Origin of the sequence: Meiothermus ruber DSM 1279, assembly GCF_000024425.1 — a bacterium.
Taxonomy (GTDB): Bacteria; Deinococcota; Deinococci; order Deinococcales; family Thermaceae; genus Meiothermus; species Meiothermus ruber.
Map to the genome: position 1 here is coordinate 1,553,026 of NC_013946.1, position 55,390 is coordinate 1,608,415.

At 61.9% G+C, this 55,390-nt stretch carries 55 protein-coding genes and 4 tRNA genes (2 of these 59 running past the window's edge); 37 read left to right on the forward strand and 22 right to left on the reverse strand.

Annotation, left to right across the window (positions count from 1 at the left end; genetic code table 11):
• On the reverse strand, positions 1-333 hold the 5' end (the start) of the coding sequence (tpiA, locus tag MRUB_RS07710; protein WP_013013784.1) for a triose-phosphate isomerase. The gene continues 414 nt to the left of window position 1, outside the view; only the first 333 of its 747 coding nucleotides appear in the window; its start codon is at positions 331-333; its stop codon lies beyond the left edge, outside the window.
• Positions 334-454: 121 nt separating this feature from the next.
• Between tpiA and MRUB_RS07715 the strand changes: the two genes are divergently transcribed.
• Together MRUB_RS07715 and MRUB_RS07720 are read left to right on the forward strand one after the other, a co-directional pair.
• Positions 455-2,116, forward strand: coding sequence for an acyl-CoA carboxylase subunit beta (locus MRUB_RS07715; protein WP_013013785.1), 1,662 nt, complete (start codon positions 455-457; stop codon positions 2,114-2,116).
• A gap of 150 nt (positions 2,117-2,266) precedes the next feature.
• Positions 2,267-3,475 (forward strand): S8 family peptidase, encoded by a 1,209-nt coding sequence (locus MRUB_RS07720; protein WP_013013786.1) that lies wholly within the window; start codon positions 2,267-2,269, stop codon positions 3,473-3,475.
• Positions 3,476-3,524: 49 nt separating this feature from the next.
• On the opposite strand, the gene MRUB_RS07725 is transcribed toward MRUB_RS07720, so the two are convergent.
• From MRUB_RS07725 to MRUB_RS07745, 5 genes are all read right to left on the reverse strand, one after another.
• Entirely contained in the window at positions 3,525-4,694 is a 1,170-nt protein-coding gene (locus MRUB_RS07725) for a vWA domain-containing protein (protein ID WP_013013787.1), read from the reverse strand.
• Positions 4,691-5,590: an AAA family ATPase gene (locus MRUB_RS07730; protein WP_013013788.1), complete on the reverse strand. Its 900-nt coding sequence runs from the start codon at positions 5,588-5,590 to the stop codon at positions 4,691-4,693. Before MRUB_RS07730 ends, MRUB_RS07725 begins: the two co-directional genes overlap by 4 nt.
• Before the next feature lie 66 nt (positions 5,591-5,656).
• Complete coding sequence (locus tag MRUB_RS07735; RefSeq protein WP_013013789.1) at positions 5,657-6,493, reverse strand: FAD binding domain-containing protein; 837 nt, start codon at positions 6,491-6,493, stop codon at positions 5,657-5,659.
• A 22-nt stretch (positions 6,494-6,515) separates the two neighbouring features.
• A complete protein-coding gene (locus tag MRUB_RS07740; protein WP_244403967.1) occupies positions 6,516-8,855 on the reverse strand; it encodes a xanthine dehydrogenase family protein molybdopterin-binding subunit in 2,340 nt (779 codons plus the stop codon).
• Positions 8,856-8,960: 105 nt separating this feature from the next.
• On the reverse strand, positions 8,961-9,461 hold the full coding sequence (locus MRUB_RS07745; RefSeq protein ID WP_013013791.1) for a (2Fe-2S)-binding protein: 501 nt from the start codon (positions 9,459-9,461) through the stop codon (positions 8,961-8,963).
• Between the two features lie 415 nt (positions 9,462-9,876).
• Here MRUB_RS07745 and MRUB_RS07750 point away from each other — a divergent pair, with 415 nt between their 5' ends.
• From MRUB_RS07750 to MRUB_RS07775, 6 genes are all read left to right on the forward strand, one after another.
• Positions 9,877-10,974 carry an XdhC family protein gene (locus MRUB_RS07750; RefSeq protein ID WP_013013792.1) on the forward strand — a complete coding sequence of 366 codons (1,098 nt, stop codon included), beginning with the start codon at positions 9,877-9,879 and terminating at the stop codon, positions 10,972-10,974.
• A 63-nt stretch (positions 10,975-11,037) separates the two neighbouring features.
• A tRNA-Met gene (locus MRUB_RS07755) sits at positions 11,038-11,114 on the forward strand.
• Between the two features lies 1 nt (position 11,115).
• Positions 11,116-11,192 (forward strand) — tRNA-Met (locus MRUB_RS07760).
• A 155-nt stretch (positions 11,193-11,347) separates the two neighbouring features.
• Positions 11,348-11,962: a class II aldolase/adducin family protein gene (locus tag MRUB_RS07765; RefSeq protein WP_013013793.1), complete on the forward strand. Its 615-nt coding sequence runs from the start codon at positions 11,348-11,350 to the stop codon at positions 11,960-11,962.
• A gap of 11 nt (positions 11,963-11,973) precedes the next feature.
• Complete coding sequence (locus MRUB_RS07770; RefSeq protein WP_013013794.1) at positions 11,974-12,192, forward strand: hypothetical protein; 219 nt, start codon at positions 11,974-11,976, stop codon at positions 12,190-12,192.
• Between the two features lie 8 nt (positions 12,193-12,200).
• Complete coding sequence (locus tag MRUB_RS07775) at positions 12,201-13,058, forward strand: alpha/beta fold hydrolase (RefSeq protein ID WP_013013795.1); 858 nt, start codon at positions 12,201-12,203, stop codon at positions 13,056-13,058.
• Positions 13,059-13,261: 203 nt separating this feature from the next.
• Here MRUB_RS07775 and lpdA read toward each other — a convergent pair whose 3' ends face one another.
• From lpdA to MRUB_RS07795, 4 genes are all read right to left on the reverse strand, one after another.
• A complete protein-coding gene (gene lpdA / locus MRUB_RS07780) occupies positions 13,262-14,644 on the reverse strand; it encodes a dihydrolipoyl dehydrogenase (RefSeq protein ID WP_013013796.1) in 1,383 nt (460 codons plus the stop codon).
• A 16-nt stretch (positions 14,645-14,660) separates the two neighbouring features.
• Entirely contained in the window at positions 14,661-15,848 is a 1,188-nt protein-coding gene (odhB, locus tag MRUB_RS07785) for a 2-oxoglutarate dehydrogenase complex dihydrolipoyllysine-residue succinyltransferase (protein WP_013013797.1), read from the reverse strand.
• A gap of 44 nt (positions 15,849-15,892) precedes the next feature.
• Complete coding sequence (locus MRUB_RS07790) at positions 15,893-18,598, reverse strand: 2-oxoglutarate dehydrogenase E1 component (RefSeq protein ID WP_013013798.1); 2,706 nt, start codon at positions 18,596-18,598, stop codon at positions 15,893-15,895.
• Between the two features lie 73 nt (positions 18,599-18,671).
• Positions 18,672-18,956 carry a 4a-hydroxytetrahydrobiopterin dehydratase gene (locus MRUB_RS07795; RefSeq protein WP_013013799.1) on the reverse strand — a complete coding sequence of 95 codons (285 nt, stop codon included), beginning with the start codon at positions 18,954-18,956 and terminating at the stop codon, positions 18,672-18,674.
• Between the two features lie 209 nt (positions 18,957-19,165).
• Here MRUB_RS07795 and rplM point away from each other — a divergent pair, with 209 nt between their 5' ends.
• From rplM to MRUB_RS07875, 16 genes are all read left to right on the forward strand, one after another.
• Complete coding sequence (rplM, locus tag MRUB_RS07800; RefSeq protein WP_013013800.1) at positions 19,166-19,606, forward strand: 50S ribosomal protein L13; 441 nt, start codon at positions 19,166-19,168, stop codon at positions 19,604-19,606.
• Complete coding sequence (gene rpsI, locus MRUB_RS07805) at positions 19,606-19,992, forward strand: 30S ribosomal protein S9 (protein ID WP_013013801.1); 387 nt, start codon at positions 19,606-19,608, stop codon at positions 19,990-19,992. Before rplM ends, rpsI begins: the two co-directional genes overlap by 1 nt.
• A 56-nt stretch (positions 19,993-20,048) precedes the next feature.
• A complete protein-coding gene (locus MRUB_RS07810) occupies positions 20,049-20,519 on the forward strand; it encodes a DinB family protein (protein ID WP_013013802.1) in 471 nt (156 codons plus the stop codon).
• Positions 20,520-20,567: 48 nt separating this feature from the next.
• On the forward strand, positions 20,568-21,236 hold the full coding sequence (locus MRUB_RS07815; RefSeq protein WP_013013803.1) for a winged helix-turn-helix domain-containing protein: 669 nt from the start codon (positions 20,568-20,570) through the stop codon (positions 21,234-21,236).
• A gap of 7 nt (positions 21,237-21,243) precedes the next feature.
• The gene (locus MRUB_RS07820; RefSeq protein WP_013013804.1) at positions 21,244-22,203 is read left to right on the forward strand and encodes a sensor histidine kinase; all 960 of its coding nucleotides are present in this window, start codon (positions 21,244-21,246) and stop codon (positions 22,201-22,203) included.
• A 22-nt stretch (positions 22,204-22,225) separates the two neighbouring features.
• On the forward strand, positions 22,226-22,888 hold the full coding sequence (gene phoU / locus MRUB_RS07825; RefSeq protein ID WP_013013805.1) for a phosphate signaling complex protein PhoU: 663 nt from the start codon (positions 22,226-22,228) through the stop codon (positions 22,886-22,888).
• A gap of 100 nt (positions 22,889-22,988) precedes the next feature.
• Positions 22,989-23,543 carry an elongation factor P gene (efp, locus tag MRUB_RS07830; protein WP_013013806.1) on the forward strand — a complete coding sequence of 185 codons (555 nt, stop codon included), beginning with the start codon at positions 22,989-22,991 and terminating at the stop codon, positions 23,541-23,543.
• A 173-nt stretch (positions 23,544-23,716) separates the two neighbouring features.
• Positions 23,717-24,214: an acetyl-CoA carboxylase biotin carboxyl carrier protein gene (gene accB / locus MRUB_RS07835; RefSeq protein ID WP_013013807.1), complete on the forward strand. Its 498-nt coding sequence runs from the start codon at positions 23,717-23,719 to the stop codon at positions 24,212-24,214.
• A 22-nt stretch (positions 24,215-24,236) separates the two neighbouring features.
• Complete coding sequence (accC, locus tag MRUB_RS07840; protein ID WP_013013808.1) at positions 24,237-25,580, forward strand: acetyl-CoA carboxylase biotin carboxylase subunit; 1,344 nt, start codon at positions 24,237-24,239, stop codon at positions 25,578-25,580.
• 71 nt (positions 25,581-25,651) lie between these two features.
• Positions 25,652-26,533, forward strand: coding sequence for a pyridoxal 5'-phosphate synthase lyase subunit PdxS (gene pdxS / locus MRUB_RS07845; RefSeq protein ID WP_013013809.1), 882 nt, complete (start codon positions 25,652-25,654; stop codon positions 26,531-26,533).
• A gap of 220 nt (positions 26,534-26,753) precedes the next feature.
• Complete coding sequence (locus MRUB_RS07850; protein ID WP_013013810.1) at positions 26,754-27,110, forward strand: hypothetical protein; 357 nt, start codon at positions 26,754-26,756, stop codon at positions 27,108-27,110.
• A 113-nt stretch (positions 27,111-27,223) separates the two neighbouring features.
• A complete protein-coding gene (pdxT, locus tag MRUB_RS07855; protein ID WP_013013811.1) occupies positions 27,224-27,811 on the forward strand; it encodes a pyridoxal 5'-phosphate synthase glutaminase subunit PdxT in 588 nt (195 codons plus the stop codon).
• A gap of 84 nt (positions 27,812-27,895) precedes the next feature.
• Positions 27,896-28,327 (forward strand): SsrA-binding protein SmpB, encoded by a 432-nt coding sequence (gene smpB / locus MRUB_RS07860; RefSeq protein ID WP_013013812.1) that lies wholly within the window; start codon positions 27,896-27,898, stop codon positions 28,325-28,327.
• Between the two features lie 73 nt (positions 28,328-28,400).
• Positions 28,401-29,636, forward strand: a complete 1,236-nt coding sequence (locus MRUB_RS07865; protein ID WP_241476986.1) for an N-acetylmuramoyl-L-alanine amidase — start codon at positions 28,401-28,403, stop codon at positions 29,634-29,636.
• Positions 29,633-30,166: a GerMN domain-containing protein gene (locus MRUB_RS07870; protein WP_013013814.1), complete on the forward strand. Its 534-nt coding sequence runs from the start codon at positions 29,633-29,635 to the stop codon at positions 30,164-30,166. Before MRUB_RS07865 ends, MRUB_RS07870 begins: the two co-directional genes overlap by 4 nt.
• Positions 30,167-30,200: 34 nt before the next feature.
• The gene (locus tag MRUB_RS07875) at positions 30,201-33,425 is read left to right on the forward strand and encodes an AAA family ATPase (RefSeq protein ID WP_013013815.1); all 3,225 of its coding nucleotides are present in this window, start codon (positions 30,201-30,203) and stop codon (positions 33,423-33,425) included.
• Here MRUB_RS07875 and MRUB_RS07880 read toward each other — a convergent pair.
• The 3 genes from MRUB_RS07880 to MRUB_RS07890 all read right to left on the reverse strand — a co-directional run bounded on the left by MRUB_RS07880 (position 33,422) and on the right by MRUB_RS07890 (position 35,829).
• Complete coding sequence (locus tag MRUB_RS07880) at positions 33,422-34,261, reverse strand: SDH family Clp fold serine proteinase (RefSeq protein ID WP_013013816.1); 840 nt, start codon at positions 34,259-34,261, stop codon at positions 33,422-33,424. The genes MRUB_RS07875 and MRUB_RS07880 overlap by 4 nt on opposite strands.
• Before the next feature lie 47 nt (positions 34,262-34,308).
• Positions 34,309-34,746 carry a phosphate-starvation-inducible PsiE family protein gene (locus MRUB_RS07885; protein WP_013013817.1) on the reverse strand — a complete coding sequence of 146 codons (438 nt, stop codon included), beginning with the start codon at positions 34,744-34,746 and terminating at the stop codon, positions 34,309-34,311.
• A gap of 63 nt (positions 34,747-34,809) precedes the next feature.
• Complete coding sequence (locus MRUB_RS07890; RefSeq protein ID WP_013013818.1) at positions 34,810-35,829, reverse strand: tyrosine-type recombinase/integrase; 1,020 nt, start codon at positions 35,827-35,829, stop codon at positions 34,810-34,812.
• A gap of 119 nt (positions 35,830-35,948) precedes the next feature.
• Between MRUB_RS07890 and MRUB_RS07895 the strand changes: the two genes are divergently transcribed.
• The gene (locus tag MRUB_RS07895) at positions 35,949-36,296 is read left to right on the forward strand and encodes a hypothetical protein (protein ID WP_013013819.1); all 348 of its coding nucleotides are present in this window, start codon (positions 35,949-35,951) and stop codon (positions 36,294-36,296) included.
• A 7-nt stretch (positions 36,297-36,303) separates the two neighbouring features.
• Here MRUB_RS07895 and MRUB_RS07900 read toward each other — a convergent pair whose 3' ends face one another.
• Positions 36,304-37,905, reverse strand: coding sequence for an S-layer homology domain-containing protein (locus MRUB_RS07900; protein ID WP_160143426.1), 1,602 nt, complete (start codon positions 37,903-37,905; stop codon positions 36,304-36,306).
• 169 nt (positions 37,906-38,074) lie between these two features.
• Between MRUB_RS07900 and MRUB_RS07905 the strand changes: the two genes are divergently transcribed.
• The 10 genes from MRUB_RS07905 (at position 38,075) to MRUB_RS07950 (ending at position 48,894) form a co-directional block, all read left to right on the forward strand.
• A complete protein-coding gene (locus tag MRUB_RS07905; RefSeq protein ID WP_244403969.1) occupies positions 38,075-40,273 on the forward strand; it encodes a sensor domain-containing diguanylate cyclase in 2,199 nt (732 codons plus the stop codon).
• 42 nt (positions 40,274-40,315) lie between these two features.
• On the forward strand, positions 40,316-41,602 hold the full coding sequence (gene hisS / locus MRUB_RS07910; protein WP_013013822.1) for a histidine--tRNA ligase: 1,287 nt from the start codon (positions 40,316-40,318) through the stop codon (positions 41,600-41,602).
• Between the two features lie 116 nt (positions 41,603-41,718).
• Positions 41,719-43,461: an aspartate--tRNA ligase gene (aspS, locus tag MRUB_RS07915; RefSeq protein ID WP_013013823.1), complete on the forward strand. Its 1,743-nt coding sequence runs from the start codon at positions 41,719-41,721 to the stop codon at positions 43,459-43,461.
• A 42-nt stretch (positions 43,462-43,503) separates the two neighbouring features.
• Positions 43,504-44,412 carry a PhzF family phenazine biosynthesis protein gene (locus MRUB_RS07920; protein WP_013013824.1) on the forward strand — a complete coding sequence of 303 codons (909 nt, stop codon included), beginning with the start codon at positions 43,504-43,506 and terminating at the stop codon, positions 44,410-44,412.
• Between the two features lie 49 nt (positions 44,413-44,461).
• Positions 44,462-45,298 carry an HAD family hydrolase gene (locus MRUB_RS07925; protein ID WP_013013825.1) on the forward strand — a complete coding sequence of 279 codons (837 nt, stop codon included), beginning with the start codon at positions 44,462-44,464 and terminating at the stop codon, positions 45,296-45,298.
• Positions 45,299-45,357: 59 nt separating this feature from the next.
• On the forward strand, positions 45,358-46,176 hold the full coding sequence (locus MRUB_RS07930; RefSeq protein WP_013013826.1) for an HAD family hydrolase: 819 nt from the start codon (positions 45,358-45,360) through the stop codon (positions 46,174-46,176).
• A 54-nt stretch (positions 46,177-46,230) separates the two neighbouring features.
• On the forward strand, positions 46,231-46,719 hold the full coding sequence (locus MRUB_RS07935; protein ID WP_013013827.1) for a hypothetical protein: 489 nt from the start codon (positions 46,231-46,233) through the stop codon (positions 46,717-46,719).
• 53 nt (positions 46,720-46,772) lie between these two features.
• On the forward strand, positions 46,773-47,180 hold the full coding sequence (locus MRUB_RS07940) for an S-adenosylmethionine decarboxylase family protein (protein ID WP_015586912.1): 408 nt from the start codon (positions 46,773-46,775) through the stop codon (positions 47,178-47,180).
• A gap of 47 nt (positions 47,181-47,227) precedes the next feature.
• On the forward strand, positions 47,228-48,166 hold the full coding sequence (gene speE / locus MRUB_RS07945) for a polyamine aminopropyltransferase (RefSeq protein ID WP_013013829.1): 939 nt from the start codon (positions 47,228-47,230) through the stop codon (positions 48,164-48,166).
• A 44-nt stretch (positions 48,167-48,210) separates the two neighbouring features.
• On the forward strand, positions 48,211-48,894 hold the full coding sequence (locus tag MRUB_RS07950) for a DsbA family protein (protein ID WP_013013830.1): 684 nt from the start codon (positions 48,211-48,213) through the stop codon (positions 48,892-48,894).
• Between the two features lie 67 nt (positions 48,895-48,961).
• Here the strand turns inward: MRUB_RS07950 and clpX are convergent, their stop codons facing one another.
• From clpX to tig, 3 genes are all read right to left on the reverse strand, one after another.
• The gene (gene clpX / locus MRUB_RS07955) at positions 48,962-50,158 is read right to left on the reverse strand and encodes an ATP-dependent Clp protease ATP-binding subunit ClpX (protein WP_013013831.1); all 1,197 of its coding nucleotides are present in this window, start codon (positions 50,156-50,158) and stop codon (positions 48,962-48,964) included.
• Entirely contained in the window at positions 50,145-50,732 is a 588-nt protein-coding gene (locus MRUB_RS07960) for an ATP-dependent Clp protease proteolytic subunit (protein WP_013013832.1), read from the reverse strand. Before MRUB_RS07960 ends, clpX begins: the two co-directional genes overlap by 14 nt.
• Positions 50,733-50,886: 154 nt before the next feature.
• Positions 50,887-52,110 carry a trigger factor gene (tig, locus tag MRUB_RS07965; protein ID WP_013013833.1) on the reverse strand — a complete coding sequence of 408 codons (1,224 nt, stop codon included), beginning with the start codon at positions 52,108-52,110 and terminating at the stop codon, positions 50,887-50,889.
• Positions 52,111-52,252: 142 nt separating this feature from the next.
• Between tig and MRUB_RS07970 the strand changes: the two genes are divergently transcribed.
• Positions 52,253-53,461 (forward strand): NAD(P)/FAD-dependent oxidoreductase, encoded by a 1,209-nt coding sequence (locus MRUB_RS07970; RefSeq protein ID WP_013013834.1) that lies wholly within the window; start codon positions 52,253-52,255, stop codon positions 53,459-53,461.
• 42 nt (positions 53,462-53,503) lie between these two features.
• Here MRUB_RS07970 and MRUB_RS07975 read toward each other — a convergent pair.
• Together MRUB_RS07975 and MRUB_RS07980 are read right to left on the reverse strand one after the other, a co-directional pair.
• Positions 53,504-53,588: transfer RNA gene (locus MRUB_RS07975), tRNA-Leu, on the reverse strand.
• Positions 53,589-53,620: 32 nt separating this feature from the next.
• Positions 53,621-53,697: transfer RNA gene (locus MRUB_RS07980), tRNA-His, on the reverse strand.
• Between the two features lie 143 nt (positions 53,698-53,840).
• Here MRUB_RS07980 and MRUB_RS07985 point away from each other — a divergent pair.
• Complete coding sequence (locus MRUB_RS07985; protein WP_013013835.1) at positions 53,841-54,446, forward strand: TetR/AcrR family transcriptional regulator; 606 nt, start codon at positions 53,841-53,843, stop codon at positions 54,444-54,446.
• Between the two features lie 20 nt (positions 54,447-54,466).
• Here MRUB_RS07985 and MRUB_RS15930 read toward each other — a convergent pair whose 3' ends face one another.
• The 3 genes in view from MRUB_RS15930 to MRUB_RS07995 are tightly spaced (at most 19 nt apart) and all read right to left on the reverse strand, a layout consistent with a single transcriptional unit that may run on beyond the window.
• Entirely contained in the window at positions 54,467-54,643 is a 177-nt protein-coding gene (locus MRUB_RS15930) for a hypothetical protein (protein ID WP_013013836.1), read from the reverse strand.
• A 9-nt stretch (positions 54,644-54,652) separates the two neighbouring features.
• Positions 54,653-55,297, reverse strand: coding sequence for a peroxidase-related enzyme (locus MRUB_RS07990; protein ID WP_013013837.1), 645 nt, complete (start codon positions 55,295-55,297; stop codon positions 54,653-54,655).
• A gap of 19 nt (positions 55,298-55,316) precedes the next feature.
• Positions 55,317-55,390, reverse strand: the 3' portion of a protein-coding gene (locus tag MRUB_RS07995; protein ID WP_013013838.1) for a cobalamin B12-binding domain-containing protein. The gene runs 340 nt beyond the window's last position; the window shows 74 of its 414 coding nt (coding positions 341-414); the start codon falls outside the window, past its right edge — the gene reads right to left on this strand; it ends in the stop codon at positions 55,317-55,319.

Here is a 55,390-nt window from a genome sequence, read left to right on the forward strand (position 1 = left end):
TTTTTCCGCTACCAGCGCATCCGACTCGGCGTGGTAGCTGCGCCGCTCGGAGTGGCCCACGATGGTGTATTGGCAAGCCAGATCGGCCAGCATTTTTGCTGAAACCTCGCCGGTGTAGGCCCCTTCGGTATGGGCCGAGACATCCTGCGCGCCCCAGTGCACCCCATGGCCCTCGAGGACTTCCGCAGCATAGGGCAGATGGGTAAAAGGTACCAGCAGGGCCGGTTCGGCCTGGGTCTGGGGTAGGTGGGCGGTCAGGTCGCGAAACCACATCCGGGCTTCGGAGGGGGTTTTGTGCATTTTCCAGTTACCGGCTACGAGTCGCTTGCGCATACGTGTCCCAATCATACGGTACGCAAGGCTAAATTTTGTTCTCGACCCCCGGCCCATGGGCTTTACCCCTCAAACCTGACGGAATTACAACCTACCGACAAAAAAACGGTAGACTTTGACTATGATTCAAAGCCACATCAGCCCCAATGAGCGCGAATCGAGTGCTTTCAAGCAAAACAAAGATGCCTGGGTGCGGCTAATTGCCGATTTTCGCACCTCGCTGGAACAGGTGCGGCAGGGTGGGGGCCCCAAGGCGGTGGAGCGCCAGCACGCCAAGGGGCGCCTGACCGCCCGTGAGCGCATCGCACGCCTGATTGACCCGGGAAGCGAGCTCGAGGAAATCCTGGGCTATGCGGGCTGGCAGATGTACGCCGACTGGGGAGGGGCGCCGGGCGGCGGGGTGGTAACCGCCATCGGCAAAATTGCCGGTCGGGACTGGATGATCATCGCCAACGACGCCACCGTAAAGGCCGGGGCCTTTTTCCCCATCACTGCCAAAAAGGTGATAAGGGCCCAGACCATCGCCCTCGAGAACCGCCTGCCCACGGTCTATCTGGTGGACTCGGCGGGGGTTTTCCTGCCCTTGCAGGACGAAGTATTCCCCGACCAGGATGACTTTGGCCGCATTTTTTACCTCAACGCCCGCATGAGCGGGTTGGGTATCCCGCAAATTTCGGCCATTATGGGCAACTGCGTGGCCGGGGGGGCCTACCTGCCGCTCATGACCGACGTGCTGATCATGACCGAGGGCTCGGGGCTATACCTGGCCGGGCCGGCCCTGGTCAAGGCAGCCATCGGGCAGGAGGTGGACTCGGAGGCGCTGGGCGGTGCGCGTATGCACGCCGAGGTCTCCGGCACGGTGGACTTCTACGAACCCGACGACGAAGCAGCCATTGCCCGCATACGTGCCCTGGCCGCGCTGTACGCCCAGCCGACCCTGGCCCCCTGGGCCGCAGAGCGCAAAAGCGAGGTGGAGCCCTTTCACCCGCCCGAGGATCTGTACGGCCTGGTATCACCCGACGGCAGCAAGCCCTACGACGTGAACGAGGTGATCGCCCGGCTGGTGGACGGCTCGGAGTTCCACGAGTACAAGGCCGGTTACGGCCAGACCCTGGTGTGCGGGTATGCCCGGCTGGGCGGCTTCCCGGTGGGGATCGTGGCCAACCAGCGGCTGGTGATCAAAAAGCCCGGCAAGATCGAGGTGGGGGGGGTGATCTACGCCGAAGCCGCCGACAAGGCCGCCCGGTTTATCCTCGAGGTCAACCAGCGCTTCATTCCCCTGTTGTTTTTGATGGATGTGAGCGGCTTTATGGTGGGCAAGGAGTCGGAGCAGCAGGGCATCATCCGGCGCGGGGCCAAGCTGGTGAATGCGGTCTCCAACTCGGTGGTGCCCAAGATTACCCTGATTACCGGGGGTTCCTTTGGCGCGGGCAACTATGCCATGGCCGGCAAGGCCTATGCCCCCCGTTTTATCTACGCCTGGCCCTCGGCCAAGTACGCGGTGATGAGCGGCAACGCCGCGGCCAAAACCCTGATGGAAATCGAGCTTGCCAAGCTCGAGCGCGAAGGGCGCAAACCCAGCGAGGAAGACCTGGTCGAACTCTACGAGCGCATCAAGGCCCGCTACGAGGAGACCCTCGACCCCCGCTACGCCGCGGCCCGGCTCTGGGTGGACGAGGTGATCTTCCCCCACGAGACCCGCCAGCGCCTGATCCGGAGCCTCGAGGTCTGCGCCCTCAACCCGGTGCGTGAGGCCATGCAGATCGGGGTGTTTCAGGTTTAGCGGCCCCAGCTTGTGGCTAGCCGTGGTTGGTTGTTTTTTGCCTGAAAGGCTTAATCTGATCTTAATAAAACGCTGAACGTACGATGACAAATATATACTAGCCGCGGGTTCAGACCCAAAAGCAACCTACATCCCTGGAGGTTCGTAGAGATGAATCGTCTAGCTTGGATCGTGCTGTTGGTGTTGCTGGCGGCCTGCGGAAACCGTGCGACCCCCGATAACCTGGCCCCGGTGCTGGGGCTGGATAACCCCAACGTTATCCAGGGGCAGTACATAGTGGTCTATAAAGACGATGCCAACGTACTGCCCACCTTGCAAAGCCTGAAAGCCGCTCTGGAAGGGGGTGTAACCCTCCAGCGGGAGCTGGAAAGCTTGGGGCTGGCGCCCGACGCCAGGGTTGAGCAGGTTTACACCGCTGCTTTGCAGGGGCTTGCGGCCAGGCTGTCCCCTGAGAATTTGGCCGCACTGCGCCAAGACCCCAGGGTGGCCTACATCGAGGCCGACCAGGTCATGAGCATCAGCGCCACCCAGACCGGTGCGACCTGGGGCCTGGATCGCATAGACCAGCGCACCCTACCCCTCAGCGGTACCTTCACCTACAGCAACACGGGCAGCGGCGTGAACGCCTACATCATCGATACCGGTATCCGGGTGAGCCACAGCGAGTTTGGCGGTCGGGCCACGGCGGTTTTCGACGCTATTGGAGACGGCCAGAATGGCAACGACTGCAACGGCCATGGCACCCATGTGGCTGGAACGGTAGGCGGCACGGTCTACGGCGTAGCCAAAAGCGTGCGGTTGTACGCGGTGCGGGTGCTTAATTGCAGCGGCTCGGGCAGCAACTCGGGCGTAATTGCCGGGGTGGACTGGGTGCGGCAGAATGCCCGGAGGCCAGCGGTAGCCAACATGAGCCTGGGTGGGGGGGTCTCGAGCGCCCTCGATACCGCGGTTAGCAACGCCATCAATGCCGGGATTACCTTTGTGCTGGCGGCTGGGAACAGCAACCGCGATGCCTGCCAGTTCTCACCTGCGCGGGTAGCGGCGGGTATTACCGTGGGGGCCACCACCTCTAGCGACACCAGGGCCTCGTACTCCAACTACGGGAGCTGCCTGGATCTCTTTGCGCCTGGCTCCTCCATTACCTCGGCCTGGATTAGCAGCAACACCTCGATCAATACCATCAGCGGAACCTCGATGGCCGCGCCCCATGTGGCTGGGGTGGCAGCCCTTTACCTGCAAAGCAACCCCACGGCCAGCCCGGCCACCGTGCGCAACGCCATTGTGAGCAACGCGACGGTGGGCGTGGTGAGGAGCGCCGGGTCGCGTTCGCCCAACCTGCTGCTCTACAGCAACTACTGATCCCCCTGCAACCGCCCGTCCTTGCAAGGACGGGCGGTTTTTTGTGTTCTTAGTGGGGCTCGAGCTCTTCCAAGGCTTTTACGAGCTGCTCGAGGCTGCTAAGGTTGTGGATGGGTAAAAAGTCGTCTATGAAGGGCATGGCCGCCACCAGGCCGCGGGTCAGGGGCTGGTAGCCGGGGGTGCCCAGGAGCGGGTTGAGCCAGATCAGGCGGTGGCAGGACTTTTGCAGGCGCTCCATCTCGAAGGCCAGCAGTTCGGGTTCGCCCTGATCCCAGCCGTCGGAGATGACCAGCACCAGTGCGCCGCGCCCCAGCACCCGCTTGGCCCAGTTCTGGTTGAAGCTGTGCAAGCAGGCTCCAATGCGGGTGCCGCCCGACCAGTCCTTAACCTGCCGCCCTACCTCGCTTAAAGCAGCATCCACACTGCTTTTTTTGAGGGTACGGGTGATGCGGGTCAGGCGGGTGCCAAAGGTGAAGCACTCCACCTGGCGCACCCCCTGGCGGGTTTGCACCAGCGAAAAGGCGTGCAAAAAGTGCAGCAGCATCCGGGCATAGCGCTCCATAGAGCCCGAGACATCGGCCAGAGCCACGATAGGACGGGGTTTGCGCTTGCGGCTGCGCCGCTCGAGCTCAACCAGCTCGCCCTGGTGCTTTAGGGAGCGCCGGAAGCTTTTGCGCAGGTCGAGTTGCTCCTTACCGCCGGCCTTTAGGCGGCGGGTGCGCCTTTTGGGAGGGTTCCAGGCCAGGCCGTACAGCAGCCTGCGGGCGGCCTCGAGCTCGGCCTCGCTCATCTGGTCGAAGCGTTTTTGCTTGAGCACCTCGGTCTCGGAGAAGGTCAGGGCCCGATCCACCACGGGCTGGGGTTGCTTGCTGCTTTGCTCGGAGGAACGCGGTTCGCGCCCTACCTCGCCGGGCCGGGCCTTGGGGTCTTTTTTGGGCGGGAGGGGGGTCTGGTGGAGCAGCTCTGTCGGGAAGCGCTCCAGGCCCAGGTATTGCCAGAATTGGCGAAAGGCTTCGGCAAACTTAGCCCGGTCTTCCTGCCGGGTTAGCAGGGTGCTCTGGGCTGCGTAGAAAAAAGCCTCCGGGTCGAAGATGGAAATCTCCCCCAGGGCCCTGGCAAAAGTGGCGGTCTGCCCCGGTGTAACCACGATGCCCGCATGCCGCAGGCTCCGGGCAAAGGCCACCACGTGGCTGAGTAGCTGGCTGGTGGATACCGTCATAGCACGCTGGACATCTGGGCCCGGGCCAGCAGGTCGTGGGCCTGCTGTTTAGCCTTGACCACATCGTCCTGGTACTTGAGCAGCACCCCCAGGGTCTCCTCGATCACCTCGAGGGAAAGCTCGGTCTGGCCCAAAGCCAAGAGCGAGGAGGCCCAGTCCAGGGTCTCGGCCACGCCGGGGGCTTTGTAGAGATCTTGCTGGCGCAAGGCCTGAACGAAAGCCACCGCCTGCTGGGCCAGCTTTTCCGGTACGCCGGGTACTTTTTCCTGCACGATGCGGTATTCTTTCTCGAAGCTTGGGTAGTCAATCCAGTAGTACATGCAACGGCGCTTCAGGGCATCGTGAATCTCGCGGGTGCGGTTGGAGGTAATCACCACCACCGGCGGCTGTTGGGCTTTGAGGGTGCCCACCTCGGGCACGGTAATCTGCCAGTCCGAGAGGAACTCGAGCAAAAAGGCCTCAAACTCCTCGTCGGCCCGATCCAGCTCGTCAATTAGCAGCACCGGGGCTTTGCCGTTGGTGCTTTCCAGGGCCTGGAGCAAAGGCCGTTTGAGCAGGAACTCCTGGCTGAACACCTCGTGGCGCACCTTCTCCTGGTCGCGCTCGCCGCTGGCCTCCAGGAGCCGGATCTGCATCATCTGGCGGGCGTAGTCCCACTCGTACACCGCGCTGCTGATGTCCAGTCCTTCGTAGCACTGCAAACGAATTAGACGGGTGGAGAGCACCTCGGCCAGCACCTTGACGATCTCGGTTTTACCGACCCCCGGCTCGCCTTCCAAGAGCAGGGGGCGGCCCAGCTTGAGGGCCAGAAACACCGCCACCGAAAGCCCCTTATCGGCGATGTAGCGGTGGGCCTCGAGGGCCTTCTGGGTCTCCTGCACAGAATTGGGAAACATGCTTTTATCTTCACATAAAGGAGAGGGGCCGAATTACCTCAGCCCCTCACAATTGGTCGCGAGCCGCTACAGCCCGGCGGCCTGCATCAGGGCCCGCTTAGCCATCACATCCACCAGGTGCGCGCGGTACTCCTTCGATGCAACCAGGTCGTGGTTGAGGTGGTCGGCGGGTAGCAAGCCCTGGCAGGCGGCGGCGATGTTCTCGGCGGTTAGCGGCTTGCCGGCAAGGGCCTGCTCGAGCTTGGTGAGCCGCATGGCGTGCTCGCCTGCCCCGGTGACCGCCGCCCGCAGGCTGTTTCCGTCCAGTACCACGGCCACCCCCACCACCGCGTAGCGGCTGGCCGGGTGGGGGAACTTGGCGTAGGCCATGCGGGCCCCCGGCCGGATGGGAATGTGCACCTCGGTGAGAATCTCACCCTCCTGCAGCGCGGTGCTGAACATGCCGGTGAAGAACTGCTCAGCCTCCACCACCCGGCTGCCGGAGGGCCCCTGGATTTTGATCTGGGCGCCCAGCGCCAGCATGGAGGCCGGCAGGTCGGCGGCGGGATCGGCATGGGCCAGCGAGCCGCCGATGGTGCCTTTGGTGCGCACCATAGGGTCGCCGATCAAGCTCACCGCCTGGGGAATAATCGGGCAGAGTTCCTTGAGCAGCTCGGAGGTTTCCAGCTCGCGGTAGGTGGTCATGGTCCCGATCACCAGGGTGTCACCGTCGCGGCGGATGCCCCGCAGCTCGGCCACTTTAGAGATATCAATCAGCATGGGCGGCGCAGCCAGGCGCAGCTTCATAGCCGGGATCAGGCTGTGGCCCCCGGCCAGCAGCTTGGCCTCGGGGTTTTGTTGGAGCAGCGATAGCGCCTCGGAGAGGTTGTTGGCTTTTTTATAGCTGAAGGGTGCTGTGTACATCTCGTCCTCCGCGGGGTTGCGGCTAATCGGCAGCCTGGGCCAGGCGGCTGTGCTGGATGGCCCGCCAGACCTTTTCTGGGGTGTAGGGCATATCGAGGTGCACGATACCGAAGGGCCGCAGGGCGTCCATTACGGCGTTGGCGATGGCTGCGGTAGAGGCGATGGTGCCGGCCTCGCCGATGCCCTTGACGCCCAGGGGGTTATGCGGGCAGGGGGTCACGGTGTGGTCGTGCTCGATCTGCACCAGGTCGTCGGCGCGGGGTAGGGTGTACTCGAGGAAGTTGCCCGAGAGAATCTGGCCTTCCGGGTCGTAGACGGCTTCCTCCAGGAGGGCCTGCCCCAGGCCCTGGGCGATGCCGCCGTGCACCTGCCCTTCGGCGATCAGCGGGTTGATCACCGGGCCGCAGTCGTCCACCGAGAGGTAGCGCAGCAGCTTGACCTTGCCGGTCTCGGGGTCGACCTCCACCACCGCGACGTGGGTACCAAAGGGGTAGACGAAGTTTTTGGGGTCGTAGAAGTGGGTGGCCTCGAGGCCGGGCTCGAGGTCGGCGGGGTAGTTGTGGGCCAGGTGGGCTTGCAGGGCGATCTCGAAGAAGGTCTTGGCCTTGTCGGGCACCCCTTTGACCATAAACTTGCCGTCCTCGTGGACGATGTCCTCGGGGGCGGCTTCCAGCAGGTGGGCAGCGATTTTCTTGGCCTTGTCGATAATCTTCCGGGTGGCCAGCACGATGGCCGAGAGGCCGGTGGGCGCCGAGCGTGAGCCGTAGGAGCCCCAGCCGTAGGGCATCCGCCCGGTGTCGCCGTGCACCAGCACCACGTCCTCCACCGGAATTTGCAGCTCATCGGCCACCACCTGGGCGAAGGCCGTCTCGTGGCCCTGGCCGTGGCTATGGGTGCCGGTGAAAACCTCCACCTTGCCGGTCGGCATCACCCGCACCAGCGCGCTTTCCCACTGCCCGGCCTGGGCGCCCAGGCTACCCACCAGGGCCGAAGGGGCCAGCCCGCAGGCCTCGATATAGGTCACCACCCCAATCCCCATGTACCGGCCCTGCTTGCGCCACTCTTCCTGTTGCTGGCGCAGTTGCTTGTAGCCCACCAGCTCCAGGGCCTTGTCCAGATTGGCCTCGTAGTTGCCGGAGTCGTACTGCAAGGCCACTGGGGTTTGGTAGGGGAAGGCATCGGGGGGAATCAGGTTCTTGCGGCGGAACTCCACCGGATCCATCCCCAGCTCGTGGGCCATCACATCCACCAGGCGCTCGAGCAGATACGTGGCCTCGGGCCGCCCGGCACCCCGGTAAGCGTCCACCGGCGTGGTGTGGGTGAAGGGGGCGGTCACGTGGCAGTAGATGTGGGGGGTGGTGTAGGTGCCGGCCAGCAAGCAGCCGTACAGGTAGGTGGGCACCGCTGGGGCAAAAGTGGTCAGGTAGGCCCCCAGGTTGGCGATGGTGTCCACCCGCACGGCGGTAATCTTGCCGTTCTGGTCTACCGCCATCTCGGCCACGGTCTCGTGGTCACGCCCATGAGAGTCGGTCACGAAGCTCTCTGAGCGGCGGGCTGTCCACTTGACCGGGCGGCCCAGCTTTTTGGCCGCGTACAGCACAATTATCTCTTCGGGGTACTGGTAAATCTTGCTGCCAAAGCCCCCGCCCACATCCGGGGCAATCACCCGCAGCTTGTGTTCGGGGATACCCATAATAAAGGCCGCGATCAACAGGCGGTGGATGTGGGGGTTCTGGCTGGTGGTCCAGAGGGTGTACTCGTCGCTGGCCTTATGGTACTGGGCCAGCGAGGCCCGCGGCTCCATGGCGTTGGGCACCAGGCGGTTGTTGCGCAGCTTGAGCTTGACGGTTTTGTAGGCGCTGGCGAAGGCTTTGTCTACCGCTTCCTTGTCGCCAATGCTCCAGGTGAAGCAGACGTTATCGGGCACGTCGTCATGGACGGCAGGTGCGCCGGGTTTGAGCGCCTCACTGCCCAGCGAAACCGCCGGCAGCGGCTCGTAGTCTACCTCCACCAGTTGGGCGGCGTCCTCAGCGATCTGGCGGGTCTCGGCGATGACCGCGGCCACGATATCGCCCACATGCCGGGCTTTATCAAAGGTGATGGCGTAATGGGGCGGGGTTTTAATGCCGGGGTGCAGCCAGCCGGTGGGAATGCTGTTAATACCCGCGTCCTTCATCTCCTGACCGGTAATCACCGCCAGCACCCCAGGGTGGGAACGAGCCTTGGAGACATCAATTTTCTTGATCCGGGCGTGGGCGTACGGCGAACGAACCATGGCCGCGTGCACCATGCCGGGCAGGGTCATGTCGTCGGTGTAATTGCCGGTACCGGTAATGAAACGGGGATCCTCGACCCGTTTCATCGCCTTACCAAAGAGTTTTTCGGCCATTGCTTTCTCCCTTCGGAATGAGGGCCCGGTGCTCGAGCGTTGCGGGAAGCCAGGCCCAGCCGATTGCGTCGGGTTCTTTTAGTCGTCCGCTGCTGCGCCAACCTTACCGGCCATTTTGTTGGCGGCGTATTGTACGGCCCGCACGATGTTGTGGTAGCCGGTGCAGCGGCACAGGTTGCCCTCGAGGGCGTGGCGGATCTCCTCTTCGCTGGGCTGTGGGTTTCTGTTGAGCAGGTCGGCGGCCGCCATAATCATGCCAGGGGTGCAGAAGCCGCACTGCAACCCGTGCATCTCCCAGAAGCCTTCCTGCACCGGGTGCAGGCTGTCCACGCTCCCCAAGCCTTCGATGGTGGTAATGCTGCTGCCGTCAGCCTGTACAGCGAACAGCGTGCACGACTTCACGGCCTGGCCGTCGAGGTGCACCGTGCAGGCCCCGCACTGGCTGGTATCGCAGCCCACATGCGTGCCGGTGAGCCCCAGGGTCTCGCGTAGATAATGCACCAACAAAAGCCTCGGCTCGACCTCGCTGTGGTGTTCGACGCCGTTGACCACGACCTTGATCTGAACTTTCTCTGCCATGCTTCCTCCTAGGAAAACGAATGGGTCGATTCGAAACGGAGTGCCTTGGGTCTAGAGGGATGGTGGGCCTTCATCACCGCCTTGAAAGCCCGGTAGACCGCCGATGACCGCATGGCTGGGCACCAGCCTGCATGCGCCCTTGTCTTCACCTGGGGGCCAGGTTCTGGGGTAAATCCATGGGGTGAAGAGAAGCTTGAGCAATGCAGCACCTCGAGGCCAGCGCTATCAAAAACCAATCCAGGTACGCCAAACTGAGCAACTGGGCACACCTGTAACTGAAAACTTTGCACCCTAACTATATAACCTCGGAGATGAGAGTAGCAAGAAGTCGCGCGATTTGCCGATAGCAGGAAATTGGGCGAATGTGTGCTGCTAACAAAGTGCGCGGGGGTGGTTGGGTGTAGTTTAGGAGTATATGTCCAACGAAGCGCCCTTGCTGTTAGCCGCCCTCGAGGCCGCCTGGGCCGAGGGCAAAGAGACCGCGCTGGCCACGGTGGTGCGGGTGATTGGCTCAGCCTACCGCCGCGAAGGGGCCAAGATGCTGGTGCGCGAGGATGGCGGCTCGGCCTGCATGATCTCCGGGGGTTGCCTGGAGCAAGAGATGATCGAAATTGCCATGCAGATCCTGGCCCGGGGCCGCCCTGAGCGCACCATTTTCGACTACAACGAAGAAAAAACCTGGTGGCCCGGCTGTGGTGGCACGGTGGAGGTCTGGGTGGAGCCGGTCGAGCCCCAGGGCATGCTGCACCGCTGGTTGCAGGAGGCCAGGGACTCGGAGCCTTCGGTGCTGGCTACGGTGCTGGCGGGTGGGGAAGGGCGGGTCTGGCTCAGGCCCAACGGGGCCCTCGAGGGCCAGATTACACCCCCCGAACTGCATGACCAGGTGGTTCGAATCGCCCGCCAGATGCAGGGCGGCACCTCCCGTCCTACCACCCGCTACGTGCAGGAGGCTGAGGTGTTCTTCGACGTGAGCAGCCCCATCCCCGAGCTGGTTTTGTTTGGAGCCGGCCACGACGCAAAGCCCATGGCTAACCAGGCCCTGGTGCTGGGCTTCAAGGTGACGGTGGTGGATGCCCGGCCCGAGTTGTTGCAGGGTTTTGAGGGTTGCCAGACCATTCAGGCCGCACACGACGAATACGCCCAGAAACTCAGCCTGACCCCCCGCCAGCACGTGATCATCATGAACCACCACCTCGACATCGACCGCCAGGCCCTGCGTTTTGCGCTGGAGTCCCCGGCGCGGTATGTGGGTATGCTGGGCCCGCGCAACCGGCTGGAAAAAATCCTGGATGCCCTCAAAAACGAAGGCTTTGTGCCCAACCCGGAACAGCTAGCCCGCCTGCGCAACCCTATCGGGCTCGACATCGGGGCCGAAAGCCCGGAGGAGATCGCGGTGGCAGCCCTGGCCGAGATTGTGGCCCTGCAAAGGGGTTTCCAGGGCGGCTTCTTGAACGACAAGAAAGCTGGGATTCACGAAGCGGCCGCGGCGCGGCTGCTTACCGGAGCGCCTTGACGGTAGAGGGTTTCCCGCCTAAGATTGAGTTTGCGGCTTGGGGACGACCCCCCATCCGAACGGCGCAGGGTGGAGCAGTCTGGTAGCTCGTCGGGCTCATAACCCGAAGGTCACAGGTTCAAATCCTGTCCCTGCAACCATGGCTATGTAGCTCAGCTGGTTAGAGCACACGACTCATAATCGTGGTGTCGGCGGTTCAAGTCCGCCCATAGCCACCAGTCCAGGACGCAAAAAACCCGAGGGCGCGAATCCTCGGGTTTGCGTTTTGACCCCAATAAAAATCAGGCTGTGTTTTTCCCCAAGGGATTGTTTCCGGGTGGGTTTGGACTGGCCCGGTTTTGGTATTAGACTGACCGGGTATGTGTGGCTGCCTATGAGAGCCAGACTCTATCTAACCTTCCAGCAAATAGGTGCCGATTTATTCGCGGCGGGGCTGGCCTCGGCCACCTCGGGGAACTACTCAGCGCGTGAGCGCGATGGGTTCTGGATTACCCGATCGGGCGTCCAGAAAGCCCACCTGACCCCGGAAGACTTAATCTTCTTACCCTTGGAACCCGACCCCCTGCGGGACCAGGGGGCCTCGGTGGAGCGGGTGATTCACCGCGCCATCTATAGGCAAACCGATGCCACCGCGGTGGTGCATGCGCACCCCCGCCACGCCATAGCGCTTTCGTTCCACCTTCAGGTCATTGAGCCGATTGACCTCGAGGGCCGCTACTACTTCGAACACATCCCGGTGGTAGCCCCCGCAACCCTTTCGGGCACCCAGGAGGCCGCCGAGGCGGTAGCCCAGGCGCTGCAAGAAAACCCCGCCTGCGTAGTCCGGGGCCATGGGGCTTTTGTAAAGAGCAGCCTGGAAGTGCCAGAACAGGCCCTTCTGCAGGCCTACTCGCTGATGACGAGCCTCGAGGAAGCCTGCGAAGTGCTGTTCTTAGAGCGCTTGTGGCGGGGCTTTTCCGGGGATGGTTTAGGCGAGGCTTCGGAGTAGACTGAACCTTGATGAAGGTGCTTTTTGTGGAAGGCAGGAACCCTGAACCCCTGCGCCGGCTGGCCCGACAGCACCCCTACCCCTACCGGCTGCTTTACCGGGCCGAACAGGGGCTGTACCTGCTGGAGGTCTGGGCTTATGGCCCTGAGCTGGAGGCCAGGGCGGTGGGGCTCGAGGGCTTTCGGAGCTGGAGCTTTGAGCTGATGGAAGAGGGGCAGCGGCACCCTTAAGGAACCCTATGCGCGAAGAAATTGATCTGATTGCTGTGGATGATGGGGTAGAGGTTTACCTCGAGGACACCGGCCCGCTCGAGGCCCCGGCGATTGTGGTGCTGCACGGCGGGCCGGGGAGTAGCAGCTATATCTTGCGGGAGGGTCTGGAGGAGTACCTCGAGGGTTTCCGGGTGATCTACTTCGACCAGCGGGGCGGCGGGCGCAGCCCGGCCCTGCCCGAGGAGCCGGGTCTTTTTACCATTGATGCCCTGGTAAGCGACCTTTTCCACCTGCGGGATCACCTGGGTCTGAACACCTGGACGCTGCTGGCACACGGCTTTGGGGCGGTGCCGGCCCTGGAATATGCCCGGCGTTCACCCGCTACCACCGAGCGGTTGGTGCTCATCAACCCCTGGACCAACTTCCCCTGGCTGGCCCGTCAGCTATACCGGGCCTCGCTGGCGCTGCGGGGTGTGGATGAAGACGTGGAACTGCCCGAGGACGGCACCCGTCTTTTGCAGGAGGCGTTTGCAACCGTCGAGCCCAAGGCTGCTTTCGACCGGCTGCTCTTTCCCAGCCAGCACAGCCGCATGGAGTACGAGTGGCTGGCCGAGGGCTCAACTGTTGTAGGTGCCGATACGCCGGGGCGGATGTTTGTGCTCAACGGCCTCTGGCGGCTGGACTATACCCCTTACGTGCTCGAGGTTCGCTCGGCCACTTCGGTGCTGGTTGGTACCCTGGATGCCAGCAGCTACCCCGAAGCCCAGACTGTCGCCGACCTGGTGGGGGGCCGGCTCGAGCTTCTGGAAGGGGCCGGCCACTACCCCTGGATTGACCAACCCTACGCCTTTGAGGAGGCCCTGCAGAGCGCCCTTTCAGGGTGATTCTGAGCCAAAAAAGAACACACCCCTTGTCTTTCAAGGGGTGTGTCGGGCTGCTTCCTCACAAATCGTACCCTTTCCGCTTGAATCCTTCAGCTTTGGATGCAGTCAGAGGTGAAGGATTCAAGCCGACCGAAGGGAGTAGAAAAGCATTTCGGTAGTATCGCTTAGACTTGTCAAAGCGAACGATACTACCGAAATGCGTATCAGATGTGCAGCGGCTTGTCCCAGGTGGCCAGCGCAGCTTCCTTGAGCACTTCAGCCAGGGTGGGGTGGGCGTGGGAGGCGCGGGCCAGATCCTCCGAAGAGGCGTGGAAGGCTATGGCTACGGCTGCCTCGGCTATCAGGTCACCCGCTCGAGGCCCGATGATGTGCACCCCCAGGATGCGGTCGGTCTCGGCGTGTGCCAGAATTTTGGCGAAGCCGTCGGTATCGTTCATGGCTCGAGCCCGGCCGTTGGCTGAGAACGGGAAGGAGCCTTTTTTGTAGGGAATGCCCGCCGATTTGAGCTCCTCCTCGGTTTTGCCCACCGAGGCGATCTCGGGGTGGGTGTAGACCACGTTGGGTATGGCGTTGTAATCGACGTGCCCATAGCCCGTCACCATATACTCCACCGCAGCGTAACCTTCCTCCTCGGCTTTGTGGGCCAGCATGGGGCCGGCGATCACGTCGCCAATGGCAAAAATATTTGGTACCGCGGTTTGGTAATGGGCGTTGACGGGAATCCGGCCCCGCTCGTCGGTGCGGAGGCCTACGTTTTCCAGGCCCAGCCCATCGGTGTTGGGGATGCGCCCGGTAGCCAGCAGAACCCGGTCAGCTACCAACGGCTCGCCGCCTTCGTACTCCACAACGCCCTTTCCATCCCTGGCATAGGCCGCAGTCACCCGCACCCCGGTGCGGATGTCCAGGCCCTGCTTTTTGAAAATCTTTTCGGCGGCTCTGGCGACCTCGCTGTCCATGCCCCCCAGGATGTGGGGAAGGTATTCCAGCACCGTTACCTTGGCCCCCAGGCGGTTCCAGACCGAGCCAAGCTCGAGGCCGATTACCCCACCCCCGATCACCACCAGGCGCTCGGGTACGCTGGGGTAGGCGATGGCCTGATCCGAGGTGCCCACGATCTCGTAGTCGAGCTGAACCCCTTTGAGAGGGGCCACCTTGGAGCCCGTCGCAATCAGGATGCGCTCGGTCTCGAGCTCCTGCACTCCCTCGGGGCCTTCGACCCGCACCTTGTTGGGGGTGAGAATCGTGCCATGGCCCAGATAGCGCGTAACTTTGTTTTTCTTGAACAGGTACTCCACGCCCCCGGTGTTGGCCTTGACCACCTTGTCCTTGTGGGCCATCAGAGCGGCTAGATCCAGCTCGACCTGGCCGATTTTGGCTCCGATGATCTGGTTATGCTGGGCGGCGTAGATTTTTTCACTCGCGTCCAGAAGGGCTTTGGAGGGTATGCAGCCTACCCGCAGGCAGGTACCACCCAGGGCTTGCTCTTTTTCCACGCAGGCCACATCCAGACCGAGCTGGGCCGCCTTGATGGCAGCCACATACCCGCCGGGCCCCGCGCCGATAACCACAAGCTGATGTTTGGGCATATTTCCTCACCAAAGTTTAGATTTCCAGGGTTAGCCGTACGGGGTTTTCGATGAGTTCCTTGATGCGCTTGAGGAAGGTGACGGCCTCCCGCCCATCCACAATGCGGTGATCGTAGGAAAGGGCCAGGTTCATCATCGGGCGGATGACCACTGCGCCGTTTTTGGCAACCGGACGCTCGACGATGGCGTGCATGCCCAGGATGCCCACCTGGGGCGGATTGAGAATGGGCGTGGAGTTGAGCGAGCCGTAGATGCCCCCGTTGGTGATGGTGAAGGTACCGCCCATCAACTCTTCGGGTTTGATTTTCTTTTCCCGTACCCTGGCTCCAAAGTCGGCAATTACCGCCTCAATCTGGGCCATCGAGAGCCGGTCGGCATCGCGAATCACCGGTACCACCAGGCCCTCGCCCCCGCCCACGGCGATGCCGATGTCGTAGTAGCGGTGGTAAACGATATCGGTTCCGCGGATCTCGGCGTTGAGCTGCGGGATTTCCTGCAGGGCCTGCACCACCGCTTTCACAAAAAAGCTCATAAAGCCCAGCTTGAAGCCGTATTTCTTCTGGAAGGCCTCGCCGTACTCCTTGCGCAGCTCCATCACCGCGCTCATATCGGCCTCGTTGAAGGTGGTGAGCATGGCGGTATTCTGCTTGGCTGCCAGCAAACGCTCGGCAATGCGGCGGCGCAGGGGGGTCATGGGCACCACATCCTCGCGGCGTTCGCCTTTTTGTACTGGCGGGGCGGGCGGGGCGCTGGGCGTGGGTTGCGGGGTGGGGGGCGGTGTGGTTACCGCTCGCTGTACGTCTTCTTTCAAGACCCGGCCGCCCGGGCCGCTACCCGGAATGCTCGAGGCCTGCAGGCCGGCCTGTGCCGCCAGTCGCTCGGCTGCCGGCATCACCTTGCTCTCGGTGGCCGCGGCCTGGCTGGGGGCCGGGGTGCTCTGGCTGGGGGCGCCGCTCGAGGCTTCGGCGGCGCCTTCTTCCAGCAGGGCTACCACATCGCCCACCTTGGCCTGTCCACTGGGGATGAGGATTTTGGTCAGCCGCCCGGCCACCGGTGCGGGCAGCTCGAGGGTGGCTTTATCGGTAACCAGTTCCACCAGGGGCTCATCAACCTTAACCGTGTCCCCTTCCTTCTTAAGCCACTGACCAATCTCAACTTCGGTGATGGACTCGCCAACTGCAGGTATTTTCAGTTCTAAGGCCATACTATCTCCACTCAAGCTGAGCAACTTTACCTTATCTGGTTCTCCTAGAGCCCTAGGGCCGCCGAAACGATCGCCTGCTGCTCTTTATCGTGTACTTTTTTGGAGCCCACCGCCGGACTGCTGGACTCGGGTCGGGCCACCACGTGCAGCGGATGCCCAAACATGCGGTCACCGAAGCGGGCGCGGATAAACCACCAGGCCCCCATGTTGGCGGGTTCCTCCTGCACCCAGACCACCTCGGTTGACTCGGGGTAGGGGGCCAGGGCGGCCTCGAGCTCCTTATTCGGAAAGGGGTAGAGCTGCTCGAGGCGAATGATGTCCACGTCGTCTTTCTGGGCGGCCTTGCGGGCGGCCTCGAGGTCGTAGAAAACCTTGCCCGAACAGAGTATGACCCGCTTGGCTTTGCTGTTGGGCGTGCCGGCCAGTACGCGCTGGAACCGACCTTGTGCCAGTTCCTCGAGGCGGGAGACCGCATCGGGGTTGCGCAGGAGGCTCTTGGGGGTCATCACAATGAGGGGTTTGCGCCAGGGCCGCACCACCTGGCGGCGCAGCAGGTGGAAGTACTGGGCTGGGGTGGTGGGGTAGGTGACCTGCATGTTGTCGTTGGAGCAGAGCTGCAAGAAGCGCTCGAGGCGGGCGCTGCTGTGCTCGGGGCCGCCCCCCTCCATACCGTGCGGGAGCAGCATTACGATGCCCGAAAGGCGGCTCCACTTGGCCTCGGCCGAGGCGATAAACTGGTCGATAATCACCTGGGCGGTGTTGACGAAGTCGCCGTACTGGGCCTCCCAGGCCACCAGGGCCTCGGGCATATCCAGGCTGTAGCCGTACTCGAAGCCCAGCACCCCCGCTTCCGAGAGGGCCGAGTTGTACAGCTCTACCGGGGCCTGCCCTTCAGCCAGGTGATTGGCTGGGATATACCGCTCCCCGGTGATATGGTCGGTGTAACCGCCGTGGCGCTGGGTAAAGGTTCCCCGCACCACATCCTGCCCGGAGATGCGCACCCGGTGCCCCTCCACCGCCAGCGAAGCGAAGGCCAGCATCTCGGCGGCGGCCCAGTCCAGCGGACGCTTGTTCAGCCCCATCTCACGCCGGGCTTCCACAAACCGCACCAGCTTGGGGTGTAGCTGGAAACCCTCGGGCAGGCGGGTAAGCCCCTCCATCAGGGCCGCGAGCTTTTCTGCGGCCACCCCGGTCTCGGGGTCGGGAACCCCTTCCTCCGGGCCGCCCAGATAGCCTTTCCAGACCCCACCCCCGGCAGGAGGGCGGGTGGGGGTGGGCTCCCGTCGGGCCCCCGAGAAGGCGGCCTCGAGGGTGTCCTGATACTGCTTGGCCAGGGCTTCGCAGCTTTCGGGGGTGCACAGGCCTTCCTGCTCGAGCTTGGCCTGGTAGCTCAGGTACAGGGGCTTCTTGGCCGCGATGCGGCGGTACATGTCGGGCTGGGTGAAGCTTGGCTCGTCGGTTTCGTTGTGGCCGCGCTTGCGGTAACCAATCAGGTCGATGAAAACGTCCCGCTTGAACTCCTTACGGAAGTCCATGGCCAGGGCCACCACGCCCACCAGGGCCTCGGGGTCTTCGGCGTTGACGTGGAAGATGGGGGATTCCACCATCTTGGCGATCTCGGTGGAGTAACGCCCGGCGGTGTACTCGTGGGGTTCGGTGGTGAAGCCCACCTGGTTGTTCAGGATGATATGCAGCGCCCCGCCCACCGTGTAGGCGGGCAGTCCGGAGATATTGAGCGTCTCCTGCACGATGCCTTCCCCGATAAAAGCAGCATCGCCGTGCACCAGCAAAAGCATGCCTTTTTCGCGCTTGACATCCCCAAAGCGATCTTGCTTGGCGCGGGTGCGGCCCATGGCTACCGGGGCCACAAACTCCAGGTGGGAGGGGTTGAAATTGAGCGACAGATGCAGCTTGCCGTAAGGGGTCTCGATATCGTTGGAATAGCCCAGGTGGTACTTCACATCGCCGTGGTAGCCCTCGGGGAAGTGCTCTTCAAACTCCAGGAAGATATCCCGCATGGGTTTTTTGACCACGTTGGCAAGTACGTTCAGGCGGCCCCGGTGGGCCATGCCCATCACCACCTCCACCACCCCCTGCCGGGCGGCATTCTCGAGGGCGATGTCCAGAAGGGGTATCAGCGACTCGGTGCCCTCGAGGCTAAAGGTTTTGGCGCCCAGGTACTTCTTCTGCAGGAACTCCTCAAAAAGTGTGGCCTGCATCAGGCGCTGGTGGATGTTTTTTTTCTGCTCGGGGGTGGGCTTTGGAAAGCCGGAGGCCAGGCGGGCCTCAATCCAGTTGCGCACCACCGGATCGTCGAGGTGGCCGTACTCAATACCCACCGTGCCCCCGTAGCGGGCCTTGTACTGTTCCAGCACGGCTCGCAGCGTTGGGGCCCCCAGCTCGGCGGGGATGGGCCGGTCGAGGTCGGCCTCGCTCAGCCCAAAGAAGCTGGGATCGAGCTCGGGGGGTGTGCGGCGTTCCCGTCCCAGGGGGTCTATGCGGGCAATCAGATGCCCCCGCTCACGGTAGGTGCGCAGGAAACGCACAGCCCGCAAAAAAAACGAGGCCAGCTCAGCAAGCGAGGCCTCGTGGATCGGTTGTCGTTCCGCTAGGCCATTGCTGGTGGGCTCGAGCTGAACCTTCTGGAAATAACTCGCCCACTCCGCCGGAATGGAGGCCGGGTTTTTTTCGTACTCCTGGTACAGCGCCTCGAGGAAAGCCAGATTCGAACTATCGATAGACCGTTCCATACTCACGATTTCCTAGTCTACTAGGTTCTGGCCCAAAAAAACGTATCGGCTCACCGTCCAACCAGGCCACGCCTTAGGCCAGGGCGTCTACCTGCGCGGCGGCCTCGAGGTCGAGCGGCGTCACCCCCCCTGCCGAGTGCGTTACGTAGGCCACCTTAACCCGGCCCCACATGATTTCCAGGCTATCGGGGTGGTGGTTGGTTTTTTCCGCCAGCAGCGCCACCCTGACAGCAAAACTGACCCCATGGGCGTAGGAATCGAACTTATAAGTCTTTTCGATCCGACCCTGCGTGAGCTGCCATCCGGGCAGGTTTTTCAAAGCGTTTTCGATCTCTTTCTCGCCGAGCTTGGTTGCCATAAGTAAACCTCCTCTCCACTACGTTACGCCTTTTGGGCCCCTCAGAATGAGGTGGAATATGAAAAGCGCGCCCTGAGCCGCATAGATTGCAAAGCGCTAAAACGCTGTGCTATACTCCTCGCTGGTGCCTTTTTTGGGCTGGTCGCCCCGAGCCACCCAAACAAAGGCAAATCACAGTTCGCGACAGCGTTGGTAGGCGCTGGCGCAAAATGGAGACAGCAGTGTTCAAGACCTACGTGCCTGAACCCAAAGAACCCGGCTGGGTGCTCATCGATGCCGCAGGCCAGCCCATTGGTCGGGTGGCTTCAAAAATTGCTGCAATACTGCGTGGCAAGCACAAACCCGACTTCACCCCCAACATGGCCATGGGCGACTGCGTGGTGGTGATCAACGCGGATAAGGTGGTGCTGACGGGCTCCAAACCCCGAACCAAGGTCTATACCCGCTACTCCGGTTACCCCGGCGGCCTGAAGCGAACCGTGGCTGCTGTGATGCTGGCCGAAAAGCCGGTCAAGGCGGTGGAGCACGCGGTTAAGGGCATGCTCCCCAAAGGCACCCTCGGTAACATCATGTTCCGCCGCTTGAAGGTTTACGCCGGAGCCACCCACCCCCATGCGGCCCAGAAGCCCGTAAAGATGGAGGTTGAATAATGGAACAGTACTACGGAACGGGCCGCCGCAAGACCAGTGTGGCCCGGGTGTTCTTGCGCCCTGGCAGCGGTAAAGTTGAGATTAACGGCGTTCCTTTCACCGACTACTTTGGTGGTCTGGTTAAGGCCGTAACGGCCCTCGAGCCCCTGCGCCGGGCTGATGCTACCAACCGCTTCGATGCTTTCATTACCGTGCGCGGTGGTGGGAAGGCCGGCCAGGTGGATGCTATTCAGCTCGGCATCGCCCGGGCCCTGGTCAACTACAACAGCGATCTGCGGGCCAAGCTCAAGCCGGCCGGGTTGCTGTCCCGTGACCCGCGCGAGGTGGAGCGTAAGAAATACGGTAAGCACAAAGCCCGTAGGGCCCCGCAGTACAGCAAGCGCTAGTCGCTGGCATCCCAGACCCCCACCCTCGGGTGGGGTTTTTTGTATGCTGATAGACCATGGATAAAGCAGAGCTCAAGCGCATCATAGCCGCCCACGACTGGTTGTGGGCCCAGTGGTGGCCAGCCTTGCTGACCCTTTCTCCGCAGCAGGCGCGACAAGCGGTGGGCGGCTCGTTTCCCAGCCTATCAGCGACCACGGCCCATATGGTCTGGGCTGAGGCCGCCTGGCTCGAGCGGTTGCGGGGCCGCGCGCCCATGCCAGCCCCAGCCCATCCGGCCGACCTCGAGGGTTTGTATGGCCTCTGGCAACAGATAGCCGCTGAACGGCAAGACTGGCTCGAGCACGCCGACCCAGATGCCCGCATCACCTACACCTATTCGGGCGGAACTGCCACCAACACTGTGGCCGAGATTGTCCTGCACTTTATCAGCCACGCCCATTTTCACCGGGGCCAGCTAGCCAGCCAGATGAGGTTGCTGGGCCTCCAGCCCCCGTCCGTACACTTGATTGGTTTTTTTAGGCTCTAAAGGCCTCATGACATTTAGCTGACCAAATCACGGCTACACTAAATAGGGATGTCGAAACTGCTGCTGGTCGAGGACGAACCCTCTGTGCGGCTGGGGCTCCGCCTTTCACTTTCGAAGGCCGGGCATCAGGTGCTGGAAGCAGCCACGGCTGCGGAAGCCTGGGAGAAGATGCCAGCCGCCGATCTGGTCATACTGGACTGGATGCTGCCGGACGAACCCGGTTTGCGCCTGCTGGAGCGCCTGCGTCGCGATGGGCGCTATGAGCAACTACCGGTGTTGATGCTTACCGCCCGGGCCGGTGAGGAGGATCGCGTGGAGGGTCTGACCCGCGGAGCTGACGATTACCTGACAAAGCCCTTCTCCACCCCTGAGCTTATCGCGCGGGTGCAGGCCCTGCTGCGCCGGGTAGGCAAGAGCGGTCGCCTCGAGCGCGGGGCCCTGAGCCTCGACCTGGAGCGGCACCAGGCGTTTTTGGATGGTCACAGCCTCGAGCTCACCCGGCGGGAGTTTGAACTGCTGGCCTTTTTGGCGCGGCACCCAGGGCGGGTTTATACCCGCGAAGAGCTGCTCGAGCGGGTCTGGGGTCAGGAGTTTTTGGGTACGGCCCGAACGGTGGATCAGCACATTGCCCAACTGCGCGATAAACTGAGTGAAGACCCCAAGGCCCCACGTTTCCTGGAGACCCTCCGCGGGGTTGGTTACCGGTTTAGGGAGTAATGTGGTGATGGAGACCCTCTTGCAGGCGGCTTGGGAGACAGCCCGCGAGGGGGTGGTCGTTCACGCAGAAGGCCGGGTGGTTTACCTCAACCCGGTAGCGGCCCGACTGCTGGAGGTGGAGCGCGATAAGGTGCTGGGCCGCTCACTGCTGCTAGCCTTGCGGGATCACAAGCTCGAGGCGCTGTGCCGGGTGGGCGGGGAGGCCACCCTCGAGACCCGCAACCGCACCCTCTGGGTCAAGGCGGTTCCGGGCGTGCTGCTGCTCTGGGATAAAACCGACGAGCAGCAGCGGGCCGAGGTGCTCGAGGAGTCCAGCCGGGTACTGGCCCATGAGTTTCGCACCCCGGTGGCCGGGATGCTTTCGCTGCTGGAGGCGCTGCAGAATGGCCTCTCGGGGCCCGAAGCCCAGGAAGCCCTGCAGTTGCTATACCAGGAAACCCAGCGCCTGCGCCGGCTGGTCGAGGATCTCCCCCTCAACCGCCGCCCTTCGCAGAACCGAACCTTTGCCCTCGAGGAATTGCAAGGCCGCCTGGAGCGTTTTTTGGCGCCTCAGCTTGCACAAAAGTCGGCCTGGATTCGCTGGCAGATACCCCATACCGTCTGGGCCAACCCGGACGCGGTGTACCAGGCCCTGCTCAACCTGCTTGACAACGCCATCAAGTACGGGGTGGGCTCGGAAATCGTTGTGGAGAGCGGCCAGAACAACCAGGGGGTGTGGCTCGAGGTTCGCAACCGGGGCCAGCCCCTCGAGGACTTTGAACGGCTGTTCGTGGCGGGGCAACGGGGCATGCATGCGGCCAACGTGCGGGGCACCGGTCTTGGACTGGCCCTGGTGCGCCGGCTGGCCGCGGGCTGGGGCGGTACGGCCTACGGACGCGCCCTCGAGGACGGCAACGCCTTTGGCCTGACCTTTCCGATTGGAGCTGTGGCCACCCCAGACCACTCAACAACCCAGGTACCTGCGTAAACTAGACCTACGGAGAGTGCATATGCGTGAAATTCTAGACCGGGAACTCAACCAGCTCACCGAGCAGACCATCCGCATGATCTCGCTGGTGCGCGATATGACCGAGAAAAGCGCCAAGGCGCTTAGCGATCAAAATCCACACATGGCGCAGGAGATCATCTCGCAAGATGCGCAGGTGGATGCCATGGAGCTGGAGATCGAATCCAGAACCATCACCCTGATCGCCCGGCAGAGCCTGGTGGCTTCCGATCTGCGCTTTGCCTTTACCATCATCAAGGCCCTGACCGACCTCGAGCGGGCTGCCGACTACGCCGTTCACGTCGCCGAGGACGTAATTGTGCTGGCTAAGGAGCCGCCGCTCAAAAACTACATCACCCTCCCCGATATGGGGCGCCGCCTGGCCCTGATGCTGGACTTGATCTCAAAGGCGTTCGCCGAGCGGGACATCGAGGCGGCCAAAGAGGTGTTTCGCCGCGACGACGAGATTGACGCGCTGTACGAAGAGGTCTCGCGCGAGCTCCTGACCTATATGATGGAGGATCCCCGCACCATTACCAAGGCGCTGACGCTAGGCCGGGTGGCCCGTAGCTACGAGCGGCTGGGCGACCACCTCGAGAACATCTCGGAGCGCATTATCTACTGGCTTACCGGAAAGATGGAGAAAAAGCCCGAAGATATATACTAAATACTGAGACCGGAAAAAGGGGGTGGTTTCCTCACCGCCCTCATCTTTTCTTTGGCTGCTTCATCCTGTAGACTTTTGCTTTGGGTACGAGGAGGAGTAGATGATCAGCGTAACAGATCTCCGGAACGGAACCAAAGTCAAAATGGATGGGGCGTTGTGGCAGTGCATTGAGTACCAGCACCAGAAAATTGGGCGCGGCGGCGCTAAAGTGGTGGCCAAGTTCAGGAACCTCGAGACCGGGGCCACGGTCGAGCGCTCCTTCAACTCCGGTGAGAAGCTCGAGGATATCTACGTCGAGACCAAGGACCTGCAGTACCTCTACCCGGAAGGCGACGAACTGGTATTCATGGACTTGGAAACCTACGAGCAGTTCCACGTACCGCGGGGGATTTCCGAGGCCACCAAGTTCCTCAAAGAAGGAATGACCGTGCAGGGCGCCATGTACAACGGCCGTCCGCTGGATATCACCCTGCCCGCTTCGGTGGAGCTCAAGATCGTTGACACGCCCCCAGGGGTGCGCGGTGATACCGTCTCGGGTGGCACCAAGCCCGCCACCCTCGAGACCGGGGCCGTGGTACAGGTGCCGCTGTTTGTCGAGGCCGGGGAGGTCATCCGGGTGGATACCCGCAGCGGGGAATACCTAGGCCGGGCCTGAACCTTGAGGGCTTGCTTCTGACACTTGCCTTGCGGCAAGTGTTTTTTGTTGGAGGCGGCGATCCAGCGCGCATGCGGGGGCCAGGCCATCCGGGGTCAAACCGACCCCGTGGCTTTATACTTCTATAGGCTACTTAGGAAGCTAGTCAGGTTAGTGCTGTTTCGGAGGCAGTCATGAATGCAAAGGAACTAAAGTCTATCCTCCAAGCCTTGCAAGAACACGAGGTGGCCGAGCTGACCCTCGAGACCCCCGATTACAAACTAACAGTCAAGCGAGGTGGGGAGGTGCAGTATGTGGCCGCGCCCGCCCCAGTGGTTATCCAGCCTCAAGCGGTGCCGGCCTCGAGCCCATCACCAGTCCAGACCCAGGCCGAAACCCCTGCCCCAGCGCCCACGCCCAAGCCCGAGGTGCCCAAGGAGGACACCAGCCGATACGTCGAGGTAAAAGCTCCCATCGTCGGTACTTTCTATCGCGCACCCTCTCCCGAGGCCGAGCCTTTTGTCAAGGAGGGCGATCTGGTCAAGAAGGGACAGGTCTTGTGCATTATCGAGGCCATGAAGCTCATGAACGAGATAGAGAGCGAAGTGTCCGGTGTGGTGCGCAAAATCCTGGTTTCCAATGGTGAGCCCATCGAGTACGGCCAGGTTCTTTTCCTGATCGAACCGGCCTGAGCAGTCACGAATAGAAGGTGCTATGTTCAAGAAAATAATGGTGGCTAACCGAGGTGAGATTGCTCTACGGGTCTTGCGGGCAGCCAGGGAGCTAGGGGTTAAGGTGGTGGTGGCCCACAGCGAGGCCGACAGCCAGTCCCTGCCGGTTTTGCTGGCGGACGAGGCCATCTGCATCGGCCCTCCGCCCTCCGCCCAGAGCTACCTCAACATTCCAAACCTCCTGTCTGCGGCCATCATCTCCGGCGCCGAGGCCATCCACCCGGGGTATGGTTTTCTGGCCGAAAATCCCCAGTTTGCCGAGATGTGCCGCGACCACGGCATCGTTTTTATAGGCCCGACCCCCGAGTCCATGCACAGCCTGGGCTCTAAAGCTGGCGGCCGGGAAATTGCGGCGAAGTCCAATGTGCCCACCGTACCCGGCACGGGGGTGTTGCGTTCGGTGGAGGAGGCCCTCGAGGCCGCCGAGCAGATCGGCTATCCGGTGCTGCTTAAAGCCAGCGCAGGGGGCGGGGGCCGGGGCCAGAAGGTGGTGCGCTCCTCCGAGGAGATGAAAACGGCTTTCGCCCAGGCCCAGGTCGAGGCCCAGAACTACTTTTCCGACCCATCGCTGATCCTGGAGAAGTACATCGAACTCTTCCGCCACGTTGAGGTGCAGGTGCTGGGGGATGGTAAGGGCCATGTGGTGCACATCGGTGAGCGGGACTGTTCCATCCAGCGCCGCAACCAGAAGCTCATCGAAGAGGCCCCGAGCCGTCTGGAGGAGCCTTTGCGTCAGGAAATTCTGGCTGCAGGGGTGCGCTTAGCCAAATACGTCAACTACCAGGGGGCAGGCACCCTCGAGTTCATCGTAGACCCGGATGGCAACTTCTACTTTATGGAGATGAACACCCGCATCCAGGTTGAGCACTGCGTTTCAGAGATGATCTCGGGCCTGGATCTGGTCAAGTGGCAGATCAAAATCGCTGCGGGGGAGCCGTTCACCCTGCAACAAGACGAGATCAAACTGCAGGGCCACGCTATCGAGTGCCGCATTAATGCCGAGGATTACGAAAAAGACTTCCGTCCGAGCATCGGTAAGATCGAGACGCTGCACTTCCCAGGTGGCCCGGGCGTGCGGGTGGACTCGCACCTATACGCTGGTTACACCATCCCGCCCAACTACGACTCCCTGGTAGCCAAGATCATTGTGCACGGCGAAAACCGCGAAGAGGCGATTGCCCGTATGCGGCGGGCCCTGGCCGAAACGGTCATCGAGGGGCCGGGGGTCAAGACCACCGTGCCCTTCCACCTCAAGGTCATGGACAACGCTTTTTATAAGCGGGGGGTGGTTTACACCAATTTTGTCAGCACCCGGATGTCGGACTAGGGTGCTGAACTTCAGCCCAGGCACTGGGATTGCGCATAAAAAAAGGTTATTCTACGCAGTTGGAGGTAGCTATGGAGAAGGGAACCCTGCGGATCAAGACCGGATTCGCTGAAATGTTCAAGGGCGGCGTGATTATGGACGTGGTCAACGCGCAGCAGGCCGAGATTGCCCAGGAGGCCGGGGCTGTGGCGGTGATGGCCCTCGAGCGCGTGCCGGCAGATATTCGCGCCCAGGGGGGGGTCGCGCGCATGTCGGATCCCAAACTGATCAAGGAAATCATGAGCGCGGTCTCGATTCCGGTGATGGCCAAATGCCGGATTGGACATACGGTTGAAGCCCAGATCCTCGAGGCCCTGGGGGTTGACTTCATCGACGAGTCCGAGGTGCTGACCCCGGCCGATGAGTCCTTCCACATTGATAAGCACGCCTTTAAGGTGCCTTTCGTCTGCGGAGCCACCGATATTGGAGAAGCCCTGCGGCGCATCGGTGAAGGGGCCGCCATGATCCGTACCAAGGGCGAAGCCGGCACCGGCAACGTGGTGGAAGCCGTTCGCCATGCCCGCAGTGTTCTGGGGGCAATCCGCCAAATTCAGGCCATGCCCCGCGAAGAGCTGATGACCTATGCCAAGAACCATGGCGCGCCGTACGAGCTGGTGCTCTGGGTGCATGAGAACGGACGCCTTCCAGTGGTCAACTTCGCTGCGGGTGGCGTGGCCACCCCGGCCGATGCGGCGCTGATGATGCAGCTTGGTATGGATGGGGTCTTTGTGGGCTCCGGGATTTTCAAGTCCGGCGACCCCCGCAAGCGGGCCCGGGCCATCGTGCGGGCGGTGACCCACTACAACAACCCCGAGGTGCTGGCCGAGGTTTCCGAAGACCTGGGGGAACCCATGGTGGGCATTAACCTGGACTTCCTCTCGGAAGAAGAGAAGCTTGCCAGGCGCGGCTGGTAGTCTTCAGGCCGGCCTCTTTGGACACAGTCAGAGGTGCAGGACTCAAGCCGACCGAAGGGAGTAGAAAAGCCTTTCGGTAGTATCGTTTAGGCTTGCCGAAGTGAACGATGCTACCGAAATGCGTATGAGCCCCTCACCGCGCGGTGAGGGGCCTTTGACTGGGTTCAAGTTGCGCTTGTGTTACAAAAAGCGTTACGTACTATTATATACTTGTAACACAATGCGCCCTGAAACCTTTGGATTGCTGGTTTTTGGCGTTACTGCCGCGTGGGTTTTGCTGGCCACCTGGTTGATTCCTATGCTGAACCGGCGCCGCCAGGAGCGCGAGCAGCTTGCGCTGGCCAAGATGCACCGTTTCGCTATGCGGCACAACACTTTTGTGCGAAACCACCAAGGCCTCCGCTATGTGGTGGTGCTGGGTAAGCAGGGCTTCTGTTACATGCTGGGGGGCGAGTTTGTCTCTCGAGAGCGGTTGCTGAGGGCCCTGGGCGAGGAAAATGAAAAGCATCTGCTCAAGGCCGAAAGCGAGGAGAGCCAGCACAGTGCAATTCATGGCCTGGTAACGATCCCCGCCTGACAGGGCTGGATCAAATAAAGTATTCACAAGCGGGTTTTATAGTGAAAAATCTAACATAAGATCACAGCCAGCTCAGGCGGTTGTTACCTTTGCGCGGCAGGTGGGGTAGTATCATGAGCGTGAAAGTTGGTGTGCTGGCTATTCAAGGTGATGTGCGCGAGCACAAGCGGATGCTCGAGGCCCTGGGCGTCGAGGCGGTGGAGGTGCGCCTGCCCCAGCACCTCGAGGATTTGTCAGGCTTGATCGTACCGGGTGGGGAGTCCACCACCATCGGCATGCTGGCCAGGGAGTACGGCCTCGAGGAGGCAATACGGGCACGTATGCACGCTGGAAGCCTGGCCTTATGGGGCACCTGCGCGGGGGCCATCTGGCTGGCCAAACATATACCCCAGTTTCCCGACCAGCCCCGCCTGGGCTGCCTGGATATTACGGTTCAGCGCAATGGGTATGGGCGCCAGGTGGACAGCTTCGAGGCCGACCTGAGCGTTGAGGGGCTCGACCGGCCTTTTCCCGCCTTTTTCATCCGGGCCCCCCGCATTCTGGAGGTGGGTCAGGGGGTTGAAGTACTGGCCAGCTTTGAAGGCTCGCCGGTGCTGGTTCGCTCTGGTAGGGTCTGGGCCAGCACTTTTCACCCCGAGCTGAGCGATGATCTGCGGATTCATCAGCGCTTTGTGGAAGCGTGTGGGGCGGTAAATGCATAAGATTTTCACGAGCTCTATTTATCGTGAATATATTCACACAAACCCCTCGAGCCCCCTGGGCAACCTGGTAAACTGAGTAACCCTATGGCCGGACTCGAGAACCGCAAAGCGCGCCACGACTACGAGATACTGGAGACCTTCGAAGCCGGCCTGGCCCTTAAGGGCACCGAGGTGAAGTCCATTCGAACCGGTCAGGTCGATTTTACCGGCACCTTTGCACGGTTTCAGAACGGGGAACTTTTTCTCGAAAACCTCTACATTGCCCCATACGAAAAGGGCGGCTATACCAACCACGACCCGCGCCGTCTGCGGAAGCTTTTGCTGCACCGGCACGAGCTCAACAAGCTGAAGGCGCGGGTTGAGCAGAAGGGGCTCACCCTGGTTCCGCTCAAAATTTATTTCAACCAGCAGGGCAAGGCCAAGCTGTTGCTGGCCCTGGCTCGAGGCAAGCGGGCCTACCAGAAAAAAGCCGATGACAAAAAGCTCGCCGTGCGCCGGGAGCTCGAGGGCTGGTAGCCTTTTACACTTGCGCTTCTAATGCAGGCTGAGTAAAACTGTAGCGACTGGACTTGGGATGCGGCGCATATGGATGGTGTTAACAGTATTGCTCGGCCTGACCTGGGCCCAGTATGAGGGCCGTTTGCTGGTGGGCGGGCAGGAGAGCCAGGCCATCTATCCCGGCGGCGATTCGGTGGCCTATGGCCCGGCCAGGTTTATTGCCGAAGCCCTGGGCCTTGGCTACCTCGAGGCTACTGGTAAAGTGTACCTGAGCCTGGGAAGTCGGGTTGCCGCCTTTGCCATTAGCAGCCAGGGCGCCGATGCGGTGCGACAGCTCAACGCTTATCGGAACCAGGACAGCCTGTGGGTGCCGGTTCGTGAGCTGGCCCGGGTGCTGGATCTTTACTACCGCAACGACTACGGCGCCCCGGTGCTGGCCCTGCGCCCGGCGCGGCTACTGGAGGTGCAGCGGGCCATGGCTGGCTCGAGCGAGCGCTACATCCTACGCTTCGACCGGGATGTGCAGGTGCGGCTCTTAGCCAACAACCCGCCCCGGCTGGCCATGATTGGGGTGACCGAGGTGCCGGACGCCCCCCCTACCTCGGCCATTAGCTTTAGTAAAGAAAGCTGGGGCACCGAGATCTACCTGCCCCAGGGCAGCGACCCACCCCGCCTGATGTTCTTGCCGCAGCAGGTTGTCGTGGAGCGGGGCCCAGTGACACGGCTGCCGCGGGTGGTTCTTGATGCCGGGCATGGCGGGGCCGATACCGGGGTGGCGGTGGGGAGCTTGCGGGAAAAAGACCTGACGCTTTCGGTGGTTCAGCAACTGCAAAAGCTGCTGCAGGGTCAGGCGGAGGTGGTGCTGACCCGCAACGGGGATCAGGCCGTACCCCTGCTGGCAAGGGCCCAGTATGCCTCAACCGCCCAGGTGTTTATCAGCCTGCACGCAGCACCGGGCAGTCAGGTAACGGTGTTCAGCCACCCCGAGATCCAAACCCTGCGGCTGCTGGAGAAAGGCCGCGAGCTTTCAGCGCGCAGCCCGGCTGCCCAGCGGGCCATACTGGAACGCTATGTGGCGGCACCGGGTTCGGCGGCCCGGCTGGCTCAGGCCGTTGCAGAGAGCTTTGCTACGGCCGGAATTGTGGCCAACACCAGCCAGGATGCCATGTATGTGCTCTCGATGGCAGGGGGGGCTGCGGTTTTGGTTGAGGTGGGCATTGAGCAGCTCCGCACGCCCCAGGCGCGGGCCCAGGTGGCTCAACTGCTGGCTCGAGCGGTGCGCAGCTATATGGGCCTAACGAGCTCCGGTGGAGGCACCCGGCCATGAGACGGTTCCTGACCCTAACCAACCTGCTGGGCCTGCTGGTTCTGCTGCTAGGTGGTTGGGCTTTGTGGGCCCAGCAGGATGACGGCGGCTCGAGGTCGCTTAACCTCCCCTCCGATCTAGAACATCAGGGCCCCCGCATCATCCGGTTGCACTTCGCCAAAGATACCGGGGATGGTTTGGTGGTTGAGGAGCGCACCATTCAGATGACTGAAGGCGAGTACACCCTGGGGCGGGTGATGCAAGAGCTGGTACGGGGGCCGCAAATTCCCGGGGCGGCACCCCTGGTTCCTGCCGGTACCCCTGCCCCCACCGTCTTTTTGCGCGACGGCACCGCTCTGGTAGACTTACCCGCGGCCTATGCGCGACTGGGCTACGGCACAGCCGGCGAAACCGCCCTTATCTACGGTATAGCCAGCACCCTGCTGGAGTTTAGAGAAGTGGAACAGGTCAAGTTCCTTTTGGAGGGCCGGGAGGTGGAAAGCCTCGGGCACCTCTCGCTGCTGGATCCCTTTAAGCGCGCGGGTCAGTAGCGCTTGCACGCCCCGCATACCTGCGGGCCACACTATGAAGATTGAGCGGCTTTTTCTGCAAGGTTTTAAATCGTTTGGTGAGCGTACCAGCCTCGAGTTTGGCCCGGGCGTCTACGGCATTGTGGGGCCGAACGGTTCGGGCAAGAGCAACCTGGTCGAGGCCCTGCGCTGGGTGGTGGGGGCTCGAGCCAAGGAGCTGCGGGGCGATGAGGCCCAGGCCCTGCTCTTTCATGGTTCGGATGGCAGGCCCCCGCTTGGCTTCGCCGAGGTTGGGCTCGAGCTGGGCGGCAACGGCAAGCGGATCAGCCTGAGCAGGCGCCTCGAGCGCGACGGCAGCAGCGAGATCCGGCTCAATAGTGCCCGCAGCACCCTGCGCCAGGTCGAGCAAGCCCTGATGGGAACCGGGCTTTCGCGGAGCGGATACGCCATTGTGGGTCAGGGCGAGGTGGGCCAGATCCTGCAAGCCGGCCCCGAGGTGTTGCTGGCCTACCTGGAGGAAGCAGCCGGGCTGCGCGCGGTTACCCAGGCTAGCAAAGCCACCCAAGAGCGCCTGCAGGCCGCCACCCTCGAGCTCCAGACCCGCACCCAGGAGCTGGCCGAGCGAAAGGCCATCATTTCGGAAAAGGCCCAGCAGGCCGAGGCTGCGCGCCAGGCGGCTGCGCTGGCGGCGCGTACCCTGCTGCTGCGGCGCAGCGTGCTGGCCGCCCGTATCCGCGAGGCCGAGCAGGAAGTAAACAGCGCCCAACAAAAAGCCCAGACCCTGGAGCGCGAGCAGGCCGAAACCACCCAGCGCCTGCAGGCCATCGAAAAGGAGAAGGGTCAGGCCCTTGAAGCCCTGGAAGCCGCCCAGAACGCCCACAGCGAGGCCTTGCGGCAGGCCGAGGCCCTGAGCGGTGAGCTAAAGCTGGTGGAGCAGGAAAGAGCCTCGCTGGAAGGACTGTTGCGCCGGATAGCCGGGGAGATAGGGGAGGGCGAGACCCGGCTCATCCGGCTGCGCAGCCTGCAAGCCCCCATCGCTCCAGCCGACGCCCCCCCCACCCCTGCGGCTTTGCAAAGCCTGCAGCAGCAACTTAAGGAGCTGCAAGCCGCCATCCAGAACGAAGAAAATCAGATTCGTTCGGCCCAGAAAGCCTATGAGCGCTTTTTGCAGGCCCAGGCCACCTACGAGGCGCAAAAGGCGAGCTTTGAGCAGATGCTGGCGCAACGAGCAGCGCTGGAGGCCGATCAGGCCCGGCTCGAAGCAGAACGGACAGCCCTTCAGGCGCAACTATCCGAGGCACAGCTCCGAGAAAGCACCCTGCGCAGCCGGCTAAACGAGCTGGTTCGGCAAGAAGGGCAGGCCAGCAGCGAAGCTCGCGCCGCCCGGTCTGAAGCGGGGCGCCTGGAGGCCCTGCTGCGCTCCGGTGCCGACCTGGCCGAGGGCCCCAAGCGGGCCCGCGCCTCGGGCATTCCTGGCCTGATGGGTGTGGTGGCCGATTTAATCGAAGTGCCGGCGGGTCTGGAGCTGGCCGTTGAGGTGGCCCTGGGCGCGCGCATGCAGTGGGTGCTCTGCGAAGACGAGCGGGCTGCCCAGGCCGCTGTGCAGTACTTGAAGCAGCAGGGGGGGCGGGCTACCTTTCTGCCCCGTACCCTGCTCAAGCCCCCTCGAGCGCGACACGAGCGTCTTCCCTGGACGGAAACCCCTGGTGTGGTGGGGGTGGCCCGCCACCTGGTGCAGCTACCGCTCTGCCCTGAGGCCCTCCCCACCCTGCTCGGGGAGACGCTGGTGCTGGAGCACCTCGAGGCGGCCCTGGCCCTGGTGCGGCAGCACCCGGATCATCCCCGCATCGTCACCCTGGAAGGGGAGCTGCTCGAGACCAGCGGTGCCATTACCGGCGGGCGTTTGCAAAAAGGCGGGCAGATGCTGGCCCTGCGCCGGCGCTTCCACGACACCCAAAGCGAAGCTGCGCGCCTCGAGGCCCAGGCCTTGGCCCTGGCTGCCCAGGCCGAGCAGTTGCGGGCCGAGCTGGCCAGCCTCAACCTGACCCAGCTTCAGCGCCGCCAGACCGAGCTGGACTCCGAGCTCAAAGCCGTTCGTACAAGCCTGGCCCGGCTGCCGGCATTGGGGGGACAGGCTCAACCACCCCAGCCCCCTGAGCCGGTGCTGCCCCCGAACCCCCAGCGCCTCGAGGCCCTGCGCAGCGAGCGGGAGGCCCTCGGCGCCCAGCTTGCCCAGCAGCGCGAGGCCGAGGTTCGCTGGCAGCGCTACCGCGAAGACCAGGCGCGTTATGCGACGGCGCAGAACGAGATCGCCGAGCTCGAGGCCCGCTTACAGCACCTGCGCGGTGAGCAGGCTGAGCTTGGGCAGCGGCTTGCCGCGCTCCAGTCGCGCAAAGACGCGCTTGAGCGAGACCGGGCCCAGCTGAGCCTGGGCCACCTGGAGGAACGGCTGCGCGCGGCTCGAGGCCGTACCCGTGCGCTCTCCGAAGAAGAAACCCGGCTGATCGCCCGCACCAACGCTTTGCTCTCCGACCTCGAGGCCCTCCATCTGACCCAGGCCCGCCGCGAGGCCACCATCGAGACCCTACAGCAGGAACTTTCCGCGCTGCCCCCCGGCCCGATTGAGGAGGGCTCGTCGCGCAGCCTGGCCCGGCTCCTTGCCGAGACCGAGGCGGCCCTGGAGGCTTTGGGCCCGGTTAATCACCTGGCCGAACAGGAATACGCTCTGCTGAGTGAGGATATTGCCAGGCTCGAGGTAGCCCTGCAGGAGTCTGAGGCGGCCGTGCGTAAGCTCGAGGCCGAGCTACACCAGGTGGCCTCGGCTTACCAGGAGCGGATGCAGCAGGTCTACGGGGTGTTTAAGGAGAAATTTGCCCAGTACGCGGGGGCTTTGCTGGATGCGGAAGTGGAGCTCGAGCGTTCCACACAGGGCCTCGAGCTGATCCTTAAGCCTGCCGGCAAGCGCACGGTCAACCTGAACCTGCTTTCCATGGGCGAACGCACCATGGGCGCCCTGGCCTTCTTGTTCGCACTTTCGGAGGTAGGGGAGGAGAGCAGCGGCCTCCCCATCGCCGTGCTGGACGAGGTGGATGCCCCACTGGACGAAGCCAACATTCAGCGCTTCTGCCGGTTTTTGCAGCACTTTAAAAATCAGACCCAGTTCATCCTGGTGACCCACCAGAAGCGCACCATGGAGGCCTGCGATGCGCTGTACGGTGTCACCACCGAGAAGGGCGTGAGCCGGGTGTATAGCATCAAGCGTGAGGAAGCCCTGGCCTAGCGATGCTTGGGTCTGGGCTCCTCCCGCCCATAGGGCAGGGGCACATACTGCACGCTGGGTTTCCCGCCCCGTGGCTGGGGGTACATACCCATCAACTCGTAAACCTCCAAGGGCATCTCGGTTGAGACCCGAAGGCCCATGCTGCGCGCCTCTTCCACGCTAATGGGGTAATCGTGCGTCCAGGTGCCTTGGGAGAGCAGCTCAGCCAGCTCCTGGCTTTTCTGTTCATCAAAGTGTTTGCGTAGCAGGCCGGCCACCGTACGCTTTACCTGGAAAAGGGCTTTGCGGGCCACGTCGGCCATAATCAGGGTCTGATCGTCGATCTCGGCAATGGGCTTTTGCTCCAGCACGCGCAGGATGGAAGCAGCCGGATACTGCCCAAGCTGGGGATCCACCGGCCCCAGCACCGCATTGGGATCCATCACGATCTCGTCGGCAGCCAGGGCAATTAAGGTTCCGCCCGACATGGCGTAGTGCGGTACAAATACCGTTACCTTGGCGGGATGCTTAAGAAGGGCCTCGGCGATCTGCTCGGCAGCCAGCACCAGCCCACCAGGGGTGTGCAGGATCAGGTCGATGGGTACGCTTTGATCGGTCATGCGGATGGCCCGCAGAACCTGTTCGGAATCGTCTATATCAATGTAACGTGCAAATGGAATGCCCAAAAAGGAAAACCCCTCCTGCCGGTGGATTAAGGTGATCACGCGGCTCTTGCGCTTGCGCTCGAGGTCGGTAATCCGCCGGGTTCTTGCTGCCAGCAGCATCTGCTGGGTGAGATATGGGCTGAGGGCTGAAAGGATGAAAAACAGCCAGAACAACTGAAAGAAAATGTCCATTTGGGCTCCCTCGAGGTAAGTATATACGCCTCAAAGCGGCTTTCTGGCTACTGGCCAGACCGCGCGGGCCCCTTGCTGTAAGGGAATGCAATGGCCAAGGCCCTGGCCCCAATGAGAGCCAGAATGCCCGCGCTCCAAACCAAAATATCCAGCCCCTTGATTTCGCCGGCAAACAAACCCAGCATCATCTCGCGCAGCACAAAGGCAACCGCCACTTCTACCAAAATCTCGGCCCGGATGCGGTCGAATTCGAAGTAGTCTACAAACGCCCGCACCAGCTCGAGCACAATCACCAAGGACAACACATTGGTGACCAGATCCTTGAGGCCCAGCCGCACCGTGGGTTGGCTGACGGCCAGGCCAAGATCCAGCAGGGTGCGGGCCACGCTTACCAGCAACCCTATCAGCAAAGCCACCAGAACCAGGTTGAAGATAACCCTGGTAACCACCTTGAACAGCTCGAGCAGCCCTCTCTGTGTGATCATCTTCCCAGAGCCTAGCATAAAAGCCCGTGCTGGCTTAGCGTAATCGCGGGCTTCCAGCCGGATTTACTCTTCCAGCCTGTCGACCACCTCAAATAGGCCCGCCAGATCCATCTTGGCGTAGATGGCGCTGGTGTTTACGTTGGCGTGCCCAAGAAGGCGGGCGGTGGCGTGCAGATCACGGCTCTTCTTATATATGCGGGTTCCGGCGGTATGGCGCAGCATGTGGGCCCCATAGTAGCGTTTGGGAAAGCCCAGGTCGCGGTAGTGTTGGTTGAGTATTCGGCGCAGGGATTTGTCGGTCATGGCACGCCCATAGGCTTTACGACCCCCCAGGTTGATCAGCAGCGACTGCTCATTGGGGGCTGCATGGGCCAGGCGTAGCTTAAGCCAGTCCTGAATTTCCTGGGCCAGGGATTTGGAAAGCGGAACCGTGCGCTGCTTACCGCCTTTACCCGCGCGCACCAGCAGCAGGCGCTCGGCCAGGCTCAGGTCGTCCAGCGACAAGTTAATCACTTCACTAATACGCAGGCCGGCCTCGGCCATCAGGCGCACCGCCAGGCGATCGCGGCGGTGCTCAGGATCGGCCCCGGATAGGTGATCTAAGAGCTTTTTATATAGATCTTCTGGCAAAGCAGGGCGGCGTTCTTCCGGGGGTGTGGGGTCGCGGGGTGAATGCACCTGTGGGAGTTTGGCGGCGTTGGCCCACTCGAGCGCCCGGTAAAAAGCCCGCACACCTGCTAGATAGGTAGCAATTGAGCCGGGCTTCAATCGCTGGCGCTCACCTGGCTCGAGGTTGCCGCCATAGAGCTGTAAGTGAGCGATATAACGGTCGAGGTCGTCGCTGGAAGCTTTAAGAATCTCCAGCGACTGCGTTTCTGACCAGGCCCAGGCCAGGTAATCGCGCACCGCCAGCCGATAGTTCTCGAGGGTGCGTGGACTCAAAGTAGCCCGCTTACGGCTTTTTAGGGTCAGGTAGGCCTCCAGCAGCTCGAGCAAAGCCTCCTGGTTGCGCTCCTGGGTGGCCCGGACAGCCTCGAGGCGTCGCTTGGCTGGGTCATACCAGTTTGCCAAAGGAACCAGCATGCCCCCAGTATACAAAATGCGCACTTAGGGAAATAAGTGGACATTTTGTACCGACCCAATTTAGCAATCCTTAAGGTAACGCAGCCCATCACAGCACCCCTGGCTATACTGCGCAGCGTATGGAGACCAACTTTGCAGCAGCCCTGTTAATGGCGGGCCTGGTGTTCGTCATTTTGTTCTCGGTCTGGTATCCACATGCCCAGCAGCAAAAAACAGATCAGAACGTTCGGGCGCTTGCGCGTATGCTCCGACATGCCCGGCGTCACAACACGCTGGTGCGCTACCACAACGGCGTGCCCTTTGTGGTAACCCACCAGCGCCGAGGGCTGGTGTACATGTACGGAGGAAGGATGGTTTCCCGGGAGCAGTTGGTGAGCCTGCTCGGCAGCGAGGCCGTGGTACGCCGGGCGGAGCAGGAAGAGTCCATGCAGGCCCCCAACCCCACCCGGCTCACCATACCCAACTAACCTACACTTACCACAGGGGTTTCTCCAGGCGCAGCCGAACGAGGCCGTTCTGAATTGTGGCGACCTCGGTCGGGCTCAGAATGGCCAGTCCGCTGGGGCGTTCCAGGGGGGCCTCGAGCACCAGTTTCTTCACCACCGGCTTTACCCGCGGCTTCAGTTCCAGGCCCGCCTCCGGGCTGTCCCACTCGGTGAAGGCCAGGTCGTCGGCCTCGTTGAGATCCACCGCAAAGATGCGGCTGGTTTTGCCGTCGTGCTCGTGCACCAAAAGCAGCCTTGGCTTGGGCCAGGCCAGGCCCACCACGCGGTTGCCGGGCGCCTCGAGCAGGTAGGCATACTCAGCAAACAGGCCGTCCGGGTTTAGGCCCAGCAACACCAGGCGCAAAACCACCGATTCCGCGGCCTTGGTACAGTCGGGTAAGCACAGGGGCCGACCGTTGATCAGCGCCAGGTAGTTGCGGCTTTCATCCAGGGCCACCCCGCCCAGCAGGCCCTGCTCCACCCCTGCTGCAAAAACGGGCGGCAGGGCTTCTCGTGCCTCGCGCTGGCCGATGGGGCCGAAATAACGCGCGGTCTGGCTTTTCAGGTCGAGGCGCATAAGCTTCTGTCCACCCTCGAGCCAGGCCCAGCCCTCGCTGGCTACCGATACGGCCTCGTTGAGCGGATAAAAGGCTTCCAAAATGGGTTTCTCCTCGAGCCGCAGTAGGCCCATGGCCTGCCGATCGTTGTACTTGAAGGTGGCCCAGGCGCGGCCGCTTGGGCGCGCCTGCCCCAGGTGCACCAAGCTGGCCTCGAGTGAAGCCTCAGCCCATTCGGACGGCAAAGCAACCGCGCTCACAGCGGCCAACGGCGTGCTCTGCTGCGCCTCGGGTGGCTGAACGGTCTGCACCCGGGTGAGCGGCTCGGCGCCACTGGCTGCTGCGGCTGGCCGGGCCTGGGCCTGCTGAACGACCCCAGGCGACCCAGCGACCGGGCTGCTCGCAGCAACGGGTGAACCAACCGGTACCGAGTTGCCTGCGGATGTGAGCTGACCGATGCGCCACAGAGCCCGGGCCATCTGGTAACGGTTCACCGGCTCATTCCCCCTGAATAGGCCATCCGAGCCCAATGGCAGCACTTCCAGGGCGGTCATTCGTAAAACCGCCGCCTCTGCCCAGTGGCCGCCGGGCAGGTCGCCTGGGCGCATAGCCTTGGCCGGGGGCGCAATCTCCAGGTTCTGGGCCAGCTTGTCCAGCACCACCGCAAGCTGGTACCGGGTCAGCACCGACGACCCCCGGTAGGTCTGGTCGGGGAAACCCTGCACCAGCCCCTCCCCTACCATCCGGCGGATGCCCGGCAGGGCCCAGTGGTTGGGTTTAACATCTTTAAAACGCACCTCGGCTTCCCGTATGGGCAGCGGGCTGTCGGCCAGTACCCTGGCCAGGGTGGTGGCGAGCTGGTAGCGGTCGAGGGCCACCTCGCCCCGGAAGGTACCACCGGGGTAGCCCTGCAACCACCCACGTTTGACGACTTCCTCCACCGCTGGGGCCGCCCAGTGATCGTTGGGCACGTCCAGCGGAAGGGCCAGGCTCCAGGCCGTTACAAAGACCATAACGAATGAGACAATCCTCATGAGCGGCATAATAGGTTTCTGAATTCGATTTTTTGGTGCATTAATCACCGGCAAGCGTTACAAAGACACCCGTCCATGACACAGTCTTTAATCGTGGGCAATCTAAAACTTTGATAGAGTAGATGCGACCGGTGTACCAATCATGGTCTTGCCCTACCCCATCATTCTGGTGAGCTCTGTTCTCGCAGTTGTGGCTGTGTATGCCCTAGACCGGGAAGGCATTTATGCCCTGCCGTGGATGATGTTTTTCACTGCAGTAGCCACCAGCATTTATGGGCTGGGGGTGGGTCTGGCCTCGGCTCTGGGCTCGGTGCTGGCGCTGGTTCTTTTTCGCACCAACCCCCTGGATCATCTGGTCATGGGGGTTATCTTGCTGCTATCGGCCTACCTGGCCGATCAGGTGGGGCGCAGCCTGCGCAAAGCGCATCAACAGGCCCGCCAGATGGCGCAGCTACAGGATGTGTTTCTACAGGGCCTCGAGGTTGTACCCCGCTTTGGAAACCGCGAGCAGCTCCTGCGCCAACTGCCTGCCATGCTCGCGCAGCTACTACAGGGTAGCCGGCTCTTGGTCTGGGTGCCTTCAGGCAGCGGCCGACTAACCTTGCTGGAAGATTCGGGAACCCGGCCACCCGAGGCCCCCAGCCCGCTGGTGCAGCAGGCTTTGCAGGGGCCAGGCCAGGTTTACTGGAGCACTCCAAGCGTACAAGACCGCCGGGGGGCTCCCCTGGTTGGCTGGCGGGCACCCGGTGCGCAGCCGGAATTTCACGAGCTGGCCGTCGCCTTGCGCATACGCGACGAAACCGTGGCGGTCTTGCAGTTTCTGGGTAAAGCGGCCTGGCGTCGGCAGGAACGCGAGCTGTTTTTTCGCCTGGCCCAGGCCATCAGTCGGCAGCTCGAGCACCTGCACAACCTCGAGCTGCGCCGGCTCTTGCTAAAAGTGGCCGACCAACTGGCCTCGGCCAGCGATAAGCAAAAAGTAGCCGACGATGTGCTGCGCTACTTGATACCCGCGCTGGATATGGAGGCCGGAGCGATTTTTCAGTACCGCCAGGGGGCCATGCACGGGCTGGCCTGGCGCATGCCTCGAGAGTTAAGGCCCCGGCTCACACCGCTGGCCCGCAGGCTCCCCTACACCCACGGGCTGACCTGGCAGGCTTATCAGTCGGGTGCTGCTCAATTCTCCGAGCATTACTCGAGCCTGCCCGAGGCCATTCCGGAGCTGAAGGCGCTGGGCTTTGAAAGCCTGGTGGCCTACCCGGTGCATACGCGCGATGCCATGAAAGGCCGGGTGGTGCTGGTGCTGGGCAGTCGAAAGCAGGTGGCCTGGACGCGCAGCCGAAAAGAGATACTCCTGGGGGTGGAGCGGCTGCTCAGTTCTGCCCTGGAACGGGTTTTGCTAGAGGAGCTCTACCAACGGATTAACCGGTTGCTCACCGAGGCCTGGTCCTACCCCTCACACCAGGTACACCAGCACATCCTCGAGGCCGCCGTGGAGCTGGTGCCTGGCAGCGATGCGGGTAGTTTGTGGGTGCGCGAGGGGGGTGAATTCGTATGCCAGGCGGCGGTGGGCCCGGTGTGGGCCTGCGACCAACGCTGGAGCGAAACCGAGTTTCTAAAATGGTACGGACACGACAGGGGCCTGGCCTTGCGGGGCCAGCCGCGCATTCTGCACCAGTCGCAGTTTTTGCCAAAGGGCAGCGCGGCCAACCTGTGCCTGCCGGTGAGCCACCAGGGAAAGGTGCTGGCTTATCTGAACCTGGATAGCCTTCACGACAGCGAGGCCTTCGCCGAGGACTCACTGAACGCGGTGCAGCTATTCTCCACCCCCATTGCCACCCTGACCCACGAGCTGCAAAGCCGCGAAGCCATGGAAAAAGCCGCCCTCACCGACAGTCTAACGGGCCTGTATAACCGCCGGGCCTTCGATCGGCGACTTAGAGAGGAGTGTGAGCGGGCAGCCCGCTACCAGTACCCCCTCACTTTGTTGGTGGTGGATCTCAAAAACTTTAAGCCCATCAACGACCGCCTGGGCCATGTTATGGGCGATCAGGCCCTGGTGGCGGTGGCTCGAGCGCTTAGCCAGACCCAGCGGGCCGGCGATATGGTCTTCCGCTGGGGTGGGGATGAGTTTGCCGTGCTGCTGCCCCAGACCCCCAAGGAGGTGGCCGGGGTGGTAGGGGCTCGAATCCTCGAGGCCATCTCAAAGATTTGCATGGGCGGGGTTTGCCTTTCGGCCAATATCGGCTATGCCAGTTTCCCTACTGAAGCCCAGACGGCTGAAGCCCTTTTACAGCTTGCCGACCAGCGGATGTACGCCGATAAGAGCGAAATCCCAGGCGAATCCATCAACGACCCGCCGGAGGGGTGATGCCGGGCCGAAAAAACGCCCGTTCAGCTTAGAATAGGGCGTATGTTGAAGGCCGTTCCCGGAACCAACGACATTTTCGCCCAGGCCAAGGAGTACCCTTTTCGAGAGCCGGTTTTTCGCTACATCATATCCACCGCCGAGGAAGTGTTGCGCGGAGCCGGGGCTCAGATGGTATACACCCCCATTTTCGAATACCTCGAGGTCTTTCAAAAGGGGGTGGGGCTTACCTCCGACATCGTGGTCAAGAAAGAGATGTTTGTATTCGAAGATCGGGGTGGGCGGCTTTTGGCGCTGCGCCCCGAACCGACCGCGGCCATCGTGCGGGCCTTCAACGAACACGGCATGAAGGTCTGGCCCCAGCCGGTTCGGCTGTTCACCTGGGGGCCTATTTTTCGTGGTGAACGTCAGCAAAAAGGCCGCTACAAGCAGTTTCACCAGGTCGATTACGAGGCCCTGGGTTTGTCGGATCCCTTGCTGGACGCCGAGGCCATCGCGCTGATGGTGCGAATTTACAAAACCCTGGGCCTCCGCAACCTCGAGGTCAAGCTGGGCTCGGTGGGCGACCCCGAGGATCGCGTGCGTTATAACCAGTACCTGCGGGAGCTTTTTGGCCCCTATGCCAGTGATTTATCGGAGGACTCGAGGGTTCGGGTCGAAGCCAACCCCATGCGCATCCTCGACTCCAAAAGCGAGCGCGACCAGGCCCTCATTGCTGAGCTACAGCCCAAGCCTATGCTGGAGTTTCTCGGCCCGGCAGCCCAAAAATTCCACGAACAGGTATGCAACTACCTCGATCGGCTGGGGGTCGCCTACACGGTGGATCCAAGCCTGGTACGGGGCCTGGACTACTACGTTCGCACCGCCTGGGAGGTGCACCACGCTGGGATTGGGGCCAAGTCGGCCCTGGGGGGTGGCGGCCGCTACGACGGTTTGTCGGAGATGCTGGGCGGCCCGCCGCTGCCCGGTGTGGGCTTCGGCATTGGGGTTGAGCGCCTGGCCATCGCCCTCGAGCAAGAAGGGGTGGCTTTGCCGGCCGACCCCAGCCCCACCCTCTACCTGGCCCCCCTGGACGAGGCGGCCAAAATCGAGGTGCTGGCCCTGGCCGAGCAGCTCCGGCCTAAAATTCATGTGGAGATCGGCTATACCCCCAAAAGCCCACGCAAGGCCCTCGAGGACGCCCTCAAGAAAGGGGCTCGCTATGTGGGCTTCATTGGTGAGGCCGAGCGGGCTCGAGGCGTGGTTACCCTGAAACACCTGGAAACCGGCGAGCAAAGGGCGCTCGAGCCCCTACAGCTCCACAGCCTATTCGAAGGCCCGGAGCTAAAGTGAGGCCGGGCAGCGGTCTCCAGATTTGTTATTTATTTCACGATAAATACTGCTCGTGATAAAAATCTTTACCGCACTTCGATTTTGATAACTTTTCACAAAAAGGTATGCTAAAGCCTATGCGTCGTACGCTTTACTGTGGGGAGTTACGCGAACATCATGCCGGTCAAACCGTGGTGCTGGAAGGCTGGGTCAACCGCAGGCGCAACCTGGGTGGCCTGATTTTTATAGACCTGCGCGACCGCGAGGGGCTGGCCCAGGTGGTGGTCAACCCCGAAGCCGCCTGTTTTAGCGAAGCCGACCGGGTGCGGGCCGAGTGGGTCATCCGCGTAGAAGGCTCGGTGCGCCTTCGCCCGGCCGATCAGCTCAACGCTAAACTCGCCACCGGGGCGGTGGAGGTCATCGCTGAGCGGATCGAGGTACTGGCCGAAGCCAAAACCCCGCCCTTCCCCATTGATGCGGGCTGGCGCGGCGAAGACGACCCACACGTGGGCGAAGAGGTGCGGCTCAGAAACCGGGTGGTGGATCTGCGGCGCAGGCGCCTGCACCACAACCTGCGGCTGCGGCATAAGGTGGTTGCGGCAATTTATCGCTTCCTGGACGCGCACGGGTTTATCAGTGTGGAGACCCCCTACCTCACCCGTTCAACCCCCGAGGGCGCACGGGACTTTCTGGTGCCCTCGAGGCTCGAGCCCGGCCATTTCTACGCACTACCCCAGTCGCCCCAACTTTTTAAGCAGATGTTGATGGTGGCTGGCTACGACCGCTATTTCCAGATCGCCCGCTGCTTCCGCGACGAGGATCTGCGGGCCGACCGCCAGCCCGACTTCACCCAGCTCGACATGGAGATGTCGTTTGTAACCCAGGAGGACATCATCGCGCTTAATGAGGAGCTGGCCGCTTTCATCCTGCGTGAGACCCTGGGCCAGGAACCCCCCCTCCCCTTCCCCCGCCTGACCTATACCGAGGTGATGAACCGCTACGGCTCAGACAAGCCCGACCTGCGCTTTGGGCTGGAGCTACAGGACGTAACCGAGGCCTTTAGGGGAGGTGAGTTTCGCGCGTTCGCCGGGGCCGAGGTGGTCAAGGCCCTGGTGGTGCCAGGTCTGCTATCACGCCGGGAGATCGAGGCCCTCGAGGCTACTGCAAAAACCAAAGGCGCCGCCGGCCTGGCCTGGGCCCGGTTCGAAAACGGGGCGCTATCGGGCGGGATTGCCCGCTACATCCCCGCCCACCTACCCGAGCAACTGGGCCTCACCGAGGGACATACCCTTCTGCTGGTGGCGGGCCCCTGGCGCAAAACCGTCGAGAGCCTGGGAGCGGTGCGGCTGGAGCTTGGACGGCAGCTTGGCCTGATTGAGCCGGGCTTTAAGTTCCTGTGGGTGGTGGACTTTCCGCTGCTGGAATGGGATGAGGAAGCCGGCCGCTGGACCTATATGCACCACCCTTTCACCAGCCCCAACCTGGAAGACCTGCACCTGCTGGATACCGACCCCGGTCGGGTGCGGGCCTATGCCTACGATTTCGTGCTCAACGGCAGCGAGATTGGCGGCGGCTCCATTCGCATTCATCGCCGCGACCTGCAGGAGCGTATGTTTGCCTTGCTGGGCATCGGGCCAGAGGAAGCCCAGCAGAAGTTTGGGTTTCTGCTCGAGGCCCTATCCTACGGCGCGCCACCCCACGGGGGGATCGCCTGGGGGCTGGATCGTTTCGTAGCCCACCTGGCCGGTGAGGAGTCAATCCGCGAAGTAATCGCCTTTCCCAAAAACAAAGAGGGCAAGGAGACCCTCACCGGCGCCCCCGCCCCGGTGGACGAGGCGCAGCTGGCCGCAGTGGGACTGGCCGTGCGGAGTGAGGTATGAGCGGCCGGCGTTCCATACTGGCAAACACGCATGGGGTGAGGCATGTCTAGAGGGGGGCGCATATCCTACCATCTGGTCGATGCCTTTACCGAGGTGCCGGGCGGCGGCAACCGGGTCGCCCTGGTGCTGGATGCGCGGGGCCTAACCACCGAGGAGATGCAGCAGGTGGCTGCCAAGCTAGGACAGCCCCAGGCCGCTTTCGTAACCCACTGGGAGGGCGCCACTTTCGAGGTGCGCTTTTTCGCGGCCAACGGTGAGGTGGAGTTCAGCGGACATGCCGCGGTGGCCCTGGCCGTTGCCCTTTCGGGAGAAATCGAGCCACCCAACAGCCTGCGGAAGCTGTATCTGCGTACCATTGGGGAGTCGCTCTTGGTTGAGGTGGCCGATCGGCGGGCCATGGTGCAGAGCCCCAGCCCCCGCTTCCGCGACCCTCCTTCCTGGAGAGCGCTGCAAGAGGTCATCGAGGTGATGGGGGCCAACGAGCGCTACATACACCGCGGCCTGCCCTACGGCATCACATTCACCGGCCTGTGGACGCTTTTTATGCCATTGGTGGCCCCGGGGCTGGTGGATGCCCTCGAGCCCGACATGGAGCAACTGGCTAAGCTATCCGACGCGCTCGAGGTAGCCACCATTCACGCCTACGCGCCTTACGGCCCCCGCCGCTTCTATGCGCGCACCTTTGCCCCCGCCCTGGGCATCCCCGAGGATCCGGTAACCGGCTCGCCCAACGCCGCCCTTGGTGCCCTGCTGGCCCGCGCCGGGGTGGTGCCTCGCTGGGAGGGCGAGGTATCCCTGAGCGTAACCCAGGGCCATCGCATGGGCGGCCCCGGGCAGGTGGAGGTGCGGGTTTCATACGGCCCAGCCGGCAATATCCTGGGGGTGTTCATCGGGGGTACGGCGGTGATCGCCGAGCACGGGGTGATCGAGCTGGGCGGAAGCCCCAACTAAGCCCCCCAGGGGAGGCGCCTAACATCCAAGTAAAGGTGGTTGCAGACTGATGCTCCAGAAGATTTCCAGGCTACCCATTCAACTGGTGCTGATCGACATCGACGGCACGCTCTTTGGACCCCAGGGTGTACCCGAGTGCGCCTGGGAGGCCGCTCAACGGGCTCGAGCCGCCGGTCTGCACCTGAGCATCTGTACTGGGCGACCGGGGCGAGGGTTCGCGCTCGAGTATGCCAAGCGTTTAGACCCTGCGGGCCTGCACATTTTCGAGTCTGGGGCTGTGGTGGTCTCCGGACAAGGTGAGGTGGTACAGGCCTCCACGCTACCCCCATCGGTCTACCAACGGCTCCTTGCGTTGAGCCGGGCCTATGGTCTGCCTTTTGAGGTCTATACCGCTGAGGGCGGTTTTTACCGTGAAAGCCAGCACCCCGACCTGGTGTTTCACGAAAGCATGCTGGGCTGCCCGGCTGTTGTGTGCGGTCTAGACGATGTGGGTGCGCAGGTGGTGCGGGTGCAGTTCGTCTGGCGGGCCTCCCCTGCCTGGCAGGCGGTGCGTGCGCAGATTGCCCAGATGACGGAGGTGGAACTCCACGAGGCCACCAGCCCGGGAATGCCCGGGGTGGGCTTTAGTTCGGTTACAGCCGCCGGAGTCTCCAAACGGGCTGCCGCCGAGTGGGTGGCGGCCCGGCTGGACCTGGATCTGAGTCGGTGCGCGATGGTGGGCGATGGCGAGAACGACCTCGAGCTAATCCAGGCAGCCGGTCTGGGCATTGCCATGGGCAACGCGCCGGAGCGGGTTAAACAAGCAGCGCAACGGGTGGTTGGCCCGGTTGAGGCCTGCGGCCTGGAGCAGGCCCTGGAGATAATTCAGAATCATGCGCGATCATAGCACTTTGTACTTATTTTCACGATAAAACTTATTCGTGAAAATACTATCTAAAAAACCTCATGATCAGACTCGTAGCCCTAGATCTCGATGGAACCTTCTATGCCGGCCGCAGCCTGGGCGTTCCAGCATCGGCCTGGGAAGCAGTGGAAAAAGGCCGCCGGCACGGGCTCAGGTTCGCCGTATGCACGGGACGGCCCCAGGGGGGGTACGGCCTCGAGTACGCCAAGCGCCTGGAACCCAACGGGGCGCATGTTTTCAACGATGGAGCCTCGGTCTGCGATGCAACAGGCCGCTCGCTGCAAGCGGATCCGCTGCCCCATCTCAGCGAGCTGGTTGGACTGGCTCGAGCCCATGCCCTGCCCTTCGACCTGATGGGGGCTGAGGGGGGCCGCTACTACGAGGAAGGGTTGATGCCCCCAGAGCTGCTATCGCATATCGAGACCACCGGGGTTGAGGCCCGCTCAGCCCGCCTTGAGGAGATCGAAGAAACCCTGGTGCGGCTGTGGTTTGTGGTGGGCGACCTGGGCCTGTGGGAGAGCGTTAAGCCCGAGCTGGTCGCCCTGCCTTCCATCGATCTGGCCGAGTACATCAGCCCCCGCGAGGTCATCGCTGGGGTGATCCGCAAAGGTGTTTCCAAAGCCACGGGCCTGCGCTGGCTGGCCCAGTACTACGGTCTCTCGCTGAGCGAAATCGCCATGATCGGCGACAGCCACAACGACCTCGAGGCCATCCGCGAGGCCGGGCTCGGCATCGCCATGGGCAATGCGGTAGAGGCTATCCGCGCTGCAGCCAGGCACATCACCGGGCATGTGCGCGAAGATGGCTTTGCTGAAGCGGTCGAATATATTCTGGCCTACAACCGTCAAAACCAGTTGTAAAAGCCGGGATATTCTTCCCTTCGCAAACCCCGGCCCGAAGGTCAGTATAGGTGCATGTTCGGTATTCGCGACCGGGAACTCGGGGCGCTGGTTGCTTTGATGTTCACGCCGTTTGGTCTGCAGCTCCTGGGATGGGCCGGCACGCCGCTGGGTGGGGGGCCCTGTGGGGCCATCAGCCCGAATCGGTGGCTGCTCGAGCAACCCCAAGCCTTCTTTTATGCGCAAATTATGCTGTGGGGCCTGGCATTACTTATGGCTACTGGGTTTTTCATTCTGATGCTGGGCTTTATGCACAATGGCATGGTTCCCAAAGCACAGGCCCGTCCGTTTGTCTGGGCAGGGCAAACCATCAGCAGCCTCACCGCCCTCATCTACCTGCTCACCCGCACCACCGGGCTGCCCACACCAAGCCCCCTCGGCTGGCTGCTCTCCGGAGCTGAACCCATGGACGCGCTCGGGGTGATAATTCTGCTGGTGCTGATAGCCCACAGCGTCTGGGCCCTCAACTGGCAAAAACACGCCCACGCCCACCCTGCATCGTAGCCCATCCAACCCACATTTCGCATCGGCAACTATCTATGCTAGGATATTTTGCCGTGAGCACGATTTCTGGAGGCCGCTGGGTTGCCGAAATTTATGGCTGCAACCTGGAAGTGCTTGAAAACCCCAAGCTGGTTGAACTGGCCTTGCGCGACGCAGTGTTCAAGCTGGGCGCTCCTCCCGGAAGCGTACAAGCCACGGTCTACAAGTTCTACCCGCAGGGGCTTTCCGCCGCGGTGCTTTCGCCTGTGGCCGCGGTGATGATGCACACCTGGCCCGAGGACAAGGCCTCGGCCGCGCTCGATCTTTACTTCTACAAACACGACGTAGACCCCGAATCGGTGCTGCGCGGGCTGGCCCGGGCCTTCGGTGCCCAGGAGGAATCGGCCTTCCGCTTCTGGCGCGGCAACGAGCACGAGATCAAACGCCGCGCCCAGGCTGCACATGCCAGCGACCCATCTTAACGCGTCCTGGCCCCGACAGCCTGCAACCCACCACTGGAGGAATCGCCATGCAATACGGAATGTACTTTCTTGAGCAGGTCACACCCTATGAGGCCCTCTACCGCCGCATGAACAAGGTGCTGGCGGCGGGGCGCACCAAGTTTCAGGACTATTTCATCTTCCAGACCGGCGCTTTTGGCAAGGTGCTGGTGCTGGACAAGGACGTGCAGTCAACCGAGCGAGATGAGTACATCTACCACGAAACCCTGGTGCACCCGGCCATGCTGGCCCATCCCAGCCCCCGCACGGTGTTTATCGTGGGAGGCGGTGAGGGGGCCACGCTGCGTGAGGTCTTACGTCATCCCAGCGTGGAAAAAGCCGTGATGTGCGACATCGACGGGGAGCTGGTCGAGATGGCCCGTACCCTGCTGCCGGAGTGGCACCAGGGGGCCTTCGACGACCCGCGGGCCCAGATCGTGACCGAGGACGCTCGAGGCTGGCTGGCCAACCACCCCGATACCTACGATGTCATCATCGTTGACCTGAACGACCCCATCGGCGAAGACAACCCCGCCCGCCTGCTTTTTACAGTAGAGTTTTACGAGCTGATCAAAGAGCGGCTCAACCCCGGTGGGCTGATGGCCATGCAAGCAGGCATGATCCTGCTCACCCATCACAAGATGCACCCGGTTGTGCACAATACGGTCAAGCAGGTTTTTAGGCATACCCGCAGCTATCACAACTATATCCCCGGCTTTATGCTCAATTTCGGCTTTATTGTGGCCTCCGATGCCGTCGACATAACCGGCCTGAGCGAGGGCACCCTCGAGGCCCGCATTCTCGAGCGGCAGCTACCGCTCAAACACCTCGATGCACCCTATATCGAGGCCATGTTTGTGTTACCCAAAGATCTCAAAGAAGCCATTGCGGCAGAAACCATGGTCTCGAGGGACGCCGCCCCCTTCTGGCTGACCGACGAAGGCGATGCGCGGCAGTCTCAGGCTTAGATAGTTCGTGCAATTTTTCATCACCAAGGCATAGAATCTAAGCCATGCAGAGGACTCTTTTTGCTGTAGTGGTTGTTCTGGCCATCGCCATCGCCGCTGTGCTATTCGTGGTCTTGCGGCCCAAGCCCACTGCCAGCACCACAGACGCAGCCGCCGGTGCGCGCTTTGTGATCGGCAACCCCGAGGCCAAAGTAACCGTGGTGGATTTTTCCAACTATCTATGCAGCCACTGCCGCGACCACGCCAACGAGGTATTCCCGCTTATCAAGCGCGACTACATCGATACCGGAAAAATCCGCTACGTCTTCCGCGACTTTCCCTTTGGTGGGCAGGAAAACGTGATCCGGGCCGGAGAGGCGGCAGCCTGCGCGGCTGACCACAACCTGTACGTTGAGTATCACGAGGCGCTTTTCCGCGCTCAGATGCAGTGGGCGGGCCTCAGCGGGGAGGCGCTTGACAATTACTTTACCGACCTGGCCGGACAAATTGGGATTGCACCAGCCACCTTTTCGCAGTGCCTCAAGTCGGGCAGCAAGCGGGCGGGGGTTCTGGCCGATCAGAAGCTGGCAACCGACCTGGGCTTGACCGGAACCCCATCCTTTATTGTGAATGGGGAGACGTACACCGGCCAGCGCCCCTACGATAGCTGGCAGGAAATTCTCGACAAAGCCCTGGCCGGCCAGTCCAGCAGCGATCAAGGCGGTAGCAGCAGCCCCGCCAAGCCTTAGCGCAACCCCCACACACCACAACCCTCGCCTTCAGGCGAGGGTTGTTTGCTGGTTATTCGGGCTTGGGTCAGGAGGCCTGGCGCAAGCGGGCTTCCTCGAGGGCCATCAACGGTTTATCCAGGTGAGGTAGGTCAAAGACCACCTCTTTAATGCCCGATGTGGGCAGCTCAAACATCAGCTCTACCATAGCCTTCTCGATAACGGCTCGCAGACCACGCGCACCGGTGCCGCGCTTTAGAGCCCGGCGGGCGATCTCACGCAGGGCCCCCGGCGTAAAGCGAAGCTCGATACCCTCCATGCGCAGCAGTTCCTGATACTGCCGGATAAGGGCGTTGCGGGGCTCGGTTAGGATGCGCACCAGGGCTTCTTCGTCCAGGGCCTCGAGCTGTACCATCACCGGCATCCGGCCCACAAACTCGGGAATCAGGCCAAAGCGCACCAGGTCTTCCGGGATCACCTCGGGCTTTTCCTCGGTTTTCTTGGGGCGCGTGAAGCCAATGGGGTTCTGATCCACGCGGGACTGCACGATGCGCTCGAGGCCATCAAAGGCCCCACCCAGGATAAACAGGATGTTTTTGGTATTCAGCGCAATAAATTCCTGGTGGGGATGCTTGCGTCCTCCTTGCGGCGGTACGTTGGCTACGGTGCCTTCGATGATTTTAAGTAGGGCCTGCTGCACCCCCTCACCCGAAACGTCGCGGGTCAGGCTGGGGTTCTCGGACTTACGGGCAATTTTATCGATCTCATCGATGTAGATGATGCCTTTTTCGGCTGCCTGGACATCGAAATCCGCCGCTTGCAGCAAGCGCAGAAGCACGTTTTCTACATCCTCGCCCACATAGCCAGCCTCGGTCAGGGTGGTGGCATCGGCGATGGCAAAAGGCACATCCAGCATCCGGGCCAGGGTCTCGGCCAGCAAGGTTTTGCCGGTTCCGGTAGGGCCGATCAGCAGCACGTTGGACTTCTGAACCTCGGCCTCTGGATGCAGCAGGCGCTTGTAGTGGTTATAGACCGCAACTGAAAGGGTCTTTTTGGGTAGCTCCTGCCCGATCACATACTGATCCAGGAAGCTTTTGATCTCAGCCGGCTTGGGCAGGTGGCGCGGCCCCACAAAACTCGGCCTGGGCTCGGCCTCGAGCAGGTCATTGGCCCGGTCGACACACTCGTTGCAAATGTACACCTCACCCAGCGGGGACTCGATAAGGTGCGCTACCTCGGGGTGCTGTTTACCGCAAAAGCTACAGGAGGGCTTAGTGCGTTTCACGGCTAACCACCTGGTCTACCAGTCCATAGGCCGCAGCTTCTTCAGCGGTCAGGTAGTAATCCCGCTCCGTATCGCGCTCCACTTTCTCGAGGGGTTGATTGGTGTGCCGTGCCAGGATGGTGTTAAGCACCTTGCGGGTCTTGAGGATCTGTTCAGCCTGGATGGCGATATCGGTGGCCTGACCCCCCAGGCCCCGGGCCCAGGGCTGGTGGATCATGACCTTGGAGTGGGGCAGCGCGTAGCGCTTGCCTGGCTCACCCGCCGCCAGCAACACCGCCCCCATGGAGGCAGCAAGGCCCACACAAATGGTCGAGACGGGGGCCGTCACAAACTGCATGGTGTCGTAGATAGCCAGGCCCGCGTCCACATCGCCGCCGGGCGAGTTGATGTACATACGGATCTCCTGGTTAGGGTTTTGCGCCGCCAGGAAGAGAATCTGCGCCACCACCGTGTTAGCCACCTGGGCGTCTATGGGCGTGCCCAAGAAGATAATGCGATCCTTGAGCAGGCGGCTGTAAATGTCGTAAACCCGTTCACCACGAGCGGTTTGTTCGATGACATATGGAACGATCATATCGGCTCTATTGTATGCTGGCGGGCCGGGCCAAGAGGGCATTGGCGCACATAGCGACCCTCAAAAAAACAGGTCAACGAGCGTGATAAACCCGCCTTGAAAGCAGAAAACCCCCTACCCTTGGCAGGCTCGGGGGGCTGGATTGGGCGAATGTTCAGGCCGATGCGCCCTCGAGAATCTGCACCGCCTCGAGCAGGGCTTTATCGTGCAGGCGCTGTATTCTGAGGCGGGCCAGGGCTTCCTGGTCGAGTTCATTCTGGAGCCGCGCGGGTGTGGTGCGGTAGGAGCGGGCCAGTTCGGCCAGGAATTCATCAAACTCTTCCTGGCTCAGTGCGGTCTTGAGCTCTTCGGCCAGGGCTTCTACTGCCAGGGAACGGCGCAGGCGTTTGGTTGCGTTCTGGCTGAGGTTTTGCTTGAATTCCTCGAGCTTGCCATCCCGCTCGAGCTGCTGCAGGTACTCGTTGATATCGAGCCTCTGTTGCTGCAAATCCTCAGCCAGGCTCTGGAGCAGGCTGCGTTCTTCGCGCTGCTGCATGGAGGGGGGAATCTCCACCTCGAGGGCCTCGGCCAGTTTTTCTAAAAGCTGCGAGGCCTTGGCGTTGCGGGTCTCCCGCTCAAACTGCGCTTTGAGGCTCTCGCGAACCTTGGCGGTGAGGGCCTCGAGGTTGTCTTCACCGACGGTCTTGGCAAACTCGTCGTCCAGTTCGGGAAGCTGCAGGGCCTTGACCTCCAGAACCTTGGTTTTAACCTCGCGCACCACGGTCTCGCCGTCCTTTACCGGCACCAAGACCTCGTCACCGGCCTTCTTGCCCAGCAAGGCCTCGCGCACATGGGGCTGGGCGTTCTCCATCACCACCGGAAAGCGCCCCCCGTCCTCGGTCTCGATAAACACGTGATCGTTGGCCTGAACCTCCCGATCGACCGCAACCATCTCACCGTAGCGGCTGCGCAGGTCTTCCAGCGCCCGGTTCACCACCTCGTCGGTGAGCTCGGGTGTCTCGACCTCGAGCTTAAAGCTCCGCCAGTCGGGCAGTTTTACTTCCGGGTAGTTCTCCACCTCCACCGTATAAACGAAGGGTTCCCCAAAAGTCAGGTGCTCTTCCAGAACCCTGGCCCCTACCGGTAGAAGCGAAAGCTCACGGGCCGCCTTGGGGAAAGTCTCATCGCGCAAGGCCTCTTTAACCTCGTCCAGCAAAAGCTCTTTCCCTATCTTGGCCTCTATCACCTTCGCCGGAGCCTTCCCGGGTCTAAAGCCCGGAACCCTGACCCGGCTGGCATAGTCGTTTAAAACTGAGCGGTAGGCCTGTTCGACCTGGCTGGCCGGAACCTCCACCTTGATTTTTACCTTGTAGCCATCGCGTTCTAGAATTTCTGCCACAACACACCTCGAGTTCGACCGCGGGGGTCGCCAAGGTCATAGTTTACAACCCCAAACGGGTTTGAGATACACCCCGTTGGGGACAAGTGACCCTGTATACCCCCCTCCGGTACAGAGTACCCTGTGAGACAGGGAGCTAGTTATGAAAACCATCCTGGTAATCGGCGGAAACTTTGGCGGCATGACCAGCGCGTTTGAGCTAAAGCGCCGGTTGGGCAAAGAGGCCAGGGTTGTGGTGGTCTCGAGGCAGAAAGAGTTTGTCTACATCCCCTCGCTAATCTGGGTACCGTTTGGCCGTCGGAAGGTTTCCGATATCACCTTCGACGCTGAGCGCACCTTCCATCGTGGGGGCATCGAGTTCGTTTTGAGCGAGGCAACCAGAATAAGACCACAAGACAATACGGTTGAACTAGCCAATGGAACCGCGCTCGCCTACGACTTTCTGGTTATTGCCACAGGCGCCAGATTGGTCTGGGACGCTATACCCGGCCTAGGGCCCAAAGGCTTTTCGCACTCCATCTTCACCCCAGCCGATGCAGAAAAAACCTACGAGGCCTACAGGCTGTTTCTGCAAGACCCGGGGCCGGTCGTCATCGGCGCCGTACCGGGCGCAAGCTGCATGGGTGCTGGCTACGAGTATCTGTTTAATTTCGATCACCAGATACGCAAAGCCGGCAAGCGCAAACAGGTTCACATTACCTGGGTCACACCGGAACCCTGGCTCGGCCATTTTGGCATTGGCGGCATGCGCGGCGGGGAAGCCATGCTCAAAGCTTTTATGAGGATGCAGAGCCTAGATTACCACGTCAACGCCGCCATAACCGAGGTTCGCCCCGATGGCGTGGTACTCTCTAGCGGTGAGGTGTTGCCCTCCAAGTTCACCATGCTGGTACCGCCTTTTGAGGGTGCAGAGGTGGTGAAAAACACCCCCGGGCTAACCGATGCCAAAGGCTTCGTAGAGGTAACGGATGGCTACCAGAGCGTTCGGTATCCCAACATATTTGCAGTGGGCCTGGCAGCCAAGGTACCCAACCCTTTCAAAAACGATGTGCCCTTTGGTGTGCCCAAAACCGGCTTTCCCACCGACGAGATGGCCAAGGTTGCCGCTCGCAACATAAGCGAAATTTTGCATGGAAATCTCAACAACCTGCACTGCAAATCCTTTGGTTCCATGCCGGCGGTCTGCGTGATGGACGCCGGTAACAAAGAGGTCATCATTCTGGGCGATCGCCTGTTTCCGCCCAGGCAGTTCCAGGTGATGCTACCCAACGTGCTGGGCGATTTCAACAAGGTGCTGGTTGAAAAGGCGCTCCTGCTTAAGTATCGCAACGGCTGGTCATTCCTGCCATAGCGGCCGGGGGTATCAAAAAAGCCCCGGGTTACCGGGGCTGGCTGGTGCGCGGAGGGGGACTTGAACCCCCACACCTTGCGGCACGAGATCCTAAGTCTCGCGTGTCTACCAATTCCACCATCCGCGCAAGGGGGGAAGGACTCCCTTCCCCATGTGCTTTGGGGTGAGCGATGGGACTTGAACCCACGACCCCCGGTTCCACAGACCGGTGCTCTAACCGGCTGAGCTACGCTCACCGCGTCGCAGCAGCAAAAGGTATTGTAGGCTTCGCTTCTCGTATCGTCAAGCCAGACAAAATCGGTAGAATCCCAGCCCGAACAGCTCGTCCTGAACAAGCAGGATTGACGACACACCCCACACATCCTATACTCGCGCCAAGGTGGCGAACGACCGTTCGTTTGAAGAAGCCAGGGAAGGTAAAGCCAACCGCCGCAGCGAAATTCTCAATGCGGCCGGTCAATTATTTAGCCGACAGGGGTTTCATGCTACCTCGATGCGAGATCTGGCTAAAGCCGTGAACCTACAAGGGGGTAGCCTGTATGCCCACATTCAGTCGAAGGAGGAGGTGCTGTTTGAGCTGGTTAACCGGGCCGCGGACGAGTTTCTAAGCAGCGCCGAGGCCGTGCCTTCCGATCTTTCGCCCAGGGAACAGCTCGAGCGCCTCGTGCGGGGTCACCTCGAGGTGATCGTGCGCGAACTGGACAACGCCACGGTCTTCTTTCACGAGTGGAAGTTCCTGAACCCCGATCTGCAAAGAAAAATCACCGCCCGGCGGGATGCCTATGAAGCGCACTTCCGTAGGGTCATTGAAGCGGGCGTGCAGCAGGGTCAGTTTCAGGTTGAGGATGTCCGGCTCGCCACCCTATTTGTACTTTCGGCGCTCAACTGGACATACCATTGGTACCGTCCGGGTGGCAAGCTTACCCTCGAGGCGCTCTCAAGCCATTACTGCAAACTAATCTTCCGAACCCTCGGTGCTCAATAAATAGGGTGCTGTATGCATGGCTAGCGAGGCCCGCGGGCCAGCAGGTTGGCAAAGCCCAGCGCCAGAATCAGCACCATGCCCAGCGCCCAGTACGGAAAGGCGGCAGAAATCCAGCCCTGCCACTGGGCAAGGTAGACCAGCGCGCCCACCAGGACTGCAATCAGGGCCCATAGACCAAACGGTTTCAGTCCTTCCATAACACCCGCCTATTTTTTATCGCGATGCAGATGGTAGTAGATCTCATTGGGCACCCAGCCCATGGCGTTGGCGATGCGGTTGGTAAAGTTGAACATAGCCGCAACCTGGGCCGCTTCGAAAATGGCCTCGTCGGAAAGCCCAATGGCCCGCAACATCTGCACATCGGCGGAACTCATCGAGGCGGAGTCCACGGTGATCTGGTAGGCGAACTCCAGCAGCGCATGCTCTCGAGGGGTCAGGTGGGCCCTTCGATAGTTGGCCGCAAGCACATCCGGTAAAACAGGGTCGCCGGTAATCTCGCGCAGGTAGGCCGAGTGCGAGGCTAAGCAGTACTCGCACTCGTTGGCCGAAGAGACCACCACTGCAATCATCTCGCGTTCTTTGCGGGTCAGGTGGCTCTGGTCTTCGTTGCGCATCAAAAAGTCGTAGTAGCGAAACCAACGCAGGAAGTGTTCAGGGGTGAGGGCAAAGTTACGGGCCACGTTGGGGATGAAGCCGGTTTTTTCCTTGAACTTGCCAAACAACACCCGGACATCCTCGGGTACTTCGCTTTCCTCGGGCACCCTGACCCATGCGGTGGGCTTTACCTGCGGCTTGGCCTTGGAAGCGGTTTTTTTGCCGCTGGCCCTGGAGGTTTTTCGAGGGGTTGTCATGATCTATCTCCCGGACGGCTCAGCCCTGGGCTGCCCAGCGTTGCGGGGTGGCCTGGCGTAGGAACTCCACAATGTCCTGGGTGCTGGTACCGG

Coding starts and splice junctions, on each gene's coding strand:
- MRUB_RS07920 (WP_013013824.1), top strand. CDS start 43,504: ATGTCTAGAGGGGGGCGCATATCCTACCATCTGGTCGATGCCTTTACC.
- MRUB_RS07865 (WP_241476986.1), top strand. CDS start 28,401: ATGGTGTTAACAGTATTGCTCGGCCTGACCTGGGCCCAGTATGAGGGC.
- MRUB_RS07750 (WP_013013792.1), top strand. CDS start 9,877: ATGTCCAACGAAGCGCCCTTGCTGTTAGCCGCCCTCGAGGCCGCCTGG.
- efp (WP_013013806.1), top strand. CDS start 22,989: ATGATCAGCGTAACAGATCTCCGGAACGGAACCAAAGTCAAAATGGAT.
- MRUB_RS07815 (WP_013013803.1), top strand. CDS start 20,568: ATGTCGAAACTGCTGCTGGTCGAGGACGAACCCTCTGTGCGGCTGGGG.
- MRUB_RS07770 (WP_013013794.1), top strand. CDS start 11,974: ATGAAGGTGCTTTTTGTGGAAGGCAGGAACCCTGAACCCCTGCGCCGG.
- MRUB_RS07960 (WP_013013832.1), bottom strand. CDS start 50,732: ATGATCGTTCCATATGTCATCGAACAAACCGCTCGTGGTGAACGGGTT.
- MRUB_RS07900 (WP_160143426.1), bottom strand. CDS start 37,905: ATGAGGATTGTCTCATTCGTTATGGTCTTTGTAACGGCCTGGAGCCTG.
- MRUB_RS07890 (WP_013013818.1), bottom strand. CDS start 35,829: ATGCTGGTTCCTTTGGCAAACTGGTATGACCCAGCCAAGCGACGCCTC.
- MRUB_RS07740 (WP_244403967.1), bottom strand. CDS start 8,855: ATGAAACGGGTCGAGGATCCCCGTTTCATTACCGGTACCGGCAATTAC.
- MRUB_RS07925 (WP_013013825.1), top strand. CDS start 44,462: ATGCTCCAGAAGATTTCCAGGCTACCCATTCAACTGGTGCTGATCGAC.
- phoU (WP_013013805.1), top strand. CDS start 22,226: ATGCGTGAAATTCTAGACCGGGAACTCAACCAGCTCACCGAGCAGACC.
- smpB (WP_013013812.1), top strand. CDS start 27,896: ATGGCCGGACTCGAGAACCGCAAAGCGCGCCACGACTACGAGATACTG.
- MRUB_RS07950 (WP_013013830.1), top strand. CDS start 48,211: ATGCAGAGGACTCTTTTTGCTGTAGTGGTTGTTCTGGCCATCGCCATC.
- MRUB_RS07820 (WP_013013804.1), top strand. CDS start 21,244: ATGGAGACCCTCTTGCAGGCGGCTTGGGAGACAGCCCGCGAGGGGGTG.
- hisS (WP_013013822.1), top strand. CDS start 40,316: ATGTTGAAGGCCGTTCCCGGAACCAACGACATTTTCGCCCAGGCCAAG.
- rplM (WP_013013800.1), top strand. CDS start 19,166: ATGGAGACAGCAGTGTTCAAGACCTACGTGCCTGAACCCAAAGAACCC.
- MRUB_RS07935 (WP_013013827.1), top strand. CDS start 46,231: ATGTTCGGTATTCGCGACCGGGAACTCGGGGCGCTGGTTGCTTTGATG.
- MRUB_RS07990 (WP_013013837.1), bottom strand. CDS start 55,297: ATGACAACCCCTCGAAAAACCTCCAGGGCCAGCGGCAAAAAAACCGCT.
- MRUB_RS07715 (WP_013013785.1), top strand. CDS start 455: ATGATTCAAAGCCACATCAGCCCCAATGAGCGCGAATCGAGTGCTTTC.
- aspS (WP_013013823.1), top strand. CDS start 41,719: ATGCGTCGTACGCTTTACTGTGGGGAGTTACGCGAACATCATGCCGGT.
- MRUB_RS07765 (WP_013013793.1), top strand. CDS start 11,348: ATGAGAGCCAGACTCTATCTAACCTTCCAGCAAATAGGTGCCGATTTA.
- MRUB_RS07725 (WP_013013787.1), bottom strand. CDS start 4,694: ATGACGGTATCCACCAGCCAGCTACTCAGCCACGTGGTGGCCTTTGCC.
- MRUB_RS07895 (WP_013013819.1), top strand. CDS start 35,949: ATGGAGACCAACTTTGCAGCAGCCCTGTTAATGGCGGGCCTGGTGTTC.
- pdxT (WP_013013811.1), top strand. CDS start 27,224: ATGAGCGTGAAAGTTGGTGTGCTGGCTATTCAAGGTGATGTGCGCGAG.
- speE (WP_013013829.1), top strand. CDS start 47,228: ATGCAATACGGAATGTACTTTCTTGAGCAGGTCACACCCTATGAGGCC.
- rpsI (WP_013013801.1), top strand. CDS start 19,606: ATGGAACAGTACTACGGAACGGGCCGCCGCAAGACCAGTGTGGCCCGG.
- odhB (WP_013013797.1), bottom strand. CDS start 15,848: ATGGCCTTAGAACTGAAAATACCTGCAGTTGGCGAGTCCATCACCGAA.
- pdxS (WP_013013809.1), top strand. CDS start 25,652: ATGGAGAAGGGAACCCTGCGGATCAAGACCGGATTCGCTGAAATGTTC.
- MRUB_RS07870 (WP_013013814.1), top strand. CDS start 29,633: ATGAGACGGTTCCTGACCCTAACCAACCTGCTGGGCCTGCTGGTTCTG.
- MRUB_RS07790 (WP_013013798.1), bottom strand. CDS start 18,598: ATGGAACGGTCTATCGATAGTTCGAATCTGGCTTTCCTCGAGGCGCTG.
- MRUB_RS07880 (WP_013013816.1), bottom strand. CDS start 34,261: ATGGACATTTTCTTTCAGTTGTTCTGGCTGTTTTTCATCCTTTCAGCC.
- accB (WP_013013807.1), top strand. CDS start 23,717: ATGAATGCAAAGGAACTAAAGTCTATCCTCCAAGCCTTGCAAGAACAC.
- MRUB_RS07875 (WP_013013815.1), top strand. CDS start 30,201: ATGAAGATTGAGCGGCTTTTTCTGCAAGGTTTTAAATCGTTTGGTGAG.
- MRUB_RS07720 (WP_013013786.1), top strand. CDS start 2,267: ATGAATCGTCTAGCTTGGATCGTGCTGTTGGTGTTGCTGGCGGCCTGC.
- MRUB_RS15930 (WP_013013836.1), bottom strand. CDS start 54,643: ATGGAAGGACTGAAACCGTTTGGTCTATGGGCCCTGATTGCAGTCCTG.
- MRUB_RS07745 (WP_013013791.1), bottom strand. CDS start 9,461: ATGGCAGAGAAAGTTCAGATCAAGGTCGTGGTCAACGGCGTCGAACAC.
- MRUB_RS07735 (WP_013013789.1), bottom strand. CDS start 6,493: ATGTACACAGCACCCTTCAGCTATAAAAAAGCCAACAACCTCTCCGAG.
- MRUB_RS07885 (WP_013013817.1), bottom strand. CDS start 34,746: ATGATCACACAGAGAGGGCTGCTCGAGCTGTTCAAGGTGGTTACCAGG.
- MRUB_RS07795 (WP_013013799.1), bottom strand. CDS start 18,956: ATGGCAACCAAGCTCGGCGAGAAAGAGATCGAAAACGCTTTGAAAAAC.
- MRUB_RS07930 (WP_013013826.1), top strand. CDS start 45,358: ATGATCAGACTCGTAGCCCTAGATCTCGATGGAACCTTCTATGCCGGC.
- MRUB_RS07730 (WP_013013788.1), bottom strand. CDS start 5,590: ATGTTTCCCAATTCTGTGCAGGAGACCCAGAAGGCCCTCGAGGCCCAC.
- MRUB_RS07850 (WP_013013810.1), top strand. CDS start 26,754: ATGCGCCCTGAAACCTTTGGATTGCTGGTTTTTGGCGTTACTGCCGCG.
- MRUB_RS07810 (WP_013013802.1), top strand. CDS start 20,049: ATGGATAAAGCAGAGCTCAAGCGCATCATAGCCGCCCACGACTGGTTG.
- accC (WP_013013808.1), top strand. CDS start 24,237: ATGTTCAAGAAAATAATGGTGGCTAACCGAGGTGAGATTGCTCTACGG.
- lpdA (WP_013013796.1), bottom strand. CDS start 14,644: ATGCCCAAACATCAGCTTGTGGTTATCGGCGCGGGGCCCGGCGGGTAT.
- MRUB_RS07775 (WP_013013795.1), top strand. CDS start 12,201: ATGCGCGAAGAAATTGATCTGATTGCTGTGGATGATGGGGTAGAGGTT.
- MRUB_RS07970 (WP_013013834.1), top strand. CDS start 52,253: ATGAAAACCATCCTGGTAATCGGCGGAAACTTTGGCGGCATGACCAGC.